The 57,671-nt window shown below is 41.4% G+C and carries 49 protein-coding genes and 1 other RNA gene (1 of these 50 running past the window's edge); 24 read left to right on the forward strand and 26 right to left on the reverse strand.

Features of this window, described 5'->3' with window-relative positions; all coding sequences use genetic code 11:
• Together QQK00_RS05745 and QQK00_RS05750 are read left to right on the forward strand one after the other, a co-directional pair.
• Nucleotides 1–2,184, forward strand: a 2,184-nt coding sequence (locus tag QQK00_RS05745) for a PKD domain-containing protein (protein WP_284216524.1), incomplete at its 5' end; no start/stop codon positions are given.
• A gap of 65 nt (nucleotides 2,185–2,249) precedes the next feature.
• Nucleotides 2,250–2,837, forward strand: coding sequence for a hypothetical protein (locus QQK00_RS05750; RefSeq protein ID WP_284216525.1), 588 nt, complete (start codon nucleotides 2,250–2,252; stop codon nucleotides 2,835–2,837).
• Between the two features lie 18 nt (nucleotides 2,838–2,855).
• On the opposite strand, the gene QQK00_RS05755 is transcribed toward QQK00_RS05750, so the two are convergent.
• Nucleotides 2,856–4,952 (reverse strand): tetratricopeptide repeat protein, encoded by a 2,097-nt coding sequence (locus QQK00_RS05755; RefSeq protein WP_284216526.1) that lies wholly within the window; start codon nucleotides 4,950–4,952, stop codon nucleotides 2,856–2,858.
• Between the two features lie 212 nt (nucleotides 4,953–5,164).
• Between QQK00_RS05755 and QQK00_RS05760 the strand changes: the two genes are divergently transcribed.
• Nucleotides 5,165–5,368, forward strand: coding sequence for a DUF2897 family protein (locus QQK00_RS05760; RefSeq protein ID WP_284216527.1), 204 nt, complete (start codon nucleotides 5,165–5,167; stop codon nucleotides 5,366–5,368).
• Between the two features lie 91 nt (nucleotides 5,369–5,459).
• Here the strand turns inward: QQK00_RS05760 and QQK00_RS05765 are convergent, their stop codons facing one another.
• The 6 genes from QQK00_RS05765 to pgm form a co-directional block, all read right to left on the reverse strand.
• A complete protein-coding gene (locus QQK00_RS05765) occupies nucleotides 5,460–5,786 on the reverse strand; it encodes a heavy metal-binding domain-containing protein (protein WP_284216528.1) in 327 nt (108 codons plus the stop codon).
• 10 nt (nucleotides 5,787–5,796) lie between these two features.
• Nucleotides 5,797–6,216: an HIT domain-containing protein gene (locus QQK00_RS05770; protein ID WP_284216529.1), complete on the reverse strand. Its 420-nt coding sequence runs from the start codon at nucleotides 6,214–6,216 to the stop codon at nucleotides 5,797–5,799.
• The gene (gene astE, locus QQK00_RS05775; protein WP_284216530.1) at nucleotides 6,206–7,252 is read right to left on the reverse strand and encodes a succinylglutamate desuccinylase; all 1,047 of its coding nucleotides are present in this window, start codon (nucleotides 7,250–7,252) and stop codon (nucleotides 6,206–6,208) included. Before astE ends, QQK00_RS05770 begins: the two co-directional genes overlap by 11 nt.
• Nucleotides 7,253–7,313: 61 nt before the next feature.
• Nucleotides 7,314–8,633: a putative bifunctional diguanylate cyclase/phosphodiesterase gene (locus tag QQK00_RS05780; RefSeq protein ID WP_284216531.1), complete on the reverse strand. Its 1,320-nt coding sequence runs from the start codon at nucleotides 8,631–8,633 to the stop codon at nucleotides 7,314–7,316.
• A gap of 163 nt (nucleotides 8,634–8,796) precedes the next feature.
• Nucleotides 8,797–11,355 carry a glycogen/starch/alpha-glucan phosphorylase gene (locus QQK00_RS05785; RefSeq protein WP_284216532.1) on the reverse strand — a complete coding sequence of 853 codons (2,559 nt, stop codon included), beginning with the start codon at nucleotides 11,353–11,355 and terminating at the stop codon, nucleotides 8,797–8,799.
• 197 nt (nucleotides 11,356–11,552) lie between these two features.
• A complete protein-coding gene (gene pgm, locus QQK00_RS05790; RefSeq protein WP_284216533.1) occupies nucleotides 11,553–13,193 on the reverse strand; it encodes a phosphoglucomutase (alpha-D-glucose-1,6-bisphosphate-dependent) in 1,641 nt (546 codons plus the stop codon).
• Nucleotides 13,194–13,389: 196 nt separating this feature from the next.
• Here pgm and QQK00_RS05795 point away from each other — a divergent pair, with 196 nt between their 5' ends.
• Genes QQK00_RS05795 through QQK00_RS05805 form a run of 3 tightly spaced genes read left to right on the forward strand, consistent with a single transcriptional unit; the run spans nucleotide 13,390 to nucleotide 17,314 of the window.
• A complete protein-coding gene (locus QQK00_RS05795) occupies nucleotides 13,390–14,298 on the forward strand; it encodes an AAA family ATPase (RefSeq protein ID WP_284216534.1) in 909 nt (302 codons plus the stop codon).
• Nucleotides 14,295–15,308, forward strand: a complete 1,014-nt coding sequence (locus QQK00_RS05800) for a DUF58 domain-containing protein (RefSeq protein ID WP_284216535.1) — start codon at nucleotides 14,295–14,297, stop codon at nucleotides 15,306–15,308. The genes QQK00_RS05795 and QQK00_RS05800 overlap by 4 nt, the downstream gene beginning before the upstream one ends.
• Nucleotides 15,305–17,314 (forward strand): transglutaminase TgpA family protein, encoded by a 2,010-nt coding sequence (locus QQK00_RS05805; RefSeq protein ID WP_284216536.1) that lies wholly within the window; start codon nucleotides 15,305–15,307, stop codon nucleotides 17,312–17,314. The genes QQK00_RS05800 and QQK00_RS05805 overlap by 4 nt, the downstream gene beginning before the upstream one ends.
• Nucleotides 17,315–17,385: 71 nt before the next feature.
• Here the strand turns inward: QQK00_RS05805 and fusA are convergent, their stop codons facing one another.
• The 4 genes from fusA to QQK00_RS05825 form a co-directional block, all read right to left on the reverse strand.
• A complete protein-coding gene (fusA, locus tag QQK00_RS05810) occupies nucleotides 17,386–19,473 on the reverse strand; it encodes an elongation factor G (protein WP_284216537.1) in 2,088 nt (695 codons plus the stop codon).
• Between the two features lie 199 nt (nucleotides 19,474–19,672).
• A complete protein-coding gene (gene rlmM / locus QQK00_RS05815; protein WP_284216538.1) occupies nucleotides 19,673–20,758 on the reverse strand; it encodes a 23S rRNA (cytidine(2498)-2'-O)-methyltransferase RlmM in 1,086 nt (361 codons plus the stop codon).
• A complete protein-coding gene (locus tag QQK00_RS05820; protein WP_284216539.1) occupies nucleotides 20,751–21,131 on the reverse strand; it encodes a DUF423 domain-containing protein in 381 nt (126 codons plus the stop codon). Before QQK00_RS05820 ends, rlmM begins: the two co-directional genes overlap by 8 nt.
• Nucleotides 21,118–22,023: a transcriptional regulator GcvA gene (locus tag QQK00_RS05825; RefSeq protein WP_284216540.1), complete on the reverse strand. Its 906-nt coding sequence runs from the start codon at nucleotides 22,021–22,023 to the stop codon at nucleotides 21,118–21,120. The genes QQK00_RS05820 and QQK00_RS05825 overlap by 14 nt, the downstream gene beginning before the upstream one ends.
• A 229-nt stretch (nucleotides 22,024–22,252) precedes the next feature.
• Here QQK00_RS05825 and QQK00_RS05830 point away from each other — a divergent pair, with 229 nt between their 5' ends.
• Nucleotides 22,253–22,516: a hypothetical protein gene (locus QQK00_RS05830; RefSeq protein ID WP_284216541.1), complete on the forward strand. Its 264-nt coding sequence runs from the start codon at nucleotides 22,253–22,255 to the stop codon at nucleotides 22,514–22,516.
• A gap of 141 nt (nucleotides 22,517–22,657) precedes the next feature.
• Here QQK00_RS05830 and ydiJ read toward each other — a convergent pair whose 3' ends face one another.
• Complete coding sequence (gene ydiJ / locus QQK00_RS05835) at nucleotides 22,658–25,669, reverse strand: D-2-hydroxyglutarate dehydrogenase YdiJ (protein ID WP_431307721.1); 3,012 nt, start codon at nucleotides 25,667–25,669, stop codon at nucleotides 22,658–22,660.
• Between the two features lie 216 nt (nucleotides 25,670–25,885).
• Here ydiJ and QQK00_RS05840 point away from each other — a divergent pair, with 216 nt between their 5' ends.
• Nucleotides 25,886–26,101 (forward strand): tellurium resistance protein TerC, encoded by a 216-nt coding sequence (locus QQK00_RS05840; RefSeq protein WP_284216542.1) that lies wholly within the window; start codon nucleotides 25,886–25,888, stop codon nucleotides 26,099–26,101.
• Between the two features lie 42 nt (nucleotides 26,102–26,143).
• Here the strand turns inward: QQK00_RS05840 and QQK00_RS05845 are convergent, their stop codons facing one another.
• Complete coding sequence (locus tag QQK00_RS05845) at nucleotides 26,144–26,491, reverse strand: RnfH family protein (RefSeq protein WP_284216543.1); 348 nt, start codon at nucleotides 26,489–26,491, stop codon at nucleotides 26,144–26,146.
• Nucleotides 26,492–26,923, reverse strand: coding sequence for an SRPBCC family protein (locus QQK00_RS05850; protein ID WP_284216544.1), 432 nt, complete (start codon nucleotides 26,921–26,923; stop codon nucleotides 26,492–26,494).
• Between the two features lie 117 nt (nucleotides 26,924–27,040).
• On the opposite strand from QQK00_RS05850, the gene smpB reads away from it, so the two are divergent.
• The 4 genes from smpB to QQK00_RS05870 all read left to right on the forward strand — a co-directional run bounded on the left by smpB (nucleotide 27,041) and on the right by QQK00_RS05870 (nucleotide 30,204).
• Nucleotides 27,041–27,511: an SsrA-binding protein SmpB gene (smpB, locus tag QQK00_RS05855; protein ID WP_284216545.1), complete on the forward strand. Its 471-nt coding sequence runs from the start codon at nucleotides 27,041–27,043 to the stop codon at nucleotides 27,509–27,511.
• A gap of 88 nt (nucleotides 27,512–27,599) precedes the next feature.
• Nucleotides 27,600–27,966: a transfer-messenger RNA gene (ssrA, locus tag QQK00_RS05860) on the forward strand.
• A gap of 233 nt (nucleotides 27,967–28,199) precedes the next feature.
• On the forward strand, nucleotides 28,200–28,742 hold the full coding sequence (locus QQK00_RS05865) for a virulence RhuM family protein (protein WP_284216546.1): 543 nt from the start codon (nucleotides 28,200–28,202) through the stop codon (nucleotides 28,740–28,742).
• Nucleotides 28,743–28,800: 58 nt separating this feature from the next.
• Nucleotides 28,801–30,204 (forward strand): SMI1/KNR4 family protein, encoded by a 1,404-nt coding sequence (locus QQK00_RS05870; protein WP_284216547.1) that lies wholly within the window; start codon nucleotides 28,801–28,803, stop codon nucleotides 30,202–30,204.
• A 98-nt stretch (nucleotides 30,205–30,302) separates the two neighbouring features.
• On the opposite strand, the gene QQK00_RS05875 is transcribed toward QQK00_RS05870, so the two are convergent.
• Entirely contained in the window at nucleotides 30,303–31,835 is a 1,533-nt protein-coding gene (locus QQK00_RS05875) for a tryptophan halogenase family protein (protein ID WP_284216548.1), read from the reverse strand.
• An 89-nt stretch (nucleotides 31,836–31,924) separates the two neighbouring features.
• Complete coding sequence (locus QQK00_RS05880; RefSeq protein ID WP_284216549.1) at nucleotides 31,925–34,786, reverse strand: TonB-dependent receptor; 2,862 nt, start codon at nucleotides 34,784–34,786, stop codon at nucleotides 31,925–31,927.
• A gap of 674 nt (nucleotides 34,787–35,460) precedes the next feature.
• Here QQK00_RS05880 and QQK00_RS05885 point away from each other — a divergent pair.
• From QQK00_RS05885 to QQK00_RS05905, 5 genes are all read left to right on the forward strand, one after another.
• A complete protein-coding gene (locus QQK00_RS05885; RefSeq protein ID WP_284216550.1) occupies nucleotides 35,461–36,408 on the forward strand; it encodes a hypothetical protein in 948 nt (315 codons plus the stop codon).
• Nucleotides 36,409–36,436: 28 nt separating this feature from the next.
• Nucleotides 36,437–37,345: a hypothetical protein gene (locus tag QQK00_RS05890; RefSeq protein WP_284216551.1), complete on the forward strand. Its 909-nt coding sequence runs from the start codon at nucleotides 36,437–36,439 to the stop codon at nucleotides 37,343–37,345.
• Between the two features lie 125 nt (nucleotides 37,346–37,470).
• The gene (locus QQK00_RS05895) at nucleotides 37,471–37,683 is read left to right on the forward strand and encodes a hypothetical protein (RefSeq protein WP_284216552.1); all 213 of its coding nucleotides are present in this window, start codon (nucleotides 37,471–37,473) and stop codon (nucleotides 37,681–37,683) included.
• Nucleotides 37,684–37,739: 56 nt separating this feature from the next.
• The gene (locus QQK00_RS05900) at nucleotides 37,740–39,335 is read left to right on the forward strand and encodes a sigma 54-interacting transcriptional regulator (RefSeq protein WP_284216553.1); all 1,596 of its coding nucleotides are present in this window, start codon (nucleotides 37,740–37,742) and stop codon (nucleotides 39,333–39,335) included.
• A 198-nt stretch (nucleotides 39,336–39,533) separates the two neighbouring features.
• Nucleotides 39,534–42,005, forward strand: a complete 2,472-nt coding sequence (locus QQK00_RS05905) for a serine/threonine-protein kinase (protein WP_284216554.1) — start codon at nucleotides 39,534–39,536, stop codon at nucleotides 42,003–42,005.
• 17 nt (nucleotides 42,006–42,022) lie between these two features.
• Here the strand turns inward: QQK00_RS05905 and QQK00_RS05910 are convergent, their stop codons facing one another.
• From QQK00_RS05910 to QQK00_RS05920, 3 genes are all read right to left on the reverse strand, one after another.
• On the reverse strand, nucleotides 42,023–42,592 hold the full coding sequence (locus tag QQK00_RS05910) for a hypothetical protein (protein ID WP_284216555.1): 570 nt from the start codon (nucleotides 42,590–42,592) through the stop codon (nucleotides 42,023–42,025).
• A 150-nt stretch (nucleotides 42,593–42,742) separates the two neighbouring features.
• Nucleotides 42,743–43,720, reverse strand: coding sequence for a DnaJ-like cysteine-rich domain-containing protein (locus tag QQK00_RS05915; protein ID WP_284216556.1), 978 nt, complete (start codon nucleotides 43,718–43,720; stop codon nucleotides 42,743–42,745).
• Between the two features lie 235 nt (nucleotides 43,721–43,955).
• On the reverse strand, nucleotides 43,956–44,609 hold the full coding sequence (locus QQK00_RS05920) for a TetR/AcrR family transcriptional regulator (protein ID WP_284216557.1): 654 nt from the start codon (nucleotides 44,607–44,609) through the stop codon (nucleotides 43,956–43,958).
• A 125-nt stretch (nucleotides 44,610–44,734) separates the two neighbouring features.
• Between QQK00_RS05920 and QQK00_RS05925 the strand changes: the two genes are divergently transcribed.
• The 5 genes from QQK00_RS05925 (at nucleotide 44,735) to QQK00_RS05945 (ending at nucleotide 48,130) form a co-directional block, all read left to right on the forward strand.
• The gene (locus QQK00_RS05925) at nucleotides 44,735–45,358 is read left to right on the forward strand and encodes a glutathione S-transferase family protein (RefSeq protein ID WP_284216558.1); all 624 of its coding nucleotides are present in this window, start codon (nucleotides 44,735–44,737) and stop codon (nucleotides 45,356–45,358) included.
• Nucleotides 45,359–45,381: 23 nt separating this feature from the next.
• A complete protein-coding gene (locus QQK00_RS05930) occupies nucleotides 45,382–46,392 on the forward strand; it encodes a haloalkane dehalogenase (RefSeq protein ID WP_284216559.1) in 1,011 nt (336 codons plus the stop codon).
• A gap of 20 nt (nucleotides 46,393–46,412) precedes the next feature.
• Nucleotides 46,413–47,090: a peroxiredoxin-like family protein gene (locus QQK00_RS05935; protein WP_284216560.1), complete on the forward strand. Its 678-nt coding sequence runs from the start codon at nucleotides 46,413–46,415 to the stop codon at nucleotides 47,088–47,090.
• A 52-nt stretch (nucleotides 47,091–47,142) separates the two neighbouring features.
• Nucleotides 47,143–47,436: a DUF1330 domain-containing protein gene (locus tag QQK00_RS05940; RefSeq protein WP_284216561.1), complete on the forward strand. Its 294-nt coding sequence runs from the start codon at nucleotides 47,143–47,145 to the stop codon at nucleotides 47,434–47,436.
• Between the two features lie 142 nt (nucleotides 47,437–47,578).
• Nucleotides 47,579–48,130, forward strand: coding sequence for a DNA-3-methyladenine glycosylase I (locus QQK00_RS05945; RefSeq protein WP_284216562.1), 552 nt, complete (start codon nucleotides 47,579–47,581; stop codon nucleotides 48,128–48,130).
• Nucleotides 48,131–48,184: 54 nt separating this feature from the next.
• Here QQK00_RS05945 and QQK00_RS05950 read toward each other — a convergent pair whose 3' ends face one another.
• From QQK00_RS05950 to QQK00_RS05970, 5 genes are all read right to left on the reverse strand, one after another.
• Nucleotides 48,185–49,297, reverse strand: coding sequence for an L-dopachrome tautomerase-related protein (locus tag QQK00_RS05950; protein ID WP_284216563.1), 1,113 nt, complete (start codon nucleotides 49,295–49,297; stop codon nucleotides 48,185–48,187).
• A gap of 30 nt (nucleotides 49,298–49,327) precedes the next feature.
• Nucleotides 49,328–49,813: a cupin domain-containing protein gene (locus QQK00_RS05955; RefSeq protein WP_284216564.1), complete on the reverse strand. Its 486-nt coding sequence runs from the start codon at nucleotides 49,811–49,813 to the stop codon at nucleotides 49,328–49,330.
• Nucleotides 49,814–49,867: 54 nt separating this feature from the next.
• Complete coding sequence (locus tag QQK00_RS05960; RefSeq protein ID WP_284216565.1) at nucleotides 49,868–50,959, reverse strand: alkene reductase; 1,092 nt, start codon at nucleotides 50,957–50,959, stop codon at nucleotides 49,868–49,870.
• A 370-nt stretch (nucleotides 50,960–51,329) separates the two neighbouring features.
• Nucleotides 51,330–52,754 (reverse strand): TonB-dependent receptor, encoded by a 1,425-nt coding sequence (locus QQK00_RS05965; RefSeq protein WP_284216566.1) that lies wholly within the window; start codon nucleotides 52,752–52,754, stop codon nucleotides 51,330–51,332.
• Nucleotides 52,755–52,933: 179 nt separating this feature from the next.
• Entirely contained in the window at nucleotides 52,934–53,953 is a 1,020-nt protein-coding gene (locus QQK00_RS05970) for an adenosine deaminase (RefSeq protein ID WP_284216567.1), read from the reverse strand.
• 453 nt (nucleotides 53,954–54,406) lie between these two features.
• Between QQK00_RS05970 and QQK00_RS05975 the strand changes: the two genes are divergently transcribed.
• Both QQK00_RS05975 and QQK00_RS05980 read left to right on the forward strand, forming a co-directional pair.
• Nucleotides 54,407–55,738 (forward strand): NCS2 family permease, encoded by a 1,332-nt coding sequence (locus QQK00_RS05975; protein WP_284216568.1) that lies wholly within the window; start codon nucleotides 54,407–54,409, stop codon nucleotides 55,736–55,738.
• A gap of 104 nt (nucleotides 55,739–55,842) precedes the next feature.
• Nucleotides 55,843–56,382, forward strand: a complete 540-nt coding sequence (locus tag QQK00_RS05980; RefSeq protein WP_431307722.1) for a DUF3750 domain-containing protein — start codon at nucleotides 55,843–55,845, stop codon at nucleotides 56,380–56,382.
• A gap of 28 nt (nucleotides 56,383–56,410) precedes the next feature.
• Here the strand turns inward: QQK00_RS05980 and puuE are convergent, their stop codons facing one another.
• Together puuE and QQK00_RS05990 are read right to left on the reverse strand one after the other, a co-directional pair.
• Nucleotides 56,411–57,364, reverse strand: coding sequence for an allantoinase PuuE (gene puuE / locus QQK00_RS05985; RefSeq protein WP_284216570.1), 954 nt, complete (start codon nucleotides 57,362–57,364; stop codon nucleotides 56,411–56,413).
• Between the two features lie 8 nt (nucleotides 57,365–57,372).
• Nucleotides 57,373–57,671 carry the 3' portion of a TetR family transcriptional regulator C-terminal domain-containing protein gene (locus tag QQK00_RS05990; RefSeq protein ID WP_284216571.1) on the reverse strand. It continues 346 nt past the right edge of the window, so the window shows 299 of its 645 coding nt (coding positions 347–645); the start codon falls outside the window, past its right edge; the stop codon is at nucleotides 57,373–57,375.

Here is a 57,671-nt window from a genome sequence, read left to right on the forward strand (position 1 = left end):
GGTAGAACCGTCGCTAAAGTATCCATGTTTGCCCCAGTGACGGGTACTTACACTGTTGTCGTCAATGACAATTCTGCGAGTAACAATAACGATACCGGTACTGGTGACTATCAACTACATTACGTCAAAGCTCCAAGCGCCAACGAACATGGCAGCCTCATCAACGGTGATTTTGTAACAGAAACTATTACCCTTGGCGATATCGACTCTTGGACACTTGACGCTGAAGCCGGTGAGTATGTGCTGTTGACTATTGCAGACTTAACAGAGGGCTTATTGTCGCCGCAAATTGCGATTTATCGCCCTGATGGCTCACGCATCAGCATAGATGCTGGTAGAACCGTCGCTAAAGTATCCATGTTTGCCCCTGTGACGGGTACTTACACTGTTGTCGTCAATGACAATTCTGCGAGTAACAATAACGATACCGGTACTGGTGACTATCAACTACATTACGTTAAAGCTCCAAGTGCAGATGAGCATGGCCCCCTATCTGGCTCAGGCTCTCTCGACGAATCGATAACTCTAGGAGACATAGATAGCTATGCGTTCTTTGGTCAAACAGGCAACACTGTAAGTTTTGCAGCGATAGATATTGACCAAACCAGTTTATGGCTACAGCTATTGGTCATAGATCCTCTTGGTAACTTAATTGCAAGTGATAACGATGGTAATGTCGCTTCTATTAATAGTCTTTCGCTACCACTCGAAGGGAATTATACTTTAATTGTAATAGACAACTCATCGTCTAACACGAACGACACTGGGATTGGCCCATATCGACTCGATTACAACGTACCGCCTATTTCACCTCCTCCACAAGCGCCAATTGCTGTAATTTCGGCGCCAAGTGCGGTATTTAAAAATCAACAAATTACGCTAGATGGCGGGCAGTCATTTGATCCGGATGCTGGCCCACAAGCGCTAAGTTATGAATGGACACTTGTCAGTGCGCCCAATGGTTCAGCGCTTAGTAGCAGTGATATTGACAATTCAAGTGACGTAGTTGCCACCCTTACGCCAGACATCATAGGTGAGTACGAGTTTGCCCTTACGGTGTTTGATGGCGCTGACGCAGGTCAAGCACAAACCTCTGTAATGGTTGAAAATCGCACCCCTGTCGCTGACGCTGGCGATAATACAGAGGCCGAAACGAACTCCCTTGTAACGCTTGACGGTAGCCAAAGTATGGATGCCGATGGCGATATGATCACCTACCAGTGGATGGTGAGTTCACAGCCGGACGGCGCTGACCTTACACTCGACGACTCAACCACCGTTGCACCAAGCTTCACGCCAACAATAATGGGTAGATACGAGATCTCATTAGTGGTCAATGATGGCGCTGAGGATAGTTTGCCAGACCTTGTAATTATCGACGTGACTGACGCAAATATTGCGCCAATCGCTGAGATTGAGCTTAGCGGTATTATGCAAGTGGGTGAAGTAATTACTTTAAACGCGGGGAACAGTCGTGACCCAGACAATGGGCCTATTGCATTGAGCTATGCATGGTCAAGCATTGGTGCTATCAACGCGGTTCTTAGTTCAAACAATGAAATAATCACTACATTTACGCCGACGCAAGCAGGTACGTATCGTTTGCAATTAACGGTATTTGATGGTGAAAACTCTGACAGCGTTCAAGTAGATATTTCAATAAATGACGTCCCTGCAAATCAAGCGCCTATTGCCGCCGCAGGCGAAGACCAAACTATAGAGTTGGGCAATATAGCTAACTTGAGTGGAATAGCCAGCAATGACCCAGATGATTCGCCCACACCACTCAGTTTTGAATGGCGTTTTGTTTCTGTTCCTGCCGGCAGTAGCTTGACTACCTTAGACATTGTAATGCCTGCTAACGTCTCAACTTCGTTTATGCCTGATATAGCAGGTAGCTATGTCATCGAGTTAGGAGTTACAGATGGTGATTTAAGTGATACAGATAGAACAACTGTCACGGTAACTGAAGTAATCCAGCCGCCACAACGGTGTGATGTAAATGCGGATGGCAGTGTTGATAGGCTGGATATTGCCGCGATATTTGGGCGTAGAAACACACCAGCCAACGGCATAGATGATCCGGCGGATTGGGATGGTGATGGCGTGATTACGATCCTAGACGGTAGAGGCTGTGTGCAAGTCTGTACCTTACCGAGATGCAATACCACAACACTAAATTAATAAAACTACGGCGCTCAATTATAGATATGTTGAGCGCCTCTCAAGGAAAACGAAGAGGAATCATAATGAACAAATGTAAACAATTTGTGTTAGTCAGTAGCTTTCTAGTTGCTCTATTCAGTCATGCTGCTTACGCTTTACCAATACTGTCATTTAACCAAAGCACCGATGATTTGATTGAATCGATAGACATAGGTGACAGTATCGATTTAGAGTTATGGATAAGTGGCATCGATATAGTCGATGACTTAGGCGGATTTGATATTCTGTTAAGCATCGATACCTTAGCCACCAATTTTGACGCTTTCCACTATGGCTCATTACCTGAGTTTGATATTTTGAACCCAGTGAGCATTGCCCCTACCGTGAACATAAGTGGTTTGTCGTTCAGCCCAGATTTAAGTACTCAAGCAGATAGCTTTAGCCTTGCGACACTTTCTTTTACCGGACTACAGGCAGGCATTAGCAACATAGATATTAGTACTGCCATACTGTCGGATCCCTTTGGCTTTAGCTTAGATTTTACTAGTTTTTCCGCAATGATTGAGGTCTTAGATTCAACTCAAGTGCCGCCACAAGTAAATTCACCAACGCTATGGTCAGCTACCATATTGCTAATACTCTGTTTACTTATGGTAAGAAGAGTACAATAGTTTATAGCGGTAAAGCGTCTAGTGTAGCTCTGGTGAGTGTTCGTAGGCGGGGCATATCGATGAAATTTGGGAAACAATCGCTTGTTTTTGATTGTCCTCGCCTATCTTGCCAGCTAGCCAAGCTAAATGGCTTTTAGCCTTTAGACCTAAGCGTTGTTGGTTGTCGAGAAACGCTTTCACCCGTGTTTCTAGGTGGCTCATTTGATATTCAGAAGGTGCTAAGCTTTGTAGCTTGGCTTGATAATACAAGGCATGAAGTTTGTCATCATTATTTGCCGATTCTAGCAATAGATCTCGCTCAACATGCTGCAAGGCGCTATAAAAATAATCGTAGGCCTTTTCCTTATTGCCAAGTAAGCGATAAATTTCACCAACAGATCCCCACAGTTGATGAATCGAAATCTCAGGTTGCTCTAATATGGCCGTAAGTTTATTTGCAAGCGCTTTATTAAAATCATGCATAAACAGATAAACAGTGCCTAATTGTTCGTAAGCAAGATAAGTATGCGTGTCAATATCAAGCAAGCTTTTGTAAGTAGTTGCGGCCTGTTCAAACTCGGCAAAACACAACTGTGTCGTGCCTAAATTGCTTAACATAACTCCATGTTTAACGACTTTGCTGCCTTGTAAATAATTCGCTTTAGCCGACCCTATTTCCCCTCGCCTAAAATAATAGTTTCCCAGCTCATTGTATGCGTGCCAATGCCTACTTTCTAAGTCGATGGCTTTTTCAGCGTAATACAATAACTTCTCTTCAATAGAGTTAAGCTTTTCCTCACTGTTAGTCAACACATTATCGTCCAATGACACCGAGGCGTATAACTCGACAAGTAAGGCATAAAAATCTGCACTTTCAATAAACATAAAGGCTTCGTCGTTAAGTATTTGCTCAGCAAGCAATATGGCATCAACTAACTGACCAGATTTTGAAAGAAATAAAATTTTCGCTGCCAGTGTGTCTTGGTGTTTGGGGGCTAACGCTTCAGCCTTATCACAATACTCCCCTGCGTCTTCCAAGGCTTCAATTGAGTCGTACAAAAAACGCATACGAACTTTCGTTACGCACATTAATGCATATGCATTTGCAAAATTCTCATTTAGCGCTATGACTTCACTTACTTGCTGTTCAACTGCTTGCAAACCCGCTTTTGATTGACTTAAAAACAAATCATTCAGCGCCAGTAAGTGGCGAGAAAACACTTCAGGCCTACCAACTAACTGCTCACCTAATGGCTGTCCATCCACAAAACTAAGCAAGCCTTGCATAATGCGTTGGCTAATGACATCAGTAGATGCTTTGATTTCACTATGTCGAGCAAATATGTTTGATAAAACGCGCTGATGCGTGGGTGACGAAATACTTACTTTAAGACCTGCATAAAACTCAGTATTTTCTACAGAAAGACGCATTACGGCATGTGCTTTCAATTGCGTAAATACCTCATCGTTGCTAAGAAAATAGGCACTTGGTGATTCAGGCAACATGACGTTTAACTCGCTCATTGCTTTACTCTGTTCAACCAAGGCAAGTGCCAGTTTGTTAAGCTCAGGCGGCGACTGCAATACAATTAACACCTTGCCCAATGGTGTCTCTATCTTGGTGCTTTGTAACACTTGATCATTGGTACTATTTGCATAAAACCACAGAAAAGCCAAGCCTAACAAAATGACTAGACCCCATAGATAGGCGTGTTTCACACCAGCTTGTTGTTTAAACAGTGGAGAACGCTGTCCATTTACCGCTGAGGTGTTCGTGCTTAATATTTGTTTAGCGTCTAGATTCTGCTTAAGGCCATTGTCGTCACAAACCAAATTTTCCGACTGCACGACAGTGTGATGGACTAAGTCCTCAGTGTGACCTTCGCTGTCATTGCTCAAGAAAATTTCATGCGGCGCCACCTTGAGAGCCCTAGCCACACGCAAAAAGTTTTTCTCAGAAACGGCCTTTTCATTAAAGACTTTACTCACTAAGTCTTTTGGTGGTTTTGCTAAACCTTCTTCGCTAGCAATTGCTTCGGCCAAGGCATGTTGTGTTTTAAATCCGGCGTTCTCTATAGCCAACGCCAGTTTATCTCTCGACGCTCTTAACCCACGCTTTCGCTTTCTTGATTCCATAACAGCCTATTCTAAACTCATGTAACATTCTTGCCTCTTAGCTATCGAAGCAAGAATAAAGTCCATATTACAATGGCGATTTGTTACGCTAAGATGGCATAGAATCAACTAAATGTTAATCAAAAATATACAATTCTCGCCGTCAAGGATATGCGTTCCCTATAGTTTAAGGTATGGTGGTCGAAACGATATGGTTACCTAGGAGTTAAGCGATGAGCGCTTTATGGCTTACCTTATTAGTTATTCTGGTGCTGGGCATTATTGTCGGCAATATACTGCTATTGCGAGACAGTAAAGATTTTAAGATACCTAAGGGCTTTAAGCCGCGACCAGACAGCGACTATGATGGCGGTGATGGTGATTATAATGACGGCCATAAAAAAATCGAGAAAAACGATAGTCAAGACGACAAATAAAGCATGCCGTCTTAAAATTTTTGGTTTACAGCGCCGTACTAATTAGCGCGTCGTCATGAATAACGCCGCGGTTAAATGAAAAAGTAGATTTTTACGCTGGCACAGATCTAACCGCAGTACCACTGATACTAACCATTAGCATACTTCCGTTTTGCCCAACTACTTCGTAGTCAAGATCGACACCAACAATGGCATTTGCACCCATCATTCTGGCTTCACGCTCCAATTCTTCAAACGCGACTTTTCTGGCCTTAGTCAACTCAGCTTCATAAGCACCTGATCGGCCACCGACAATATCTCGAATAGAAGCAAATAAATCTTTAAAGACATTGGCGCCCATAATCGCTTCGCCAATTACAACACCATAGTATTGCTCTATTTTTTGTCCTTCAATGCCATTTGTTGTAGTAATGATCATCCTATTTTTCCTACGTTTGTATGTTAGCTAATAATTCTTTTTTTATCGTTTGAATACGCAGCACTTTACTGTTGTTATCATAAGCTTGCATTGGGTGTTTACCCCATATTGGCGCAGGCCATGCCTTATCATTCTTGTACCTCGCAACATGATGAATATGTAATTGAGGTACCATATTACCAATCGCCGCTATATTCATTTTTACCGGTTCAAACAACCTAATCATTGCCAGTTCGATTGCCCGAGACTCAAGCATTGTCTGTGTATATTCTGTTTCACTTAAGTCGGATAGTTCTACAATGCCATTCAATCTAGGAATAAGTACAAGCCAAGGGTAATTGGCCTCATTTATTAAACGCAATTGGCATACGTCCAAATCGAGTACAAACTCGCTATCTTTTTCTAACTGCGGATGTAACTTAAAGTGCATATGGCACTACCGTTAAAAGCGCTCGTTGGCCTAACGCGACATTTGCATTTGGAAAAACAATGGCTTCATCTTCATATTCCGCACGAAATTCCTTACCCTGTTCACTCGCAAGCAATTGCCCGCGCTGAAAAGACGAAAAGTTTGCAAGGTCATCGTCAAAGTGCAGTGTAAAGTCGTCTTTCGTTTTATTTATCACTTGATTCACAGTAAAAACTTCCAAGGGGCAATCTTCAAAACAACTAGTGCTAAACTCGTACATTCCAATCAATTGCTTTAGCATCAAATTCATATCAGTAAACTTCGACATGTCATTTTTTCCAAAAGGATATACTTTGCCTAACTCAACCGTAAACGAATGAGCGCCATACTTTCGAGACGAAAAATAACTAAATGTCGTTGTTGGTGATTGAGATAATAATATAGTATTTACACCGCAGTCAGACATAAATTGTAACTGTTCTTTACAATATGTCTTGCCATGCAAATAAGGATAAACCGCAAACTTTTCATTTTTAGAGGGACGAATAGCCGTATGTAAATCATAATGTATTCTATCGCCCTCTGCGTCTGTAAAAAAGCAGGCAACTTGCTGCATGAGTTCTTCAGCTCTGACTTTTTCTATACTATATGCTTCATCAATCTGTTGATGGCTGCATGAATTTTCTGCGTTTGGATCAAACAGTCGGTTAAGGTTTTCATCAACAAAACGTTTCGCAATCTTCATTGCTGGCAAATTGCCAAAAATAAACATTACCTTGTGTTTACAATCTATTTCTTGGTTATAGATTTGTTTGATAAGCGCATTGCATATTTCAATCGGCGCAGTTTCATTGCCGTGAACTCCACAAGACAAGATTATCTGTTTGGTATGTGCACTGGGGGTGTTGTTAGGCATAAACGTCAAAACACCAGGAACGTCACTGTTATAACGTATGGATGTACCTATATTGCCGGATATTTCATGCCAATTAGTATAGTGTTCTAAAGAAAAAGAAAGAAAATCATTGAGGGGGGTGGTCATACTGGAATTAATCAAAATTTACTTATTTTATGTCATTATACGCCTTATTATCCTAGCATGTTCGCACTACGTTTTACTAAGCAACACCAGATGATTTATTTTTATAAACTATATGAGAAAAATCTCCCACTTTTATTTGCTCTAAAAAATCATGCATTGGCACCGCTTGAGAAAACAAGAATCCTTGCCCTTTAGTAATACCCATCGATTGTAAAATAGCGAGCTGCTGCAAGGTTTCTATACCTTCAGCAAACGTTTCACATCCTTTCGCGTCACATATCACTTTCGTCGCTTGAATGATCGCTGAATTCACTGGCGAATCGCTCAGCTCAAAAACGAACGCTTTATCAATTTTTATTGCATCGAGATCTAAATCCCTCACGAATGATAGATTTGAATAGCCTTTCCCAAAATCGTCCATCGACAATGAAATACCTAAGGCTTTAATTTCTGATAGCTGTCGTTTTACTAAGAGTGAATTGGTTAACATGACGTCTTCCGTCAACTCTATTTCAATATAGTTGGCTTCAATATCATAGTCTCTAATAAACTTTCTAAGAGTCGGTAACAATCGTGGATCGTATAATTGCGTTGGTGATAGATTCACTGATATCGGAATATCAAACCCTTCTTGCCTCAGCATCGCTAGACTTCTAAACGCGTTCTCTAAAGTCCAATATCCTAGCTCATTCATCATGTTATATGACTCAGCTGCTTGCAATAAAGTACCAGGAAATACAACGCCATCCAATGGATGGTTCCAGCGAAGCAAACATTCTCCACCAATTATTTGATAGGAATTCAAATCGACCTTTGGCTGAAAATACAACTCTAACTCTTCGTTATTTAGTGCCCGCGTTAAATCTGCTTTTAAGGCTAAACCTTTTCCGTGATTCTCGTTAGTTTCGTCAGTGAGTAAGGTAAAATTAACATGTCGATTAGATTTTGACTTACGTAACGCGCTCTCCGCTAATGAAATAATCGTGTTCACATCTGAATCGTTAGACTTTCGAATGGCCGCGCCAACATTAAAGTCAGCAATAAATGCCGTGTTATTCACGTTTAAAGGCGATTTAAAATGAGAAATCAGACGCGCATGTTCGTTTCTAATATCTTTGTCAGAAACCGCATCGTCAAATACCACACCAAAAATATCACCACTTAAACGCCCTACTGCACAAGCGTTGGTGAAAATGGCGCAAATGTGATTTACGATTTGAAGTAAAACTTCATCACCAGATTTATGGTCAAAAGCAGCAGATACATCCGAAAACCGCATCACGTCCATAAACATAACACTGAAACGGTTTTTCTTTGCAGCAGTTTTTTCTATCAACTCAATAAAGTGATATCTATTTGGAATTTCGTTCAAATGCTGATGTATGCTTCTAATCATAAAATCCACTAAGTAATATTGGCAGGTTGCTTTCATCCAGAAAAACAATAGGTCTCCCGCGTACTAAATTTGTTATCGTAGATTTAGTGATTTTCTTTACAAAAAAAGCCAGTTAACACCGGCTTTTTGTTCTTTAGTCTAATATGGCCTGCAGGCCTAGTCGCTACTTCACGCCGCAGCTATCCAACTTCCAAATCTTGTTCACGTAGTCCTTGATTGAACGGTCCGACGTAAACTTACCCATTTTAGCCGTATTTAAAATAGCCATTTCTGCCCATTTCGATTTATCTCTATATGCCTTGTCTAACTTAATGTTAGCGTCACAATACGCCTCAAAATCAGCTAAAACCAAGTAAGGGTCGCCACCATCTAACAAACTCTGTTTAAGTGGAGACAGCGCATGCGGGTTACCTGGCGTAAAATAATCACTGTCCAACCAATCGAGGATTGATTTTAACTCTTCGTTTTTATAATAATAGTCATAAGGCTTGTAACCCTCGGCTAAACGCTGGTTCACTTCGTCAACCGTTAAGCCAAAAATGAAGATATTGTCTTCCCCTACTTCTTCAGCGATTTCAATGTTTGCGCCGTCAAGTGTGCCAATGGTTACCGCGCCATTGAGCGCCAATTTCATATTACCGGTACCCGACGCTTCTTTACCTGCCGTTGATATTTGCTGTGACACGTCAGCGGCAGGAATCATTTTTTCTGCTAAAGACACACGATAGTTGGGTAAAAACACTACCTTTAACTTCTTGTTCACTCGACTATCATTGTTGATCTTATCAGCGACCTTATTGATTGCATAAATAATCGTTTTAGCCAACGCGTAACCGGGCGCTGCTTTTGCGCCAAAGATGAAAACGCGTGGATGCATATCATAATCCGGGTCTTGCAGTATGCGCCGATATAAGGCCAGTATGTGTAATAAATTTAAGTGCTGGCGTTTGTATTCGTGTAATCGCTTAATTTGAATATCAAAAATTGCTTTTGGATCGACCGTAATATCCGTTAATTTTTTAATTTCTTCAGCCAACGCAACTTTGTTTTGCTGTTTTATCTTCATAAACTGATTTTGAAACGTTTTATTGCTCGCGAAGGCCGAAAGGTCATCAAGCTTATCTAAATTCAATATCCAATCATCACCTATTTTCTTGTTGATCAACTGCGAGAATAAGGGGTTGCACGCTTTTAACCACCGCCTAGGCGTGATGCCGTTCGTCACGTTTGTCAATTTGCCCGGATATAGTTCATTGAACTCTGGAAACAATTGACTCTTGACTAGCTTTGAATGAATTTCTGCAACGCCGTTTACCGCAAACGAACCTATTACAGATAGGTTACCCATCCTGATCATCTTTTCATTGCTCTCTTCGATAATCGACAACTTCGCTTTTATTTCATTATCTCCAGGCCATTTGGCTTCTACTTCTGTCATGAAGCGGTGATTAATCTCGTAAATAATTTCTAAGTGCCTTGGCAGCACTTTTTCAATCATTCGTACAGGCCATTTTTCTAGCGCTTCAGGCAATAAAGTATGATTTGTATATGCAAAGGTTTTGGTACAAATGCTCCAAGCGGTATCCCAGTCTAACTCAGCTCTGTCTACTAATATCCTCATTAACTCGGGAATAGCTATGGCTGGGTGAGTATCATTTAGTTGTATGACTACTTGCTCAGAGAAACGGCTCCAGTCGTCACCATGCGCGCGCTTATAGCGACGGATAATGTCTTTTAATGAACAGGCACTAAAAAAGTACTGCTGAATTAATCGCAGTTCCTTTCCTGCGTCAGTTTCATCGTTCGGATAAAGCACCTTCGAAATTGTTTCAGATTCAACGTTTTCACGTTGTGCATCTACATAACCGCCGGCGTTAAATACATCCCAATTGAAATACTCGGATGATTGACTTTGCCATAAGCGCAATACGTTAACTGTCTTACCACCGTAACCAACAATAGGAATGTCCCATGGAACACCTGTCACTATAGAGCCCGGGTGCCATTCTTTTTGGATGGCGCCATTTTTACCATATTTTGTTTCAACGTATCCATACAGGGAGATTTGCTGTATGGATTCAGGTCGGCATATTTCCCAAGGGTTACCAAAATCACGCCAGCTGTCAGGGCGTTCAATTTGCGCACCATTTCTAATTTCTTGTCTAAATAAGCCATGCTCATAATGGATCCCATAGCCGATTGCAGGAAACTCCATCGTCGCTAGCGAATCGATGAAACATGCAGCCAAACGACCTAAGCCACCATTGCCAAGCGCCATATCAGGTTCTTCTTCAAGCATATCAGTTAGGTCAACACCTAACTCTTTCAAAGCACTTTGCGCAGTTTCGAACAATTCAAAGTTGTGCATGTTATTGGATAACAAACGCCCCATTAAAAACTCAGCAGAAAAATAGTGTACGGCGCGTGTATCATTTAGGTAATGCGTTTTCTGCGTGGTCCTTAAACGTTCAAAAACAAGCTCTTGCATTGCCGCACTGGTCGCTTTCCACCAAGCATGATTATTCGCTTTGTTTTCATCAGTCCCCAATGTGCAATGCAGGTTTTTTACTACTGCTTGCTTAAATGCGTCTTTATCCAATTGAATGGCAACAGCATCAGACGCTGTTACGGTCGCACTTTTCGCTTTAGCCACTTTGACTGGTTTAGTTACTTTGATTGGTTTAGTGCCGGATTTGCTTGTCGCTTTTTTTTGAGCAGGCATAAATGCTTTCCCGTAGAGTTAAATCAACGAGGAAAGTGTATTACATGTTTTTTGCTAACACTATAGAAAATGAAGGCTAACATACGTATGCATGTTAGCAAAATGTTAATTTTAAATATCAAATATTTATTTTGTTTTATTTTTACTCAATATATAACAATTAAGATCTTTGATTTAACACCTTATAAACAATTAAGTTATTTTAATGTATCAGTAACTAATGATTGAGCTTCTTCAATGAGTATCTTTAAGTGATTTTCATCCTTAAAACTCTCAGCATAAATTTTGTATACGTCTTCAGTACCTGAAGGTCGAGCCGCAAACCAACCGCTTTGAGTAGACACTTTTAATCCACCGATATTGGCATTATTGCCTGGCGCTTTACTTTGAATATTGGTAATCGACTCGCCGGCAATGGTTTTGGCAGTAATAACGGATGCATCGACTGATGACAAGCGCTTCTTTTCCGCCAATGTTGTAGCAACATCGATACGCTTGTATGCTGGTTCACCGAAGGTTTGAGTAAGTGTCTTGTAATGTTCACCGGGATCTTTTTCAGTCACGGCCGTTATTTCTGCAGCCAACAGGCACAAAATAAATCCATCTTTGTCTGTGGCCCATGTATTGCCATCACGTTGTAAAAAAATACCGCCAGCCGATTCTTCTCCAGCAAAACCAATCGTTTGATTAGACAAACCGTCGACAAACCATTTAAACCCGACAGGCATCTCTACTAGCTTTCGGTTTAACTTGTTGGCGACACGATCGATCATCGAACTAGATACAAGTGTTTTACCAACGCCAAGTGCGTCAGACCATTCGTTTCGATATTGATACAAATAATTAATGGCAACGGCCAAATAATGATTCGGATTCATCAAACCAGAAGACGAGGTTACAATGCCATGCCGATCGAAATCAGGGTCATTACCAAAAGCGACGTCGTAGTTATTCTTTAACTTTATTAAACCAGACATTGCAAATGGCGAACTACAATCCATTCGGATTTTGCCATCGTGATCACATGGCATAAAAGCAAAACGTTGATCGAGACTAGGGTTCACTACATCAATTGAAATATTGTACTTATCCGCGATTTTGTCCCAATACGCGAGGCCGGAACCGCCTAATGGATCTGTGCCTAATTTAATCTTTGCCGCAGAAATTGCTTGCATGTCAATGACACTGTCCAGCGCATTAATATAATCATCAGAAAAATCTATCTCGTTCACTCGACCTGAAGCAAAACATTGGGAAATAGTCATGCGTTTAACGTCAATGAGTTTATTGGCTATGATTTCGTTAGCACGTTGTTGAATTTCATTTGTGGCTTCACTGCCCGCGGGACCGCCATGTACTTGATTGTATTTAAATCCACCATCTGTAGGCGGGTTATGCGACGGTGTAATAACAACACCGTCCGCAAGCCCGTTTTTACGGCCTCTATTATAGCTCACCACGCGCTGAGAAATAACAGGCGTTGGTGTAAAACCGTTGTCCTTTTGAATGAACACTGTCACGTCATTTGCACATAATACCTCTATGGCAGTCACTAAGGCCGGTTCAGATAATGCATGGGTATCTTTACCAATAAACATTGGCCCGTTGACATTATGTCTAACACGATATTCAGCCAATGCTTGGCTGATTGCGGCTATGTGAGTGTCGTTAAAAGAGCAATTACTGGATGTCCCTCTATGTCCAGATGTACCGAAACTGACGGCTTGCGTTGCCTCATTAGGATCGGGTAATAAACGGTAATAATCAGTTACCAATTTGGCAACATTGATTAATTGAGCTTGAGCAGCCAGTTTACCCGCGGATGAATGTTGCGACATAGATTTTCCCTGAAAGTAAAGAGTGCTTAAATAGGCGTTTAAGAATGACTTACCGAACGGCAAATCCCTCCAAAGCCGATTATAATAATTTGTCTGAATATTATCATATACCTTGGTATTCAGAAGGATAATTACATGCTATTTTTATTCTTATATTATTTATTCGTTGATTTATCAAAAAAATAAGACAAATACCATGCGTTCTGATATCCGCCAATGTATAGACAAAATAGGTAATATTGTAAGAGGGAAACAAACCCAGATTGAGTTGAGCCTAGTATGTATATTGGCCAACGGCCACTTACTGTTAGAAGATTTACCAGGTATGGGCAAAACAACGCTCTCTCAAGCACTAGCAACAACGCTAGGCCTTGACTATGCCCGCATACAATTTACATCAGATTTATTGCCAGCCGACATGCTTGGCGTAAACATATTTAACCAAAGCAACAATGAGTTTACTTTTCATGGCGGCCCTATTTTTAACCAAATTGTATTAGCAGATGAAATAAATCGTGCCAGCCCAAAAACACAAAGTGCCTTGCTTGAAGCTATGGCTGAGCGTCAAGTAACCATCGACGGAGAGACATACAAACTCCCTGATCCATTTTTTGTCATCGCCTCGCAAAACCCGCTTCACCAATCAGGTACTCATCCATTGCCTGAATCTCAGCTTGACCGTTTTCAAATGCAAATATCATTAGGTTACCCAGACTTTGAGTCTGAAAAGCAAATGCTGCTTAGGCAAGACTCTCCGTTAGTATTGGATACAATGCTACCAATAGAAACACTCACAGCGATGCAACAGAGCGTTTCAAAGGTCATCATGAGTGATTCCGTGATTAATTATTTACTTAAGTTAGTCAGGTTAACAAGAGAAAGTAGTGATTTTCCAAATGCTTTGTCGCCACGGGCAACGAAAGCAATATTTAGATGTGCCCAAGCATATGCGTTTATTAATAGACGTGACTTCGTTACGCCCGAAGATATCCAGTTTATTCTCCCATCGGTAACAGAACATAGACTGCGTGGTCAGCTATACAACCAAACCGGTTCTAGCTATAGCGAACACCTATTGCAACAGGTTGACCCGCTTGCCGCATGATTACTTCAATCAAAAAGCGGTATTGGGCGATACACTATGAGTGGGTTGTAAAAAAAGCAGCGGCACAGCAGGCACAAGGGTTTGGTCTACACAACACGTTCATTTTACCCACTAGTTTTGGCTGGTCCACTATTGCAGTGGCAATATGTTTATTTGTGCTGGGTACAAACTACCAAAACAATATAGTACTTAGTCTGAGTTATCTTTTATTGGCCTTAAATTTACTCTCGTTATTTCATAATTATTTCTTTTTTACGCAGCATAAAGTGGACGTTACGCGTCCAATTCCGGATTATGCAAACCGAAAACCACACCTAAAATTGAGTATAAGTTCTAGTGGCACATACTCCGGAGGAGAACTTAACTTCATCATCGAAGGACTTATTTATAATTACCCTGTCAGTATTAAAAAAGGGCATCATAAAGACAATTTTGATATTCGTTTACCCAAGCATCCTCGGGGTATTCACTATTTGGGAAAGATTACTGTAAATGGCATTTACGGTTTTGGGCTGTTCAAATGCTGGAGTTACATAGTGCCTGATGACCCACTTGTTGTATATCCTGCAGTAGAAAAACAAGCGGCAATATTGCATAAGATGAATGATGACGTATCAGGTAAAGAAGCATCAGATTCTCAAATATCTATTTCTGATAACCTACAAGGGATTAGACAACATCAAAAAACCGATCCCTTACACCACGTATCATGGAAACATGTCGCTAAAGGACAGGGTTTGTTAAGTAAGGATTTTAATGAAAGTACAGGTATTAGTGGTTGGTTGCTATTGCGAGATTTTCTGGATTTACCTATCGAAAAGGCCTTAATGATCCTTTGCTTTCAGGTGCAGGAACTAAGCCGAGATAAAGTGAGCTTTGGTTTAGACTTGGGTTCACACAAAATACTACCCAACTCTGGCGAAAAACATTTAAAGGAATGTCTACTCAGCTTAGCCAGTTATTCGGCAGAAAGTAACAATAACGCAAAAGCAGCCACTATAGCATCATGAGCCAACAAATAAGCCCATCTAAATTACCTGCCCTCATCGCTGTCGCGACTTTCTGTTATACCGTAATGCCATTAGCGTCACCTATCATGGTCTGGGTTTGGGTCTTATTTATATGTGCTGTAGGTATTGCGGGCGCGCGTGCATTTTATGATATACCGCCTTTAAAGAACATGACCTTAAACCTATTTGCAGTGTTCTGCTTGGGTTTGTTGGTTGTGTTTTCAGACGACTACGGTTTATTGTCAACAATGGTCAATTTATTGGTGGTTGCCTGTTGCCTTAAATTTTTAATGTTGCATAAAAAGTCAGATCTGCACGTTATTCTCGTCGTACAAATATTCTTAATTGCATGCGGCTTTATATACCACCAAGCCGTAGGCTTCGCTATTTACTATTCCATCGCTATTTGTAGCTTGTTGTACGTGGCTTTTTTGCTAAATGCCGGTAATTTACGGTCTAAACCTAGCTTTCGTCAGACCACAAAGTTATTGATACAAACCGTGCCTATTGCCGTTGCCCTATTTTTGGTTGTCCCGCGATTACCGCCTTTTTGGCAAACGCCAACCGAAAGTAACACCAAAACAGGATTAAGCGAGAGTGTCACACCGGGCGATATTGCCAACCTTGCGCAATCAGCAGATTTGGTTTTCAGGGCTGAGTTTAATGGCGAGATACCAGCACCGGCAGAACGATATTGGCGTTCAATAGTACTAGACTATTTCGATGGCGCGACTTGGACTATCGGCAGTGAAGCAATAGCAAACGACAATCAGCCCTACTTGCGTTATGAAGGTAACGTATTCCGTTATTTAATAATGGCAGAGCCAACGCAAACTAAATGGTTATTTTCTTTAGATATTCCTAGAGTAACAGATGTAATGAGTTCTCAAAATATCTACATGAATCAGAACTATCAACTACATGCTAACGGTGCAGCAACGCAGCCAAGCCTATATGTCTTAGAATCCTATCCAGGCATGAAGCTGGATCACTATCAAGATACGCTGAATTTTGAGAAGTATTTGCAGGTACCAAACAATACAAATCCGCAAACAAATGCGTGGATAGATTCTCTCAACTTAGCAAACAAAAACACCTTGGAAATTATTCAGTTACTAACATCAAAGTTTACCCAAGAAGCATTTTCATACACATTGAAACCGCCGCTTATGCAGAACGAGTCAGTCGATCAGTTTCTCTTTGATTATCAACGCGGTTTTTGCTCTCACTACGCCTCGGCATTGACCTATATGCTTCGTATTGCAAACGTGCCAGCTCGCATAGTCACGGGTTATCAAGGCGGTCAAGTGCAAGGCGACGCGATTATTACAGTAAGGCAATATGATGCGCACGCATGGGTAGAAGCTTGGGATGATACAGTGGGTTGGATACGTATTGATCCTACCTCTTTAGTCGCACCTAATCGATTATTGTCTGGTTTGTTTTCATCACTTGATGATGAAGATAGTGACCTCATCGAAGGCAATGAGTTATTTAGGAACATGGCAAGTTTTTGGGGCCTAAAACAGCTAAATGATTTAATTACTATTGCCAACCATAACTGGTCACAAATGGTATTAGACTTCGACCAAGACAGTCAACGCAGTATACTTGAATCTCTCTTTGGCGATGCAAACGCTAAAAATTTAATTACGTTTTTGATCGCAAGCTTTATTGCCATTGGCGCATTCATTACTTTTCTATTTGTGCCATGGCGGCGATGGTTTAGCGCGGGAGAAGTGTCTGCTGACGTCTTACTTGTTGAGGCCCTTGAAAACAAGGGGTATGACAAACACGTAAGTGAAACACTCAAGCAATTTTGCCAACGTATTTCACCTGAGCTTAATCGCGAGCAAAACAACTTAGTAAACAAGTTTATTGATGCGTTTTATACTTACCAATACTCGACGGAATCAATAAAATACTCACAAGTAGAAGCGTGCTTAATGGATAGCTTAAATTGTTTAACTAAACGAAAAAACAAAGCTAGTAACGCTAACTCGTAAGGTTTACATATATAGAAAGCATAAAAAAACCCAGCAAATGCTGGGTTTTTAAAACTCATTAGAAAATCAGCTTATTTAGCAGCTTTTCTTGCTTTAGTCTCTTCAATGACTTTTTCGGCTACGTTTTGTGGACATGGGTTGTAGTGTGAGAACTCCATAGAGAACTGACCACGACCAGATGTCATCGTACGTAAATGACCGATATAGCCAAACATTTCTGAAAGTGGTACATCAGCTTTAATGCGCACACCAGTAACACCAGCTTCTTGGTCTTTGATCATACCACGACGACGGTTAAGGTCACCAATAACATCACCTACGTGATCTTCTGGCGTAAACACGTCGACTTTCATGATTGGTTCAATCAACTGAGGGCCAGCTTTAGGAATTGACTGACGGAAAGCACCTTTCGCCGCAATTTCAAACGCTACTGCCGACGAGTCAACTGCGTGGAATCCACCGTCAAACAACTCTACTTCAACATCTAGTACTGGGAAGCCAGCGAGTACACCTTCGCCCATCATGCCCTTAAAGCCCTTCTCAATCGCAGGGAAGAATTCTTTAGGTACGTTACCACCAACAACTGTTGAGTTAAATACAAACCCGCTGTTTGGTTCACCTGGACGAATTTTATAATCAATTTTACCAAACTGACCAGAACCACCAGATTGCTTTTTATGCGTGTAAGAATCTTCAACAGGCAACGTGATAGTTTCACGATATGCAACCTGTGGTTGACCGACTTCTAGTTCAACGCCATAAGTACGCTTCAAGATATCTACTTTAATATCTAAGTGAAGCTCACCCATTCCCTTAAGAATAGTCTCGCCAGAATCTTCGTCTGTTTCAACTTGGAAAGAAGGATCTTCAGCAACCATTTTACCAATAGCAATACCCATCTTTTCTGTAGAGCCTTTATCTTTAGGTGCTACTGCGATTGAGATTACTGGCTCTGGGAAGATCATTGGCTCAAGTGTACAAGCATTCTTAGGATCACAAAGTGTGTGACCAGTTTGTACATTTTTCATACCTACGATAGCAATAATGTCACCCGCTTGTGCAGAGCTTAATTCCGTACGATCATCAGCGTGCATTTCTACCATACGGCCGATACGTTCAGTTTTACCCGTCGCTGCGTTAAGGATCGTATCGCCTTTATTTAATACACCAGAGTATATACGAATAAAGGTCAGTGCCCCAAAACGGTCATCCATGATTTTAAATGCTAACGCACGGAATGGCTCTTCAGTAGATACAGTCGCTACTTCACCTGTAGGCTCACCTGTATCCTCATCAGTTAACGGCTGAGGGTCAACTTCAGTTGGGCTTGGTAAATAATCAACAACAGCGTCAAGTACGTTTTGAACACCTTTGTTTTTAAATGCAGAACCACAGTACGTTGGGAAGAAGTCAAGCTTACGTGTACCTTCTCGAATACAACGTTTGATATCGTCAATAGAAGGTTCTTCACCTTCCATGTACGCCATTAACAAATCGTCGTCTTGTTCTAATGCAGTTTCAACTAACTGCTCACGGAACTCCGCCGCTTTTTCTACTAAATCAGCAGGAATATCTAATACTTCGAAATTTTCTGGTAAGCCAGTGTCATCCCATACGTAAGCTTTTTGCTCAAGTAGATCAACAACACCAACGAAATCATCTTCGATGCCAATAGGCAATGTCATAACAAGCGGGTTTGCACCAAGTACATCTTTCACTTGTTTAACAACACGGTAGAAATCAGCACCCATACGGTCAAGTTTGTTCACGAAAATAATACGTGCAACTTCTGATTCGTTTGCATAACGCCAGTTTGTTTCTGACTGTGGCTCAACACCACCAGAACCACAAAATACACCAACGCCACCGTCAAGTACTTTAAGAGAACGGTAAACTTCAACAGTGAAGTCAACGTGTCCAGGAGTATCGATGATGTTCATACGATGGTCTTTCCAGAAACAAGTCGTCGCAGCAGACTGAATAGTAATACCGCGCTCAGCTTCTTGTTCCATGAAGTCAGTCGTAGATTCACCGTCGTGAACCTCACCCGTTTTATGAATTTTACCGGTGAGTTTAAGAATGCGTTCTGTAGTGGTTGTCTTTCCCGCGTCTACGTGGGCGAAGATACCGATGTTTCTATAATGCGATAGGTCTGCCATAGTTCCACTTTAATATATTTGATTCGAAAAAATTTGCTGGCGGATTATATAGATTATTTAGCTACAATTACAGCTCTTTTCGAGAATAATTATGGTTATCATCTTTTTAGTACTGCGCCAGACTCTCAGTTCCTCACATAATAACGAAAAAACGCATTTTGAAAGGCACAATAAATCGAAGTTTAAGCATCTAAAAAAATCAAGTTAATTCAAATAAGGCAGCATTTTTGATTATCGTGACGGTAACTTCATCCCTGTTGTGGTATAGGTGCTTAGCTTTGAGTATAACGCCACTGTCTTGATGCAGTTCGTTGTTGATCTTACTTATTAGCATATCGACCGTTTGATAGCGCTTTTTCATGGGTAGTTTCAGATTAAAGATTGTCGCACTAGCCCAGTTATTCTTCAGCCATTGAAGCATTAATTCAGCCACTTTATCCGGTTTTTCAATCATGTCGCAGACTAACCAATCCACATGTCCGTCTTGTGGTCGATAAGCAAATCCATCAAGCGCATAGTGCTTCACCATGCCTGTCGAGATTAAAGATTCAGCAATCGCGCCATTATCAACCGCTTCTACCTTTAATCCGCGTGATACAAGTTGATAAGTCCATCCGCCTGGGCAGGCGCCTAAATCAACCGCCGTCATGCCTTTATTAAATAACTGTGCTTGTTGGTCATTAGTATAAAAAAGTGAAATAGCCTCTTCTAACTTAAGTGTAGAACGTGAGGGAGCATCATGCGGGAACTTCAAACGCCGAATGCCTAAAAAATCCGAGTTACGGTCTTCCGCATTCGAATAAGCAAGAACGCAATGGCCGCTTTGTTCAAAAAATAAATGTAAATACGGTTTTTTGCTATTTTCTTTTTTTGTTAGACGCGCATGTTTACGCAATGCTGAACGCAATGGCACGGTAAATTTTTTACAAAATTTGGCAATAGTTCTGCCTTCTTCAGTATCCGCATATTCAAGATATACGTCGCCAAACATAGGTAAATCGAGTGCGTCTAACGCCGTTAAAATACTTAATATTCGGTCTTGAGTATCGTCAAAAGACAAGTCTTTAAGTATATGTAATTTTTGTCTAGCAAATATTAAGTTGTCGATATGCGGTAAATCAATATGTGGCAAGGCGCTTTTTGATTGTAAAGAATAACGTAAAAAACCTTTATTCTTTATCAGCTTAGCAAAGCCATAGCCGCCTTTTTTTGCAAGCTTATCGTCAATTTCTGCCGCCACATCTGCTTCATAACCCGCTCGACAATATAACAAATAATCAGTCACCTATATCAACCCTTAATAATCTGTAAATCAGTATCATCCATGCCACTATAAAAAAGATGCCACCTATTGGCGTAAAATAAGCGAATGTTTTGAGGCCACTGAAAGCTAGTAAATATAAACTACCGCTAAACAATACAATGCCGACCGAAAAACATAGCTTTGAAATAGATAGCTTTAATTTGAGTTGAGTGCTGACGATAGCCACCAGCACAATCCCCAAGGCATGATACATCTGATAGCGCGCGCCAGTTTCAATGATACCGAGTGCATATTCAGATAATGTTGCTTTTAAGGCATGCGCCGCAAACGCACCAATAGCCACACTGCTTAACGCGAAAAACGCGCCGACACTTATCCATTTACGATTCGTCATTCGTTTCATCCCCTACTTGACTTAGCATCCACTCGCTGAAAACTTGTATTTTACTCTTTTCGGCATGAGCCTCTTGGCAAACCAAATAATAACTTTGCTTACTTTCAATTTTTTCTTTAAACGGACACACCAATCGTCCACTATCTATATCGGGTTTCGCCAACACGGTATCAGATAGGGCTACACCTTGCCCTATAGCTGCTGCCTGCATAACCAACATTGTATGACTAAAGATAGGCCCTTGATTAACATTTACGCCTTTGACGCCAAACTGGCGCAACCAATTTTTCCACGCACTTCGAGTATTATCGTGCAACAGCACGTGATGAGTTAAGTCTTCTAAGGTAGATAGGGGTTTTCCTGATTGTAACAAAAAAAATGGCGAGCACATGGGTGTTAAATACTCAGCAAGCAGTTTTGTCGCATGAAGGCCCGACCAAGTGCCTTTGCCATAGTAAACACCAATATCAACTGAGTCATCCATAAACCCGTCATCTAAATCCACCGCTTTTATACGCACGTCTATATCAGGGTGTAAGGTAGAGAACTCATGTATTTTAGGCACCAACCACTGACTGGCAAAACTTGGAGGTGTCGCCACCGTTATTGCGCCTTTTGCTCCCATTGCAAGTAAGCGTTCAGTTGACTCTTGTATCTGTACAAAAATATCTCGTAGTTCCTGAAAATAGGACTGCCCTTCCTCAGTTAACAGCAGTGAGCGATTCTTTCGGTGAAATAGCTTTGTCGATAAAAAACTTTCTAATGATTTAATTTGATGACTCACAGCCGCTTGCGTCACAAATAACTCATCTGCAGCCTTTGTAAAACTCAGATGCCTAGCAGCTGATTCAAAGGCCTTAAGGGCGTTTAGAGGGGGAAGTCGTTTTGGCATTCAGGCACCAGTTGTTATTGTATTTAAACATGTATTAACGAATTCGCAATATATTATTTTTTCTAATCCGAATTAGCAAATAATATTGTTTAATATTTATTCTTTTTAGCCGTAACATCAGCGTGAATTTTAAAATAACCATATAAAATTCAATACGTTAAAAACAATCAATTTATTTGTTATTAAAACTAACAATTAAACAATAAATTACTACAATTGAGGAATATAAATGAAAAAATTTATTGCTGCGTCAATATTTTCTGCTGTCGCATTTACGAGTACCGCTAACACTGCTGAAAAAGCGATTGTCGAAACTGACTTATTAGCTAAAAGCATTAAAGTCGAGTTACAAAAAGAAATAACGGCGATCAAGACTGTGGAATTGAAAAAAACCACGACACCTAAAGCGTTATATATTGCTAAACAGAACGTTGATAAACAAAAGTTCAAAACTCAATCAATCGGTATGATAATAGTTGCCGAAGATGAGTAAGCATTGCGTCGGTGAGTATTAAGTATTAAATTGCATATGCAATCAGAGATACTCACCGAACACCTCTGGTTTGATACAGACACAACGATAACCATTCAAAGTAAGCATTTGCCATTAATTTAAATAATACAAAATACCAAACTAATCACATAAATCTGCCAATACTTCAATTGGATGTTTGGGTCTAAACCCTTCCAATCGTTTAACCTGACTTCTACAAGAATATCCCGTGACTAGTACTTGTGCCTGTGCAGATTGTGCGAGTTGTTGCTGCCAACTCAAATTATAAATACCTTTAGAATTTTCGAGATGTTCGCTTTCATGGCCATAAGTACCCGCCATTCCGCAGCAACCAACCGAAATTTGCTCTAGCGCTAAACCACAACTTGCAAAAATCTTTGCCCATTGTTGTTCGCTCTTAGGTAAAGACGTTTTTTCTGTGCAATGCGCAAGTAATTTGTAGCTAATATTACTGCGCAAACTCAGACTAAGGTCTTGCGTACAAAGCCACTCAGTCAAGGTGTCGACCTTAAAGTTGCCCCGTTCAGTGCCAAGTATTTTACTGTATTCATCTCGGTAACAGAGCACTAAAGACGCATCAACACCAATCATCGCAATGTCTAAGGCAGCAACCTTATTCAAAAACTGACTAGTTGTTTTAGCCGTTTGTTCAAATGCGTGCAAAAAACCTTTAACGTGCTGAGGTTTGCCATTGGGTGAAAATGGCAACAACACGGGTTTTTTACCTATTTTACGCAAGAATATCAGCGTTTTTTCAACTAATTCAGCGTCATAAAAGCTAGTAAAAGGGTCCTGTACAACAAGTACATGTTTTTGTTTATCCGTATCAGATAAACGATTTAAGGCGTCAAAGTTATAATCGCAGTCCAGCGAAGAAATACGCGCATAAATATTTGGAGACGACAGCAGCGGCGCGTCAACATAACCAACCCATTTATCCAGCGCCCACTTAACAGGCGTGGCTTTTAAAAACACGTTAAATAAAGCCGGCGCCCTTGCCATTATCGGTGCAAGGCGTTCCACGTTAGCAACAAAAAAATCTTTTAATGGACGTTTATATTTTGCGTAATAAATGGCGAGGAATTTTGCCCTAAAATCTGGTACATCGACGTTAACAGGGCATTGATTGGTACAAGATTTACATGCTAAACACCCATTCATGGCGTCAAATACTTCGTGCGAAAAATCGTCATCATTTCGCGCCTCACCAAAAAATGAGGGTTTAAAGGACTTATAGTCTAAATCGCCTTTGTCATACCCTGCCTTTTTCAGCTGATACAACCATTCCCTAATTAGCCCTGCTCTGCCCTTTGGACTATGCCTTCTGTCGCTGGTGACTTTACTCGACGGACACATCGGCGAACTAGTGTCATAGTTAAAACATAGACCATTGCCGTTACAGCTCATTGCAGGTGCGAATGTGTCTTTAAATGCTATCGGAATTTCTCGGTCATAGGTCGCCCGTTTTACGTCAGACACCTTAACTAATTGAGCGTCAGTCCCATAAGGCGTGCATATCTTTCCCGGGTTCATTTGATTTAACGGGTCAAATGCGGCTTTAATTTTACAAATTTCGTCGTAAAGTGCTGGTCCAAAGAATGCCGGCGCATATTCACTTCTGTAACCCTTTCCATGCTCTCCCCACATCAGGCCACCGTACTTAGCTACCAAGGCAACCACTTGGTCAGAAATAGTATTTACTAGTTTCTCTTGCTCAGGATCACACAAGTCTAATGCAGGCCTTACATGCAACACACCTGCATCAACGTGCCCGAACATTCCATATTGAAGTCCGTAAGCGTCCAACAACGCTCTAAATTCCATAATGAAATCAGCAAGATTTTCGGGAGGGACTGCCGTATCTTCTGCAAATGCCAGTGGCTTTTTACTTCCCTCCGTTTTGCCAAGTAAGCCTACGGCTTTTTTACGCATCGCATAAATCTTTTTGATTTCCGCTTTGTCGTAAGTAATTTGATAGCCAATAACGCCGTTTGTTTCAGATTGAATTTCACTGTCTAATCGTGTGCACAGTTCGTCTATTCTGGCACGAATATCAGCTTCGTCTTCGCTGTTATACTCCACCATGTTGAGTCCATCCATGGTTTTATCAGGAACGTTCTGAATGAGATCTGATACGCTGTGCCATATAATATCTGAACGTGCCAACCCCAGCACTTTACTATCCACTGTTTCTACCGATGTTGCATTTGCTGCAATCATAGAAGGTGCATGGCGTAAGGCAGATTCAAATTTGTCATACTTAACGTTAACCAGTGCAGTATGGCTTGGAATTGGTGTAATATTTAGTTTAGCTTCAGCAATAAAACCAAGCGAACCTTCTGCACCCGCAACTAGTCGGCCCAAATCAATAGTGTTGCTGTGCGAATCGAATGCATGCTCTAAGTCGTAACCGGTTAAAAAGCGGTTTAAACGCGGGAATTTATCGATGATTGCTTGACGTTGTTCAACACACGTCGCGATAACCTGCTTATATATTTTACCCAACGAAGACGGAGAATCAGCCATTGACTTGGCGGTATCTAATGGCACAGGCTCTGAACGCAATACCTCACCGCCTGCTAGTACCGCCGTTAACGACAACAAGTGATCACTTGTTTTGCCATAAACTAGTGAGCCTTGCCCTGATGCATCAGTGCTTATCATTCCGCCGATGGTGGCACGATTACTGGTAGATAAATCTGGCGAAAAGAAAAATCCATACGGCCGTAAATAGTCATTTAGCGCGTCTTTCACAACACCCGATTGGACTTTTACCCAGCCCTCTTGTGTATTTATCTCAAGGATTTTTTTCATATACCGAGACGTGTCAACCACAATACCCGGTGTAAGTGATTGTCCATTGGTACCTGTGCCGCCCCCCCGCGCACTAAATGACACCATAGGGTTTTCTGTAGCTAGTTCAGCAATCACCACCAAATCTTCTAATTTTTTAGGGTGCAATACCGCTTGAGGGACTTTTTGATAAATTGAGTTGTCTGTTGCGACAGCCATTCGACTCGAATAAGTAATTTCAATATCACCTTTGTATTTACTATTTTTTAATGTATCTAAATAAACACTTACGTCTTTCGAAATGGTATTTTCAGGTGACAATTTAGGTAATGCAGTCAACGAACTCTCCGATACTAATAACTCAGATATGTTTATTTTTTGGAAATAAACGGATGTGCTGTAATGGTCTTAATTTATTGAATAACATGCAAGCAAATATACAGTGGTTTTTGTTATAAGGTGTAAAGTTTGACATTTTTAGAAACATTTTAAGACTAGCCTCAACCATAAACCTGTTTATAATCTGTAAGACAAACTAATATTGGTGCACGTCACATGAAACTAGTTCGCACAATATCAGGGATTTTACTGATAGCGTTCAGCGTAATATTTTCGATTCTACCGGGCTCTATTCTATTCACCTTAGCCGGTCTAGTGTTGTTAAGTATTGATTACTTAGCGCCAAGAAAATTGCTACGTTTTACACAAAAGAAGATGAGTACAACGGCCAGAAAAGCAGACGCTTGGTTATTTGCAAGAAAATATCGCTAATACGTATTTTTGTTTACGCTACTATACGAGATAAGACGCGAATTATGTCTTTACCTTTTTATCTGGGCTGATTCGACCGCCTGTTACCTTGTCGGCTCGGCCTTCTTCTTTGGCCCTTTGCGCCCGCAATTTTCTAACCTCTTTAGGATCAGCAATTAATGGTCGGTAAATTTCGATTCTATCGCCCTCTTTGAGTTCCGTGTCTAATTTACAGACTCGACTCCAAACCCCTACTTTAATAACAGACAAGTCGATATTTGGATACATAGCCAAAATACCTGATTGTTCAATTCCTTGTTGTACTGAACTATTTGGTTCGACAGACAAATTTAGCAATGTTTGCTTATCAGGCAATGCATAGCTCACTTCTATTGATACTTTATCAGACATTTAGTTGTACACCTGTTTAGCGCGCTCTGTAAAAGCCTTCACCATATTGTTCGTGAGCGACGTAAATATTTTACCAAATGCCATTTCGACGAGCTTATTCTTAAACGTAAACTCTAACGACAATTCAACTTTGCATGCACTTTCACTTAACGGCGTAAACGTCCAACCGCCGTTAAGGCTCTTAAAAGGCCCCTCGGCTAATTGCATGTTAATTTCGCGTCCGTCGACTAATGTATTTTGCGTCACAAGTTCTTTTTCGATCCCGGCTTTGCTGAGGACCATTCGAGCAGTCATTTGGTTTTCAGCTATATTTAATACTGTACTGCGTTTACACCCTGGTAAAAACTGATCGTAAGCATCTACATCATTTACGAGACTAAACATTTGCTTGGCGCTATATGCCACTAATGCATTCTTATTAATCTTTGGCATAAGACCTATTTAAAATTATCAAATTGCCTATAACTATGGGGGGAGATTTTATGCGTTCAATCGCATAAAAACAAACTTCATTTGATTGGAGCTTTACTTGGTAGGTATACTACGCACATGAAAAAAAATAAGAATTCGAACTCAAACACTATTGCGCAAAATAAACGCGCTCGACACGAGTACCACTTATTAGACAAATTTGAAGCTGGTATGCAATTGCAAGGATGGGAAGTAAAAAGCATCCGAGCAGGTAAAGTAAATTTAACTGATGCTTATGTTTTTTTGAAAGATGGAGAAGCATTTGTCACTAATATTAATATAACGCCACTTAGCCAAGCATCGACCCACGTCATATGTGCACCAACGCGTCAGCGTAAATTACTACTCAATCGAAGGGAGCTAGATAAGCTCACTGGTGGACTCGATCGACAAGGTTTAACAATAATTGCTACAGCAATGTATTGGAAAAAGAGCTGGGTTAAGGTAGAATTGTTTTTAGCGAAAGGAAAACAATCTCATGATAAGCGCGATGCCCTTAAAGATAAAGACTGGGCAAGGCAAAAAGAGCGTATCATGAAACACAGTTAGCACTGAGAGTAAACAATTTTAAGGCGGTGGATAATGGACGCACCGCCTTAATTTTGTTCCCTTATGTTAATTGAGAAACAAACAACTCGGGGCTGCTCTGGATTCGACAGGATTCAATGATGCCGGAGGTGCATGCAGAGGTGCGGTTTGCCTCTTTAAAAAGCCGCAAAAAAATAGTCGCAAACGACGAAAACTACGCACTAGCAGCTTAATACCCTGTTCAGAGCCTCTTTGCCCTAGCTTCCGCCTTTAAGACGGGGAGTTCAAAGAGTCAAACCCAAAAAGGATCGTGTGGATGCTCCCACCTGAGAGCTGAATCACTAAATTTAATTCAGGTTAGTTTTATGATGGCGTGTCTGTCCGCAGTCATAGAGTGAATGTAAAGACTGACTAAGCATGTAGTACCAAACGCTGACGCTTTCTGGACGCGGGTTCAATTCCCGCCAGCTCCACCACTTTGACTATCAAGGCCGTTCTAAACGGCTTTTTTGTATCTGCAATACAGGCATATTTATCTAGAGTTTTTAGAGCAATACGCGCGAACCCTCATTTGATAGATAACCCCAAGAAGTACCACAAGGAAACAATACGCATGTGCAAGGGCGACAACAATCAGTAACTTGGTTTGTTTTTGTCTCTAATCTAGCGAAGAACATTCCAATTCAAAATGTTGCAGTGGTATATTGTTTTGATTGAAGGAAACGGATTAAAAAAACAAATGGACGAATTACAAATATACCAAAGTGAAGACGGTGCACTAACGCTTGATGTTGCCTTAACTGATGACACCGTTTGGCTGAGCTTAGATCAAATGACTGTATTATTTGATAGGAATAAATCTACAGTTTCTAGGCACATAAACAATATTTTTAATGATGATGAGTTAGAAAGAAATTCAGTTGTTGCAAAAAATGCAACTACTGCTAAGGATAGTAAAACCTATCTAGTAGATTACTTCAATCTTGATGTGATTATTTCAGTCGGCTACCGAGTAAAATTTCAGCAAGACGTTAAATTTCGACAGTGGGCTACCAGAACCTTAAAACAGCATTTACTTCATGGATATACCCTGGATAAGAAAAGACTCTCTGAGAACGCCTTAGAGCTGCAAAAGGCACTTGAACTAGTTAAGCGTGCATCTGCACTACCAACCCATCGAGCAATGGGTGCAGGGCTAATCGATATCATAACCAAGTACACCAATACCTCTTTGTGGTGTTCTGGTCAATGATGGCTAACAAAAGTATTTCATCGAAAATTTACTATATGAGTACATCGAGGGTCTTGGTATGAAGTGGTTATGGAAAAGCGCGCCTGCAGGAAAATATAGTGACCAGTTAACTCGTATTAAGAAAAAGCTAGCTAAGGCAAAAAGCTTTGATAAGGACCTCAAAGTCTTTGGGGCAGATTCCCATAAGTATAAAGTCGGAAAATGTATATCAAAAAAGCAAATTGCAGCATTTGAAGAAAGGTACTCTATTGGTATTCCAGAGTGCTACAAATCATTCTTAACTCATATTGGTAACGGTGGTATTTCATATTGCGGTTCGTCCGCGGGGCCTTTTTATGGGATATATCCTATGGAGTACGATGTTAACGAATTTGTCGATAATCCAGAGTTAAGCCTTCATAAAACGCCTTCTATTTTTCCTAGAATGTCTGATAACGAATGGGAGTTGTTAACAAGTAAGATAAATGTCGACGATATTTCCGATGAAGAGTACGAAGAAGAATGTCATAAAATATACTCTGGTTTACTCTGTATAGGTAGTCAAGGTTGTCAGAGCTACCATGCGCTCATATTAAATGGTGAGCATGCAGGTAGAATAGTGAATATAGATACTGAATTGAGTAAACCGAAGTTTGCTTACGAGGATAACTTTTTAGACTGGTATGAGAGATGGCTTGATGAAATTCTCTTAGGCATCTTGTTGCAAGATGGACCGAGTTGGTTTGGTTATACAATGGGAGGAGATGGCTCCCAGTTATTAGCCTATTACTTTTCTTCACAGACAAAAGAAGACAAAATTGAAGCTCTCGCTGGTCTCCTTAAGTTAGCTGATGTGACCGAAAAAGACTGCAAGCAGCTATTAGATATCGGCTTAGCAGAGAAATTAGAAATCAGGCGCCAAGCCATTCAGATATTAGCAAAATTCAATTATTCAATGGCTAAGCGACCACTCTCTAGGCTTCTTCAAGAAAACGATGCCGACTGCCTAGCTGGTTGTCAGGCGATATATTGGTACGCAAAAGACAATGCAAACGAGTGGGTCGACATATTGAGGACCAGATTGCCATCTGTTGAAAATGAAGAAACTTATCGTTTCATTACTTATATTTTGGCTGAATCAGGTACAGATTATAGTGATGCCCTAATACCTTTTTGTAGTAACCGTTCTGAAGAAATAAGAGTAATAACATATTATGCATTAGGGAAATTGAAAGATAAATCATCTCTTGTGGTTGTATTTTCCAATGGATTAGCTGATGAGTCACCTAGAGTTGTGCATTCAACTCTTCAAGCATTTCGCGGGTTAAAAGATAAGAGGATTTTTAAGGCATATCGGCAGATTATTGAGCGCTTTCCTAAAGAGGAGCATTTCATTTTAATTAATTTAGGGCATCACTTGAAAGAGTTAGGGTTTTCTGGAAGAAAGGACTTTGCTCATCGTTATGATGGTGGAGAAATATAGGGCCCCAACTTCAACAAAATCGCTTCCCACTCAAATAAATAAGCCGAATACAACAAAGTACTTGCCAAAAGTGTTTCACTAAAACGAATCCCCTTGCACTAGCGTATCCGCTCCAAATACTCTTCATGCCCCAACGCTTTGCCTGCGCTGTCAATCAAGGCTTCAGCAGCACTAGGCAGTGCTGAGTGAATTTTTTCTGCAACCGATGCATCTACCACCGGATCGTATGCATTGGGGCGTACTCCCATGCCTTCGAGTACCGCGTACCAACTGTCTTGTGAAAAAAGATCCGACTTGTCTTGATACAAACGCCCATACTCTTTAAACAAGGCAATTTTTGTTTGAAGGCTGTCTGGAATAGAAAGGCTCTGCCACATTTGCCAATACGGTGTATCCTTGCGCGTGGTTGCACAGTAATGCAACACAATAAAGTCTCTAATGCAGTGGTATTCATGGCGCATAAGGCGGTTATATTCTGACACAGTGAAAGGTGACGGGTCTTTAGTTGGTATTGACTGAACAAAATTTAGCATTGCGCGCATGATCAAATATATGCTGGTCGATTCTAATGGCTCTAAAAACCCTGACGATAAACCAACCGCTAAACAGTTTTTTTCCCAACACTTGTCTCGCATGCCAGTAGTAAACTTAAGACAACGCGTGTCTGTCAGTTTTTCTCCAAATACATTCGATTCAAGCAAACGCATGGCGGCATTGTCGTCACAAAAGTCACTACAATATACATAGCCATTCCCGGTTCTATTCTGTAGGGGTATTCGCCAACGCCAACCATGCGCATGAGCAATAGACTCCGTATACGGTGGCAACGCGCCTGAATTTTCAGTTTGGACTACAGCCGCACTGTCGACAGGTAGATACTGCTGCCAATTTTCATAGCCAACTCTTAGCGTCTTACCAATCAATAAGCCTTGCTGACCAGAGCAATCAATGAAGAAATCCCCAGACAGAGTTTTATTATCATTAAAAATAAGCTGACCAATATTACCCGTATTGTCGCGTTTAACGTCCTTTACATGGGCTTTATGTATTTTTACGCCACGCGTTTCACAATAATGTTGTAAATATTTGGCCACAAGTGCCGCGTCAAAATGCAAGGCATATGATGATGACGAAAGATTAGTTGGCTGTTTAGGATCAGGAATAAAAAACTTATTTTGTTTAGCTAAGGCGATGGCAGGCGAAAAATCAGTAAAACTTAGTGCCCCTCCTTGTTGTTGATACTTCAACCAATGTTGATAAAAAGGCTTACCGTCTATTTCATTTCCGATATAGCCAAAAGGATGCCAATAATGAGCGCCCTTTGCGTACCAATCCGTGAATTTAATTGCTAACTTAAAGGTCGCATTCGTTTTGTTAATAAAGTCTTGCGCGGGAATATTGAGGTATTGCAACATATCCATAATCGACGGAATAGTTGCCTCACCTACACCAACAGTAGGCGTATGTGGTGACTCCACTACATGAATGTTTACTTTGGTATTCACTAAAGAGCGAATCAATATTGCGGCAGATATCCACCCTGCCGTACCACCGCCAAGTACAACATATGTTTGTATTGCGCCGTGATTAGTTTGCTTATCTGAAGCAGTATTTATTGCACTAAAATTCAAACCTTTCCCTTAACTTACCCTTAAACAAAAAAGCAGCTCCATAGCCATAGTCTCGCATGGAACTGCTGTTAACAAGCCAAATAATGGATTTAAAACTTAGCTGTTACACCAATTTCAAATCGACGACCAGAGTATGACACCAACGTAACGCGTTCACGCACGTCTGCGTACTCTAATGCGTTTTCATCGGTCAAATTGATGACCTCCCCTTTAATCGTAAAGGTCTCATTAATATCATATGAAGTACTAAAATCTAGCTGTCCATAGGCTTCGATATGTTCTGGCAATCCGTTTGAACGGTTTCCTTGACGCAAGCTGAGGAAGGTATCTCGCCAGTTATACGCTAACCTCGCCTGAAAACCATCTTTGTCATAAAAACCAATCACGTTATAAGCATTTTTTGAGAAACCTTCTAGGCCAGTACCGGGTGAAGTAACACCCGCTTGTTCAAAAATGTCAGCATTTTTATCTTCACTGTCTGTATAGGTATAATTAGCTTGAATCCCGAAACCGCTCGCCCACTCAGGTAAATAGTCAAAGTAATGCAGGCCCGCTATCTCAACCCCGTTAATCTCACCACCGGTGCGATTGCCCTTTTCAGTAATGGTTTCAATTAAGGGGCCCCAACCATCAATAACAACACCAGTGTCTTCCTGAAAGGTAAGGGTTGATATAAACGTATCAATGTCTTTTCTAAAGAAATTCACGGCGTATGAACTGCCAGAATCCGCATAATATTCAAAAGACACATCAAATTGAGTCGCTTTATATGGGTCTAAATTTGGGTTGCCGCCAGTACTTCTAAAGTCTTCAGCACGCGCGTCTCTATAACTACGATTTACGCCAATGTCTTCAAGCGCTGGGCGCGTAATAACTTTAGATGCCGCCAACTTCAAGAAAAAACCGTTATCAAAATCTAATGAAAAGTTCATGCTAGGCAATAATTCTTGATAGTCTTTTTGCGCAGTCAACACTCCAGGTTCGGTATAGTCTACTGCTAGTACAACACCGTCAGTACTATCCGGTCGAGCAGGATCAACAAAACGTTGAATGCTTATACGCTCGCGTCCAAAACCAGAGGACGTTGTTTCTGTATCAACATAACGTAAACCAACATTTCCGTTCCAACGATAGTTGTCGATGTCGCCTTCAAAATTAAATTGGGTATACAAGGCCAGTATTTCTTCGGTATTGGATACCGTTTGGTTTGCGCGAATGGACTCAGTATCCCAGTCTGGTTCATTCCTCAAGACACCAATATCGTCTTTAAACCTTTCTAAGTCAGTAATTAACACAAAGTCTCTAGGGAATTGACCAGCCACATCACTTAAAAAGCCATTGTTACTGTTAATCTGAAAAAGGTCATCATCTAAGTCTTTAGATGTGCCGCAAGTATTCGTCAGTGCTCGTAAGTTTAAATCTTCAATTGAATTGTTAGCGCAGCCACTATCAATCAAAAAAGCAACTTGTGACTTTTCACGATCAGAATACGAAATGCCTGCTTCAACAGATATTAATGGGCCATACTCAAGCGCATAGTCAACGTCAAATCGCGCCTGCAATATTTCGTCGTCAAGCTCTTGATGACGAATGTCATTCCAGTGCGCTCTTACGCTCGAAGGGTTCGCCCAATCAATGGTAGACGTAACACTGATTACATCACCATTTCGGCTATCAAACTTAATATTGTCTTGGCCAATAATTAAACCTAAATCTTGGTTGGGACGAAAGTTGGGGTCATCGGGGCTAACTGACTGATCAACAGTATGATTCACATAGTGCGGTACAAAGGTATTGCCTCGCGGAGACGCTTCTGCCTTGGAGTAAGAAAGGTCACCTTCAAATGTCCAATTACCTGTCATATGCACATGATTAAGACCCACAGAGAATGTTTCTGAATCTTGCCCCACCTGCTGGAATAAACCATCGATAGGACTAGCATTTTTGGTTGCCGCGAGCGCAGTTCGGTTTTCGGAAACAATCACTTCTTCCCAACCGATTTGTTGCAATGGTACCTGCATACCATTTGAAAAACCTTGTCGACTTAAGTCAGAATAAATAAAATCGAGCGTAGTAATTGAGTCATCATTAGGTGCATATTGTAAAGTTAAATTGGCGCTGGTGCGATCTCGTTCTTCTGTTTCAAGTGAATATTGCGCGCGGCCGGGGTACCAAACCACGCCTTCAGTAATCTCGCTGCCGTCAACACTAGTGACTGTGCCCGGCACAATCGCTTTATTGCTTGCATCAAAGTTCGCCCACAATACGGTGGCCGCGGAGTCAATTCGGTTGGTCGCCTTTAGTTGCGAGAAACCAAACAACACACCTATGGTATCGTCGGCAAAGGTATTGCTAATAATGCCCGATACTTTCGGGTCGTACTTTTCTGACAAGTCGTTGTACTTGAGACTCGCTGAAGCCACGCCATGAAATCCGGGGTTATCCAAAGGTTTAGCGGTTGTCACATTAACGTATGCGCCTAAGCTACCTTCAGTAATATTTGCACGAGACGCCTTTACAACGTCTGCGCCAGAAATCAGTTCAGACGGCAGCACCTGAAAATCAAACTCTCGCCCCCTATCGGTTGTTGCTAACGTTCGTCCATTTAGATTGACCGCATTAAATTTAGGCCCAAATCCCCTAACGGTTATTTTGGAGCCCTCCCCGTTAACCCTTGATATCGATACACCTGTAATACGCTGCAACGACTCAGCAACATTTTGATCTGGAAATTTACCGATGTCTTCCGCCACAATACTGTCTTGAATAGACGGCGCATTTTTCTTTAGATCCATCGATTTCGTTAAGCTGCTGCGAATACCGCTCACTTGTATAACCTCAACAAGTGGCTCATCTTGACTTTCCTGTGCTATGGATGCTTGCTGATACAAAGCGCCAGAAACGGCGATGGCAATCGGAAGAAACGTAAAGCGTGCTGTTTTTTGTTTCATTTAGTGTCCCGTAATTTTAAATTGTGTAGTTGTGTGGCCTTGCATTCACCTAAACTTATAACAGCACAAATAAATACTAATTTTTATATATAAATGTAGATGTATTATGATATTACCTTTAAGAGTAAACTCTCAAAATATATAGATCAACTTATTTACATTTTTTTCACATAAACCTTAAATATCTAGATAATGCAAAAGCACTTAATAAATTTGTTATTTAATAAATAAGTTGTTTCTATAGGATGATGAAGGCCAAAATACGGCAAAGAATAACGTCAATAAAACATTTTTAGAGATGTTAATTCACTAAAGTGTATGAGTTGAAATTGAACTTGAAAAATAAATTTATATATAAATTCACTTAATAGAGTTTGATTTTTTAAATCAACAATTCTAAATAGAAATGATACACCTCATCAATAAGCTAGTTTTCTACAGTCTCCACCTTCCCAATATTAGATCGCTTTAGAAAAGCATGTATAAACCGTGTCTTATGACATGTCTTTTACACTTGTTGAACACGAAAAAAATCAACGAAAAATCATATCTAATTGATTTTAAAGAAATTAATAGTTGGCACATTTCCTTCAATAGTCTCCATGCCACGATGTCGTAAGTTCGTAGCAGACTAGATATTTATTATTTTTTAATTTAACGACAAGGAAGGATTTATGGCTACTTCAGACAATAGTCAAGAACTCGATGAACAAGTGAGCAAAATCGTCGACGTTCAAGAACAAACCGAAAGTCACTTACTTCAGCTAGCCAACGTAAACGGCGTAGGTATAGGCTATAAAGTAAGTAAAAATAAAACGAGCGATGAGCTTTGTTTAATCGTCTTTGTAACAAGCAAACTTAAAGCAAACGACTTAGACAAAAAAGACACCATACCAACCAAAATTGAAGGCGTTAAAACGGATGTAGTGGAAGTGGGTGAAATTGAGGCGCAAGCCTACACCGCAAAACTGCGACCTGCGCAACCTGGATATAGCATCGGTCACTATAAAGTGACAGCAGGTACCTTCGGTGCAGTCGTGAGAGATACTTGCTACCCATGTCGCTATTACATTCTTAGCAACAATCACGTATTGGCCAACAGTAACGGGGCGAGAATCGGCGATCCTATTCTGCAACCCGGGCGCGTAGATGGCGGTAAAAATCCAGCAGATAAGATAGCCACATTGCAAAAGTTCGTCCCTATCAAATTTGGTAGCGTGAATAACTACAACTTAGTTGATGCAGCAATCGCAAGGCCGACTGACATTAAATATATATATGCGTCAATCAAAAATCTAGGGATCCCTAAGGGAATTGAAGAAGCGACACTCAATATGCCTGTCATTAAAACCGGTCGTACCACGCAGACCACGACAGGCACTGTAAACGCAGTAAATGCAACCGTAGCGGTCAATTTTGGTAGCGCAGGTGTGGCATATTTCAAAAATCAAATCATGACGAATGATATGTCTAATGGCGGAGATTCGGGGTCAGTATTACTCAATCGCCGAAACCGTAATGTCGTGGGTTTACTATTCGCAGGTTCGAGTACTGTCACTATTTTTAACAACATACACAACGTCATGATGGCGCTTAACGTTACGCCAGTAACGGCAAGTTAGATTTTTCGATGAAAAAAGGAAATTTACAATGAATACTCAAACAAAATTACATGAACTACACAAAGAGCTAATTGAAAACATTGAGGCAGAGCAACAGCAAGAAATCGCCCTGAGTCAACAGGAGATATACCAACAGGGACTTGAAGCACAAGGTCATTGTGCATGCGACAATGACTCTTTTGACATTGCAGGCATAAACACTAAGGCCTTATCCGAGCTTGAAAGCAGAATAAGTGAACAAGACACACAAGCTTATTTAGAAACCGATGCGATTATGGCACAAGAATCTGAATCCGTTGGCGTTGACAATGTGCCCGATATCGATACGAGTCTTTTACCCGAAGGTGCACAAATACTCACTCCATCATGGTCACAAGTGTTTAGCGATAGCACCCCACACGATGAAATGGCGCAAAGCACCGATATTAGTCCACAAGCCATTATTGGTGGCGGCAACTGTAAAAACGTATGGAACTGGGCAAAAGGTGGCGGTGGTGGTTGTATTGGTGGCGTTGGCCGGAATACGCAAACCGTATACTGGACATTTTGGTTTAAACCCAAGGTTAGCCGTTTCTATTCTATAAAACCCAGATTCCAGTTTAACGGCTATTACATTGCGAAGGCCAATGACAAGTGGTACAACTGCAAAAATACTAGAGTACGAGTATCGGCACGGACGCAAGCGCACCAGTACAACTGGAAGCACAGAGACTCTGTAGATTTAATTAATATTAATAGCAGTAACATTAATATTAACAAACGCTTAGATGACAATCGTTTTACCAATTATTCCACTTTACTTGGTAAAAACGACTGGACTGCCATTGTATGTTCTGTTCAATTGCAAGTACGTGCACAAGGTGGTGGTTCTTATGCTAAGAACGACTTTTCTACTGGCGCCAATAAAGTATGTGTACCTTATGTGGTCGTTACATAGTTATTTAACCGCATAAGTTTTTAACGCGTAAATGCTTGAACACATGTCGCGTATGTGCCCGCCATCACGTAGCTCAAGCTTCGGTGGGCACCTTTTAGCTACATACAAAGCAAATGGAGTTAGGCATGATAAATAAAACAACGCTTACTTTTGAACAAATTGAGTCAATTGCGATGGCCCTCTCTCACGTCGTAGGCGTAAGTGACGGTATCACACCGACAGGTGACGCCGTAGTCAGAATACTGATAGATTGCCCAACAGAACAATTTGACTTGCCGGATACTTTAATTGCGTGCGATATCGTCCTAGACTATATAGGAAACATTCGCGCAGAATGATAAACAATTGCGAACATGTCGGTAAAACCGAGTAAACATGCAACAAGGTGATAATAATGGACTCCCCGACCTTGCAACACATTCCTAGTGGAATGAATGCTAATGTACAACAGCAACAATTAACGCTGACAATTGCGTTTCACCCTGATACGACACAAATTGGAAAACAATACCGCACGAATTCAAGGCTGGTCGAAATATCCAGGTTGTCGCCGTTGTTTAGCGTCAACCAAACCCATGCGGAACAATCACCATTGACTGACCCCTATATCAGTCGCACACCCATATCATTAGAAAAAGAGTCGAAAAGCAATGCCGAAAGCATGTGGGTACTAAATAAAAGAGGCAGCACCACAAACATAGCGAGCGTTACCAACCCAGACATACAATCGATTAATATGTCTGAATCTGAACTAAAAAGCGGCGTTGCCATTACTCTTGGTGGCCGTATAGTGCTTATTGTCCATTTAACCACACCGGCCCCAATGCATACAGAATATGATATGGGTATTATCGGTGTAAGTGACGCGACACGCCAAGCGCGAGATTTAGTGACAAAAGTAGCGTCCTTAAAAATGCCTGTACTTATTCGAGGCGAATCGGGTACGGGTAAGGAGCTCATAGCACAGGCAATTCATTCGTGTAGCCCGCGCAAGTCTGCCAAATTAATATCTATCAATATGGGCGCGATATCTAAAGAGTTAGTGAACGCTGAACTATTTGGCAGTGTTAAGGGAGCGTTTACCGGTGCGGTATCTCGTAATGGATGTTTCTTAGAAGCAAATAATAGTACCTTGTTTCTCGACGAAATTGGTGAAGCGCCTGTAGAAGTGCAAGTAGCGCTATTACGCGCCCTTGAGACGGGCGTGATTCAGCCTGTGGGAAGTGAGCAAGAAATCCCTTTAAACGTGCGCATTGTTGCCTCTACTGACGCTAATCTAGAAGCACTCATCGGCCAAGAGTCTTTTCGTATGCCATTGTTACAAAGACTATCTGGGCTTGTCATCGAAATGCTACCATTGCGTCGGCGACGCGAAGATATTTGCTGTATTTTGCGTCATTTCTTGCTTCAGTCACTGAAAGAAACAGGGCAACTAAACAAATTACTGCACTGTGAACCCAATGGCCTTTATTTTTGGGCGTGGTTTTTTGCACAATGTAGTACGTTAGAATGGCCAGGTAACGTCAGGCAACTTAAGAACGTTGCCACCCAACTTAGTGTCGCACTAATGGGGTTTGATGATGTTAGCCGCTTTAACTGGCAGCATTTTGTTGAAACAGTTATCGAACAAAGTAATGTTGCCCAAGCTGCTCGCGATAACGCCTTGAATAATATGACCGAACCGTCACAAACAGAGGCGCTATCGCAGCGCAAACCCAAACAAATATCTGATGAAGAAGTGCTTGCGGCGTTACAAAAGTACCAATGGCAAATCAAGTTAGCGGCGACCGCATTAAATATTTCGCGCACCGCCTTATATCAAAAAATAGACGCGAGTGAACATCTACGCCGCGCAGCAGACATTCCCGCATGTGAAATACAAACAGTATATGCTAACTGCGCAGGTAACCTCGATAAAATGATCCCCACATTAAAAATTTCAAAGCAAGCACTTAGACGAAGGCTTCATGAATTAGGTCTATATGCGTAGCTGATTCGCGCCACCTAGCCCCACAAATTGCGATACCGGATACCACACCGGAGGATAGATTAAAGCCTCTGTGCATTTATTCGACATTCCGCTATCTATGAGCTACATTATTAGTCGCTTGTATTTGATTTTATGAAGGTTTGCAGCGTGCAGTTCTTCTCCTTACTATCTCTTTGCCCTAGCTAATTTGAGACACACATGGACGACCGACCTGATTACATTGGTATATACTCAATTGATGCCGAAATAGGCTCAGGTGGCAGTGCCCGAGTATTTAAAGCATACGATAAACGACTATTGAGATGGGTCGCAATCAAAGTCTTGTATGACTACCAGCAACAGGACCTAACAAGAGAAGCACAAATACTTGCAAAGATAAACCACCCCAATGTGGTATCTGTGCTGGATATCGTTGAACAAACAGACTCGATTGCATTGGTAATGGAATACCTACCAGGTAAAACACTCGCCAATGCGCTCCTAGAAACACGCCCAACACTAGAAAAAGCCTTGCAGTACGGCATAGAAATCGCAAAAGGGCTGGATGCCATCCATCAAGCGGGCTTAGTTCACCAAGATATTAAACCAAGTAATATTTTCTTTGACACTAATCAACAGCTTAAAATTGGCGATTTTGGCATCGCACAAACGCTTACACATGACACGGAAAAAATAGATTCACTAAGTGTCGGTAGTTTTTATTCCTTAAGTCCCGAGCAAATAGCCCAACAAGAAGTAACGACAGCAAGTGATATATATTCATTGGGCATATTAATGTTTGACCTGGTTGCCGGCGCGCATCCGTTTGCACATGCGGGTGATATTGCAAACTCACTCGCTGAACGTACCACAAATCCAGCACCTCAACTGCGCTCAAATTACTCAGCAGTCAACCAACTTATCATGCAAATGCTAGAGAGAAACCCTAGTAAGCGCCCGGTTTCTGCTGCTGAAATTGTGCAGCGAATAAAAACAATACTCACGAGCGACTTCAACCCACTAAACCAACACACGATTGAACAAAACAACCCAATACTCATTAGCGCACACCAAACAATTTCACAGCGCAGAAAACGCGTATTTTGGGGCAGTATAGTAAGTGTCGTCGTGCTTATTGCGCTAACAGTTTGGTTTCAGTGGCCTAAACAAATCAATTACATTACCGTCATGCCGCCTGAAATAAACCAAGGCTTGGAACTACCTGATATCCCACTTATTCAAGCATCGGTTCACCAAGCAACCGTTAATGTATTCCAATCCATTGATACCTTTAAACTCGTTGCCTCAAGTGAAGTACCTGACACTCTCACAAGTATATCCGACATTCAACGGATCACAGCGGCTGAACATGTATTGTTTACGACGCTCGATTGCACCTTAAATGCCTGTGCTGTCACCTTTAGCTTTTGGGAGGAATCACCGGCAATACTAACCAAACAAGAACAGATTCAAGTCCCAACAGATAGGCTATTGTTCGTAAGTGATATTGTGCAAGAGTTTTTGTACAAATGGGTAAATGCATCAATAACAAACAGTACTGTAAAGAGGAAAAATATTAATGAGCAGGAATACCGAAAGTTTCTTGCATTAAAAAATAGCTATCAAACACAAAGCATCAATGCTGATACATACATTAGCGCATTAGCGTCTTTGACGGATTCTAGTTGTCAGTTAGAAGCACTATGCCATGCACTACTGCTCCGTTACAGAGAACAATACTTTGTTACCAGGGATGATGTTTGGTTGCAAAAGTCGAGAGCATTGTTAAAAGATATCAACGATATTCAAAGGAAAAAACGTTTGATGTCAGCAGCAGCTGAGATTGAGCTCGCAGCCCGTAACTTTGATAAGGCTGAAGAATGGCTATTATTGCTTGAAAACAAGGATATTGTCGATGATTCAGTAAGGTCAATAAGGGCTCGCTGGTACTTTTCTCAAGGGTTGGCTGAAAAGGCAAAAGCCTTATTTAGCACGCTAGTGGAAGACAGACCGTCTACCCAGCACTTATATAACTACGCACTGATGTTGTTTCGCTCAGGCGAAACAGATAAGTCACTATCAATTCTAACGCGTTTACTCACACGTGCGCCTGAGCATGTTAAAGGCTTAGAGTTACAGGGTATTGCGCGCTATTACACGGGTGACTGGAATGCAGTAGTAGCATCTTACCAGGCATTAATTGAGCTCAATCAGGGTGATAACGCCACTACACAGAGTAATCTGGGCTTTGCCTTTTTAATGAATGGTGAAACTGACAAAGCTGTGCCCCATTTACAAAAAGCAGTAGAAATGGCGCCAAACAATCCTCAAATTCTGATCAATTTAGCCGATTCAATGCTGATACAAGGCAACGAGGCACAATCAAACATCTTGTACCAACAAGTTATTTCACAGTTACTTGCGATTGAAAAGCCAAGTCAAAATGACCTTTTAACACTCGCTCAAGCATACGCGCAGTTGGGCCAAAAAAACAAAGCCTTAAAGGTACTAATTGAAGCCGAAAACAAAGGCGCAAACGATCCGTTTACGCTTTACTTCCTATCCCTTGTCTATGCCATCCTTGACGAAAACGCGACCGCCATTGCATACAAAAATAGAGCGAGTGAGCAAGGCGTGCCCATGAGTTGGTTTAACATTATTTGGTTTGAATCTCTTACAAGCTCAATGTAGGCCGTGGTAATACATTCTTATCTCACAGGTTCCCAGTCAGGCAGGATAATCATAGGATCATAAGACAATAATATATTTTCTTCTTTATCTTGAAGTACAAACCTAAACCCAAACTTGCCTCCACCGACGGCCTTGCCACCTGAACTCGTTTTGAGCCAAAATGCAGAAGGCAATATGTCTAAACGAAGCTCTCGTCCTCGCTTAAGAATACTGGTTTTAAATGCTTTCACTTCATTTAATTCTTCATTCCCTGCCGCAAACAACAAGCCATCAAACGTTTGACTGCAACCGACTGCGCCGGCCTTAGCAAAAGTAATGGATTCATCTGCGCTATTAATACAAATGTCTAACCTTGCTCTTTTTCGCTTATCTTGCGTCTCTATATAAGCCACAAAATCATCGACGACTTGATCAGACGAGGTCATGTACCACTTACTGGGAGTCGACTTATCAGGTATATGCAAATATACATCTGCTTTTACGGGACCTTGTCTAGCGTCAAGGTGCAGTTGCCGGTGTGTCTCAGTAGACGTAAAAGGTTTAATTTTCGGAAGTGTTTTGAGGGATCTCTTTCCTGTTGCTTTCATAATGTCGTCCTTTTGTCATTAGATAAATTTTCTTTTAGTGACGTTCAACAATACATCAATGGCGAAACAACAAACCATTAACTTTATCCTAACACATTGAGTAAATAGACAAGCCCGACCAGTATTCGGTGCATGGCGCCCTGTAAAAGCCTAGAGCTCTCGAGCATCAATCATGCTACCTGTAGCAAAAAATTCGTATCGGTATGCACCTGCACACTCTTGGTCAGTATATTTGCGTTTTAACCAATACTCTTTCGCCTGAAACCCTGACGCATAACTTTCATCAAATCTAATGAAAATCTTTTGATCGTTCGGCGACCCAATCCATTGGCCATATTTGGGAAGTAAACTGACGCTTTTCCACTGACCCTCATTTTCATATCGATATTGAAAATCTATACTATTGACCGTATTGTTAATAATGCAGGACGTATAATAGTAGGGCGGCTCATTCACCGCGTGTGAATCTTTTTCTGCGCTCGTGTGCCCGGCTGAATCAATCAACTCTTCAACAAAACGTATAACATCTCCCGCCCACTTGGCGTCAAGCGCGTTAGCCACAAAAACGATAATGGCTGCCCAAAATACAAATACTAACAGTACTTGAAATACTTTAACGGCAAGCTTTACGGCGTAATAAATAAAATATGAAGCGACGCCCGCAGCAATCATAGAGACTATGCCTGATATCACCGCTTCTTTCACCGACGCCTTCTCGTCGTAAACAATAAAAGCGACTATTACACCCACAATAATGGCGATACCACCAATAACGTCCTCTACCTGCTTTTTTTGCTGAGAAGCTGATTGACGTTTGTTTGTATGCGTACTTTTTGTTCCTTTAGTGGCAGTATTAACGGCCGTTTTAGTTGAAGTTTTTTGAGGTTCTGCGGCTTTGGTATATTTGGGGGTAGAAGGCGCATCCGGTACATTTTCTACACCCGTACCATAACATTGCCAACACTGATCTTTACGCGTCGTGCTTGAGTTGCCAGAGCCACCACAAGCTGAGCAGTTCACGTCAGTATATGAGCCGTGACCGCTACCGCCACACGAATAACAACGTTCGTATTCGCCCGAATCTATATAGCAAGATCCAAAACACATTGAACATGTTTTTGTCGCCATAAGAATCCCTCCACTCCCTGTGCAACATTCACCGATAATTTATTTTATATTTTCGCTATGTAGCTTTGCCCTAGCGCAAATCAAGCATAGCGAAAAAACGTACATAAAGTAAACAGTTCTTTGCAAGATACCTAACGGCAAATTGTATGGCTAACTGGGCTGAAAGTTTTTCTAACAAAAGCTTGCCAAATACAGGAACTAAATTGAGTAAAAAACGAATTTATGATTGGTTAACTTATTTATTTGGAGTGAGCTGAAAACCGATATTTTCAAGAAAAGCTCTACACATTTCCTGTAACAACGCTTCACTGATACCACTTTTGGAAAATGTACTAAAACCCGACATAAACGCTAAAATCATATTTCCCGTTGCCTCTGCGTTGGTATTAATGGGTAACTCTTCTTGAATTATGGCCCGTTTTATCAGGCTAACAATGAATAATCGTTTTTCTTCATACATCGCTTTAAACGAGTCTCCTAGCTCAGATTGGCTGTTCATCAACTCATTAAGGCAATTTACGCCAAAACAGCCTCTGCGTTTTTCGTCAGATGCCCAACGCTGACAACCTACTTTAAACACTTTAAAAAATACGGGACCAACCAGCTCTCCTTTTTTGATATGTCGTAGGGCAGTATCCGGCGCTTGCGCAAAGTATACATCGAGTGCTTCCATCAGTAGGGCTTCTTTGCTACCAAAAGCGTTATACAAGCTCGCTCTTGTAAGGCCTGTCTCTTGCGATATTTCGTTAAATGAAAGTGCTTTGTAACCACTTGTCCAGAACAATTGAGTGACCTCTTGAATGAGTTTATCTCGGTCAAAAATACTCGGCCGACCGCGCGTTCTCTTCTTTGTCTGTTTATTGGTTTCTCTATTTTTGGTTGTTGTCATTCTTGCTCCTCTATGTTTGTAGATTAGCAAAATTCTAATTTTTATACAACGAAGAATAAAAATCCTTGACACATATTGTTTTTATACAATATTGTATAAATTAATAAATAGCGAAAGGAAACAAAATGTACACACTTTATACAATCCCAGGCTCATGCTCGACAGGCATTGCCGTTTTAATGAAAAAACTGGAACTTAACTTCACTTCTGTTAACCGAGATGATGTAAGTAACTATGCAGAAATCGTAGCAACGAATCAGGTACCAGCACTACGAACAGATGAAGGCCATGTAATAACAGAAGGGGCGGCAATTGCCCTCTACCTTATTGAAAAACATAATCAAGATGTATTGCCAAAAGATGTTGCCGAGAGAGCTGAATTTTATCAATGGTTAAATTTTATCTATGCAACACTCCATCCAGCCTATGCAAAAATTTTTGCAATAGCATCGAATGAAAATGTCGCAAACGATATCAAAACGTTAATTATGCAAGAGCTCGCAGATAAGCTGTCGCCGTTATGGCAAATACTGGATATACGCCTATCAACACATAAGTTCATTTTAGGTGATACCCCATCGCACATGGACTATATGGCAGCGGTCTTTAGTGCATGGAACAACTACTTCCCAGATACAGAAATAGTACTTGGCAACAACGTAAAACGGTTAGTGAATGACGTTAAAACGCTCCCTGAGTTTGTATCGGGTTTTGAGGCTGACAAAGCTGAATTTACACCGGCGGCATAGTTAGAACTAAAGAGGCCCATCATATGGAATATACACATTTAAAAAAAATAATAACGGCGGTTATTTTCGGCTCACTTACGTTGTCAGTAAGTATAGTAAACGCACAAAATAGCACGCTCAACACAGCGTACAAGCTGCTATTAAAAGAAGTGGCGGAAACCGCGTTTACGAAAGACAAGTTTGTAAACGTCAAGGGCGTAAAAATGCACTACTCAGAAGCTGGACAAGGGGATCCAATCTTGTTTTTGCATGGCAATCCCACATCATCGTACCTATGGCGAAACATTACGCCTATGGTGGAAAAACAGGGACGAACAATCGCTGTTGATCTAATTGGTATGGGGTATTCCGACAAACCAGATATTGATTATAGCTTTGCCGACCATGCGTCCTACCTAGAGGCCTTTGTTAAGGCTTTGAAATTGAAAAACATAACAATTGTCGCTCACGATTGGGGAGCAGCACTCGGTTGGCACTATGCGACAATACGTCCCGATAATGTGAAGGCTATTGCATTTATGGAAGGTGTGTTACCTCCGCTTTTTCCATATGCAAGTTTTGAGGCAATGGGTAAAGAAATGGGCAACATGTTTCGAGCGATGAAAACGCCAAAACAAGGCGAGAAAATGATCATTGACCAACACATGTTTGTCGAAGGTATTTTACCTCAAATGATGTCTCGTAACTTAGGTGAAACAGCGCATAATGCGTATCGCAAACCATATGTTGATATATCGTCTCGAAAACCCTTGCTAGCTTGGCCTAGGGAGGTACCAATCGCTGGCGAGCCTGCCCAAAACGTCGAGTTGATGGAAGAGATACATGCGTATATGGCAAAAACCGAAAAGCCTGTGCTCTTAATCTACGCAGACCCCGGTGTCGTTACACCGCCCGAATTAGTTCCGCACTACGAAAACACGATAAAACACCTCGAAACAGCGTACGTGGGTCAAGGACTTCACTTTATTCAGGAAGATCAACCACACGCTATAGGTCGCTCATTGTCAGACTGGCTTAGACGCATTAACGAATAATTGTAAGTAGAGAAAATAAAATGTCACTGAATGAACAAATTCGAGAAAGCATCGCGTCGTTTAGAGAAAATTTACCGCCTGAACTTGTATCGTTAATTGAACAAGGTGCCGGTGAAATAAGCGCAATGGCGATCGTAGAACATGCTATCAATGTGGGAGATAAAGTCCCCGACTTTACGCTAAAAGATAGAAATGGGAGTTACCGTAGCTTAACTGAATACTTAACGGATGGACCATTGGTCATTACCTTCTACCGTGGCGTTTGGTGCCCGTTTTGCAATATGCAACTTGCAGCTTACAACGCCGTACTTAACGACATACATGCAACTGGCGCTCAGCTTGTGGCAATAACACCGGAAACAGAAAACGCGATGGAGGTTTTGGCGCAGTCGAATGCGCCGAGTGAGGCGAAAGAAAGCGCCAAACGTGTGGTCGATTTCGACATTTTGCACGACGCAAAGACAGAGGTAGCCCGTAAATTTGGCCTTGTTTTCGAATTACCAAGCTCGCATAAACGGTTATTGGATATGCTGTCATTTGACGTTGAACGAGCGAATGGCGACAACTCATACGCGTTTGCTGATCCAGCAACATACGTTGTTGGTGCGGACGGCTTTGTTAAATGGGCATTTGTGCCTAACAATTATCGTAAAAGAGCTGAACCTGAAGATATCTTAAAGGCACTTAACAACATTTAATCTGACACCCCAAATTTACATTTTAATTTATCACAAAATATAAGGATCAACGATGAGCGCATTTTTTGTTTCAACCGTAACGGTAAAAGACGTTGAGAAGTTTCAAGCGTATGCTAAAAAAGCAGGTCAATTAGTTACACAATTTGGCGGCGAAATGCTTACACGAGGCAAATACTTAGGCAGTTTTACGCCAGAAGAAAGAGCGCATAATGCCGTCGGTATTATAAAGTTCCCTGACATAGGCGCGATGGAAAGCTGGTATGAGTCAGCAGAGTATCAACGCATTATTCCTTTACGGGAAGCCGCGTCGGATATGGTAATTGCAAAATATGAAGAAGTTCAATAATAACGAGTAAGTTTAGGTACAAATATGTATCCCTCATTTTTTACAATCGAGAAACACGCTCTCCAACGAAAGGGAAGCTGCGCGCTCTTCTTCCCAAACAAGTATTACGCCTGACGTTATCGCTCAACTATCAGACCGGTATATGCTGGCAGAAATGACTAAGTCTATCTTTCAAGCAGGATTTAATTGGGACGTGATCAGACAAAGATGGCAAGCGTTTGAGGATGCCTTTTGGCAATTTGATATCACGCGTTGCGCTAATATGAGCATCGGCGATATACAGCAGTTAAGTAACAATGAGCATATCGTTAAAAACCGCGCAAAAATTGAGTCGGTCCAAAAGAACGCCAATATGATTTTGAACGTTAGCAAACACCACAGTTCGTTTGCGTCGATGATTGCTTATTGGGAAGAAGATGACTTCATTAACTTATTGGCTTATCTACAGACACACGGCGCACGGCTGGGGACAAAGACAGCGCAATTTTTCCTTAGACACATCGGAAAAGATGGTTTTTTGCTGGGTGAAGACGGTATCAGGGCGTTGAAACACTTTGGCATCATAAAAAACGCACCCGCTACCAAAACTGAAATGCAAACCGTGCAGAATGTATTTAATCATTGGAATAAAGAAACTAGTTACGGCTTGGCTAAAGTCAGTGCCATATTGGCACTGTCTATTGATAATAGTTAATGCATTTATAAGGTATTTAACAGGTGTCTTAATTAACCTATACCCGTTGAAACATTAACGACCAATTTTTACATCGGCTATTGCATTAAAACGATATATATAGAAAGGCGGTTTAGATTCATCATATCCAGCGTTTAAAGGCGCAGAACGGTTAAGTTGATTTATCGTCCCGACTATTGTCCCTTTAGGTGCTGTAGACAATCCATCAGGCCATATAAATGTATCTCGGTCCGTAAATAGACGTCTGTATTTGCCGTTAGGTGCTGTAACGCCAATACCGTAACCTTGCAAGTCGGTCACATACACATTGCCAGCTTCGTCGATAGAGATGCCATCACTCACTGGTTTGTCGCCAAATCTTTCGATCGTTTTTTTCAACTGACTAGGGCTCAAAGTTTCATCATTCAATGCACTTGTTGGAATCCGGTAAATCGATGTGCCATGCATAGCGCCGTAATATACATACTTATTTTGCGAATCAATGGTAATCGGATTTACACCAATTTTAGGCGTTATGATCTCAGCGTCGGTCTTCATTCGAAGACCTCGCCCGCCAATGATGAGATCACTATCAAGTTCGGCACTCGTGCTTTTATGGCCTCTTAACACTGTTCTCACGTCTCCAGTTTGGATATCAACAACAATCAAACCGGCACCTTGATCACCAAATATATCAGCAATGTACACTTTCTTATCTGATAAATTCACGGCAAGGTCATTTATCATCGTGTTTTTAGGCGTATAACTACCAGACGATAAAGGATATATGCGCTTTAAGCGCTCGTTTTTCATATCCCATGCAATTAAACGCGGCGGTGACGATGCATTGTCCAAAAGCCAAAGCGTTTGATTCTGATCAATCACCACACCAAGTACGGCATGCGTACCAAGTTCTTCCTCCCCGTTGGGTGGCCTAGCCCACGCCTCAGAGGGGTATGGGCGAGTAGTACCGTCAGCCATCAGTTCCATTACGTTGATGTCAGGGCTATACATTTGATGCAAACTGAAAATGATCCGCCCTGTCGGGCCAACTGCGACATTTCCTGGTCCATGTTCCAACTCCGCAATTATTTCATATGGCGCAGGCCGACTCTCCTCGGCAACTACTGGCCAATATGAAATTGATAACCCAAATAGACATGCAATGCTTAGCATACTTTTGTCCATAGTTTCCTCGCTTACTATGATTGTTCAATATCAGTCTATATCCTGAAGATATTGATCAGTGCCTTCTAACCAGTCCTTGCGAATTGGAGAGAAAACATCAATCTCCACAGTATCAACTAAGGCTCGCCCTTTGTGAGGTACATGCGGTGGGATCACAATAATATCCCCTCGTTTTAATCGATATTCCTTCTCATCGATCCCTACCGTTAATATCATCTCACCAGAAATGACATGTGATATTTGTTCGGCCTCATGTGTATGCCATGGTACTTCGGCCCCTTTAGCTAAGGTGAACCATGCAAGCATGCCATTTTGTCCACTGATAAATTGGCGTTTTACTTTATCGCCAAAATGGTCAAACTTAAGCCCCGTTAAACTTGTTTTTTGTGTACCTTTGGAGCCCAACTGCGGTAACTCTTCGGGTACCTTTGTTGACGTATTCGGGTCTTGAGCCAATGCGGAAGCCGAGACTATTAGCAAGTGTGAAAGAAGTAATGCACTAGATATTTTAAACATAAGGTAATTTCCATTCTTTGGATTTATATAAGCCAATAATTAAGTAAATTGATGTTACGCCGTAGCATTCATTGATGGGTAGTCGGTATACCCTATGGCGTCATTTGTATAGAACGTTTCTTGGTCTGGCGTAGCCAATTCACCACCAACTTTAAATCGTTCGACAAGATCTGGGTTAGCTATAAAAGGGATACCAAAGGCAATACCATCCGCAGCACCAGTCGCAATCGCTTTGTCACCACTGGCTTTAGTATATCCACCATTTGCAATTAGATTCCCCTGATAAATGGAGCGCAATTCAGGTGTCAAATAATCGATAGTTTCCATTGGGTGCCCACTGTCTGGTTTTGGCTCCAAAACGTGTAAATACGCAAGGTTGAAGCCATTTAATTTTTCCACCAAACGAGAAAATGTTGCGCGATAATTGCTATCATTGATACCCCAAACCTTGTTGGTTGGCGAAATACGGATACCGACTTTACCTGCGCCTATGGCTTGAACCGTTTTATCCACAATTTCTAAGGCAAAACGAATACGATTATCAATTGAACCGCCATATTCATCTTGTCGCTTGTTGCTACCATCACGAGTAAACTGATCAATTAAAAAGCCATTTGCTGCGTGAATTTCAACACCATCAAACCCCGCGGCAATTGCACGTATAGCTGCATCTACATACTCTTGTTGTACATCTGGAATATCTTCTAACTTAATGGGACGAGGTTCACTAAGTGCTTGCTTGCGTCCTGTCGGTGTTCTTATTTCTCCAGACAAGTTTACATTTGATGACGAAATAGGTAATTGCCCATCGAGAAAATCAGTCGTAACAGCCGCTCCCATGTGCCAGAGTTGAATGAATATTTTTCCATTTTTATCGTGCACAGCTCTCGTAACCTTTGCCCACGCGGCCTGTTGCTCGTCGTTCCACATACCACTTGTATCTAACCACCCCAACCCGGTTTTAGATACCGCGGTTGCTTCCGCAATAATTAAGCCTGCGCTTGCCCTTTGAGAATAATATTCGGCTTTGAGTTCAGCCATTGGTACAGCACCAATAAGTGATCTCGCTCTGGTTAACGGTGCCATAATGATGCGATTTTTGAGCTGGTAATCACCGATGGTTACTGGCGAAAATAAGTCTGTCATCTCGTATTCCTGTTTTGAATAAATTTAATAAATACTGTGCGGAAAGTTGAAATCACGTCATAGCGCTTCAACCTTTTATACAATATTGTATATTAAATTGTTTTTCAATATTTTTGTACATTTATGTATAAAAATAAATATGACAACAGCGCATGACGAACATTTGTTTTCGTAGACCTATTGCATTAGGTGTTTACGGGAAGAATAAATAAGGGTGTAGGTATTATGCGGACAAAAAGTTAAATGACGATATCTTGTATGACATCAACCATTGAAACGAAAATTAAATCGACAAGAATAATGTGTGAGACTAACAACAGGAAGAAGGCGCTAGCACGAAAAATCTACGTGCTAGCGTTAAATATAGATGTTATCTGCGGCGCTGTTTAAAACCGAAAAAGCCAAATTCAATGATTTGTTCTGCTACAAGCTTAGGTACAAGCGATTCCCACTCTCCCCTGCCAGACTTCAGCTGTTTCAGCACATCTCTTGAATAGATGTTGAATAATTCAGTATCACTGGTATCTAAGCCGGTCAAAAAATCATTCTCAAGTAAGTGGCGATACAAGAAGCGTAAATGTTCTTGGGCTTTAAAATCATTGTAATCTCTAATTTCACCTTCTGTGTTTAATTCAGGGTAAATAAACATGCGGGTGTTATCTGGGAATAATTTACCAAAGCCTTCCAATATGCCGCCTTCGACTCCTTGATAAGAATTTTCATCAAAAATCTGTTTAAGATTAATCATACCGACCACAATACCAATTTCCATTTTGGTATACTGACGGAAATACGCGCGCAAAGAGAAATAACGCGTGTAATCCGAAATCATCACGTTATATCCAAGCGAATTTAATGATTGCACACGCTGCACTAAGTCTTCTTCAGGTACGTGATTGTCATTACCCTTGACGTCATTTAATGAAATCTCGGCGATCACCACCGTGTTATCTTCGGTTACGGCTTCGTGTTCGAAAAATGCCACTTTGCCTTGCTCAATCATATCCAAATTTAAATTGGTGACGGGCCTGAAGGAGCCACGAATAGTAAGGACATTCTTTTTGTATAACATTTCAGCTGGGACACATATGCTGCCATCCGGTCTAAACATGATGGCGCGAGTTTTCCAGCTTCGAATTAGGTGCATATTAATTGCACGATTGTCTATATCTTCGAAATAAGGGCCAAGGAATTCGATAGAATCAATTTCGATACGTCCACGTTTTATGCTATCACTTAGCGAATCTATGAACATTTTGGGATTTTCAAAGTAATAATAAGCAGCATAAATTAAGTTTACGCCTAGTACACCTAAGGCTTGCTGTTGCGCCTCAGCATTGTCATCGCGCATGCGGACATGCACCTTAATATTCGAAGGCTCAGCCCCCGGATACATTTGGATACGCACGCCGCACCACGCGTGACATTCATTTTGACGATTAAAGCTCTTGGCTGCTACGGTCGCAGCATATGCGAAGTAACGCGAGGACTTTGAACGCCCCTCACTAACACGTTGAAGCACCAAATCAAATTCTTGCTCCATCATCGCTTTCACACGCGCTTTACTTACATACCGTCCATCTTCTTGCACACCATATATCGCGTCAGAAAACTTCATGTCATATGCCGACATTGTTTTAGCGATTGTGCCTGCGGCAGCACCTGCTAGAAAAAACTGCCGAGCAACCTCCTGACCAGCACCAATTTCAACGATAGTACCGTATTTTTTGTCGTCCAGATTTAAACGAAGCGCTTTTTGCGAGGTCGAACGAGAACTAACATTTTTATGTTCCATGAGAAATCCTGAAAGAGTGTGCTTAAGCTAAAATTAGGTCATTTAGCTTAACTTATGCGTCAGAGATATAAGGATTATCGACTGATTTAATAAAACTTTCAATACAATCAACCTATCTTTTTAGTTAAATAACTAATTGATAAATTTATGGAATTGCTGTGCTTACACACGCTATAGCACTAGCTAGATACTCTATTAGAAACGACATCATCAATATGGCTTAGCCACTGTTGTTTTATTGTTTCTGGCAGAAAACTCCCATCAAAACTATGCTTAGCCAGTTTAATCATTTGCGCATCAGACATAGATAATGCATCGTTTAATGCGACAAAATTATCATTCATATACCCACCAAAATATGATGGGTCATCTGAATTGACAGTAACCAACAACCCTTCATCCAATAGTTTGAGAATATTGTGCTCAGCCATATCATTAACTACACGGAGCTTTAAGTTGCTTTGTGGACACACTGTCAGTGGGATTTTTTGCGCTGCTAAGTGCGTCATCAACTTAGGGTCTTCTGCGCTACGCACGCCGTGGTCAATTCTATCGACCTTTAACAGCTCTAAGGCTTGCCACACATATTCTGGCGGCCCTTCTTCACCTGCATGCGCGACACATTTGAATCCAAGCGCGCGCGCTTGTTCAAACACGTTTACAAACTTTTCTGGTGGGTTGCCTAGTTCTGAACTGTCGAGGCCTACCGCGATAAAGTCCTCATAATAATCGTTGGCTTGCGCCAATGTTTCAATGGCATCTTCTTCGGATAAATGACGTAAAAACGACAAAATTAAGTAACAAGAAATACCCAGTTCATTTTTTGCTTTTTCTATTGCGCGCGTAAACCCTGTCATAAACACGTCGAAACCAATGCCTCGACTAGTATGTGTTTGCGGGTCAATCATCATTTCAGTATGAACAACATTGTCTTCTTTACAGCGCAACAAATACGCCCACATTAATTGGAAAAAATCGTCTTCGTCGCGTAATACATTAGCGCCTTGATAATACAAATCCAAAAAACTCTGTAAATCATCAAATTGATACGCCTTAGCGATATCGTCAACGCTGTTGTACGGTAGTGTAATTCCGTGCTTTTTGGCTAAGGCCCACATCAACGTAGGCTCCAAGGTACCTTCAATATGCAGATGCAACTCTGCTTTTGGTAAACTCGCCAATAATTTTATATCTGCCATTTCAGTCCTCCTCCATACTTCATATTGCACCAAAATATTGCTTCATCGCTTTTTTATGCACCTGTTCAGTCCCTATAGACACGTTCATGTGTGAAATTCTTCACATAAATTTAGGTCAACTTAACCAACGTTGGCTTGGTACAATGCTTTATATCTATTTATATATCTATGTATTCGCGTATCTTTGCAGGCTATGCGTTTGACAACAGGGAACAATGCTTAAATGCATTCTAGCAGATATTAGACCAACAAGCTGACTACTTGGTCAACTTTTTGCTTGGTACTTTTATAGTCTTTCCTAGCATTTGCAGTTAACACTTGCTAAGCATATGTGTTATCAATAGTTTATATTGGTAAGAAATTGAGTAACAGTGCGCGATACTTGGTACGAGTAAATAAAAAGTACGCGCATAAATAAAAAATAAAAAGCTTTTTAAAAAGCAGTGGAGGCTTATGTCAATCTCGCTTATCGACCGCGTGTTTAAATTACAAGCACACGGCACAACAGTAAAAACCGAAATTATTGCAGGTTTAACCACTTTTGCGGCAATGTCTTACATACTTATTGTAAACCCAAGTATTCTTGGTTTAAGCGGTATGCCGGTCGCAGGGTTAATTACGGTAACTGCCCTAGCGGCATGCTTGGGCACACTGCTCATGGCTGCGTTTACCAACTACCCTATAGCGTTAGCCCCAGGAATGGGTTTAAACGCTTTCTTTGCCTTTACTATTTGTCTTACGCGAGAAATCCCTTGGGAAGCCGCATTAGGCATCGTGTTTTGGAATGGAGTATTATTTCTATTGTTGTCCGTCACGGGCGTTCGAACAAAAATTGCTGAAGCGATACCCGCTGCGCTAAAAATTGGTGTGCAATGCGGAATAGGTTTATTCATCGCATTTATTGGTTTAAAAAACGCCGGATTAATCGTCGACAACCCAGCAACACTTGTTTCACTAGGCAACATGTCTGACCCTGCGGTATTACTTGCACTTGCCGGTATCATTCTTACCGTTGTGTTAATTATTAAGCGCGTCACTGGCGCAATATTAATATCCATCATTGTCTTAACCTTAATTGGCGCTATTACTCCCTCAGGTGACGGATACCTCACCAGCGCCCCTGAGGCGGTTATTGGCCTCCCTGAATCCGCAAGTGACACCTTTCTTGCCATGGATATTTGGTATCCGATTGAAAACTTTGCCCAGACATGGGACCTTATTTTTGCCCTCATGTTCGTCAACATGTTCGATACCATTGGTACCTTGATAGGCGTCTCAAGGCGAGCCAAGCTATTAGATGAAAACGGAAAACTACCTAAAATTGGTGGCGCAATGAGTGCAGACGCAGCGGCAAGTGTCGTAGGCGCAGGACTGGGCACATCGCCAGTGACGAGTTATGTGGAGTCAGCAGCTGGGGTATCAGCAGGCGGTAGAACGGGTCTTACAGCGGTCGTCGTCGCAATATGCTTTGTACTAGCACTGTTCCTTACACCCCTGATGAAAGTAATTCCGTTAATGGCAACGACACCAGCCCTCGTCATGGTTGGTATTTTTATGATGGACTCCATTCGACAAATTGATTTTGACGATATTGCGAGTTTAGCTACTGCAACTATTGCACTATTAGCCATGCCACTGACCTTTAGTATTAGTGAAGGCATTGCCTTAGGATTTATTACCTACGTCGGCATAAAAGTTGGGACGGGAAAATTCAAAGAGGTATCGCTCATCACTTATTTAATGGCAGCGGTCTTTGTGTTGCGTTATGTATTTGACCTTAAATAATACGTTCGACCATAAATAATATATTCGACCTTAAATAATCTGAATTCAGGATAAATGGTTGTTGACGATACTTGTTATCACTAGATAAACAAAAGAGAATGACATTGACGAAGACGCTGCTGCTCATTTCCGTGCTGCTTGCATTGACAGCTTGTCAGTCGCCTGACTGGCGAACCGCTAGCCGAGAACCGGCCGGTATCGCTATCAATCCATTGGAGCATCAACCCGCGGTAATTGAAGTTTATGCGGCAGATGCGTTTAGCTGGCGAGGCTGGTTTGCCGTGCACACTTGGCTAGCGATTAAACCCAAAGCCAGTAAAGCGTATACGGTATATGAAGTCGTTGGTTGGCGAGTAAATAGTGGTTTGCCCGCGTTGAGAACATACAGCACGCCTGTCCCCGATAGATATTGGTACGGAGCCAAACCAAAAAAGCTTTTAGAGATTACAGGAGACAAAGCTACGCGCCTCATCCCACAATTAGAAAATGCGATAGCAAACTACCCTTGGGCCAACGAATACAAGGTGTTTCCTGGACCTAACAGCAATACCTTTCCGGCATGGCTAGCATTGCAAGTACCAGAAATGGGGTTGGAACTCCCTTTTAGAGCAATAGGTAGCGGTTACGCTAGCAATGCTGAGTAATCAGAGATGTAAAAAGCCATATGCACATCTAACGACAAGCACTCATGTCTTTGTATGGGAAATGCTTCAACCAATGTTGCGCGATATCCGCACGTGTACAACACCACACATCATCAAACTCACTGACATAGTCCATAAACCGTTTGAGTGCCATAAGCCTGCCCGGCCGACCAATAATTCTGCAATGCAAGCCTATAGACAGCATTTTTGGTGCACTCGCCCCCTCGCTTCGTAATACGTCAAATGCGTCCTTTAAATAATGAAAAAACTGCTCGCCACTATTAAAACCCTGCGGCGTCGCAAAACGCATATCATTAGTGTCTAAAGTATATGGCACCATCAACAGAGGTTTATTGTAGTGAGTGTCATAGTAAGGCAAATCATCAGCATAAGAATCTGCGCAATACAAAATATCATCTCGCTCAGAGATAAGTTTTAAGGTGTTCGGGCTAGTGCGGCCAGTATACCAACCCAATGGTTTATCACCGGTTAAGGTTTTGTGGAGGGTTATTGCGTCTTCAATTTGTTGACGTTCAGTATCTATATCCATGTCTTGATAATGTATCCAACGCATAGCATGACTAGCGATTTCCCAATTTGCAGCCTGCATTGCGGCAACCGCTTCCGGATGCCTAGCCATCGCCATCGTCACGCCAAACACAGTGACAGGCATTTTGTATGAAGTAAACAACCGATGAAGTCGCCAGAAACCAGCCCTACTCCCATATTCGTATATTGACTCCATACTCAAATGACGATCAGGATACGCTTGCGCACCGACTATTTCAGATAAGAACATTTCGGATTGCGCATCCCCATGCAGTACGCAATTTTCACCACCTTCTTCATAATTGATGACAAATTGTAATGCAATTTTGGCATTATTAGGCCATTTAGGATGCGGCGGATTTTCGCCGTACCCAATGAGATCACGGGGATAACAATCGTTAGACAAGGGTAAAGTATCTGAATTTTTACTCATAGTTACCTTCAAATTTTATATGCGTCTGGAACCTGTAAACCACAACCTTGAAGTATTAAACTAACTAAATGCGCTGTCGCATCTGTATAATCAGTTTTTTTCATGGTGCTGCCGCGCAAATTAGTAATTTGCGTTGCAAAATCAGCGTAATGCTGGGTAGATGCCCAAATATGATAAAGTAAGTAATGTGCATCTATTTTCGGCATTTTTCCACCTGCTACCCATGCATCAATGACATCAGTGCGCCCTTGCATCCACTCTCTATGTTCTTTTAAAAAGAAACCATGCAAATTAGTCGCGCCGTTTA

Origin of the sequence: Agaribacter marinus (assembly GCF_030160655.1) — a bacterium.
GTDB lineage: Bacteria > Pseudomonadota > Gammaproteobacteria > Enterobacterales > Alteromonadaceae > Glaciecola > Glaciecola marina.

Coding starts and splice junctions, on each gene's coding strand:
- QQK00_RS05750 (WP_284216525.1), top strand. CDS start 2,250: ATGAACAAATGTAAACAATTTGTGTTAGTCAGTAGCTTTCTAGTTGCT.
- QQK00_RS05755 (WP_284216526.1), bottom strand. CDS start 4,952: ATGGAATCAAGAAAGCGAAAGCGTGGGTTAAGAGCGTCGAGAGATAAA.
- QQK00_RS05760 (WP_284216527.1), top strand. CDS start 5,165: ATGAGCGCTTTATGGCTTACCTTATTAGTTATTCTGGTGCTGGGCATT.
- QQK00_RS05765 (WP_284216528.1), bottom strand. CDS start 5,786: ATGATCATTACTACAACAAATGGCATTGAAGGACAAAAAATAGAGCAA.
- QQK00_RS05770 (WP_284216529.1), bottom strand. CDS start 6,216: ATGCACTTTAAGTTACATCCGCAGTTAGAAAAAGATAGCGAGTTTGTA.
- QQK00_RS05780 (WP_284216531.1), bottom strand. CDS start 8,633: ATGATTAGAAGCATACATCAGCATTTGAACGAAATTCCAAATAGATAT.
- QQK00_RS05785 (WP_284216532.1), bottom strand. CDS start 11,355: ATGCCTGCTCAAAAAAAAGCGACAAGCAAATCCGGCACTAAACCAATC.
- pgm (WP_284216533.1), bottom strand. CDS start 13,193: ATGTCGCAACATTCATCCGCGGGTAAACTGGCTGCTCAAGCTCAATTA.
- QQK00_RS05795 (WP_284216534.1), top strand. CDS start 13,390: ATGCGTTCTGATATCCGCCAATGTATAGACAAAATAGGTAATATTGTA.
- QQK00_RS05800 (WP_284216535.1), top strand. CDS start 14,295: ATGATTACTTCAATCAAAAAGCGGTATTGGGCGATACACTATGAGTGG.
- QQK00_RS05805 (WP_284216536.1), top strand. CDS start 15,305: ATGAGCCAACAAATAAGCCCATCTAAATTACCTGCCCTCATCGCTGTC.
- fusA (WP_284216537.1), bottom strand. CDS start 19,473: ATGGCAGACCTATCGCATTATAGAAACATCGGTATCTTCGCCCACGTA.
- QQK00_RS05820 (WP_284216539.1), bottom strand. CDS start 21,131: ATGACGAATCGTAAATGGATAAGTGTCGGCGCGTTTTTCGCGTTAAGC.
- QQK00_RS05825 (WP_284216540.1), bottom strand. CDS start 22,023: ATGCCAAAACGACTTCCCCCTCTAAACGCCCTTAAGGCCTTTGAATCA.
- QQK00_RS05830 (WP_284216541.1), top strand. CDS start 22,253: ATGAAAAAATTTATTGCTGCGTCAATATTTTCTGCTGTCGCATTTACG.
- QQK00_RS05840 (WP_284216542.1), top strand. CDS start 25,886: ATGAAACTAGTTCGCACAATATCAGGGATTTTACTGATAGCGTTCAGC.
- QQK00_RS05845 (WP_284216543.1), bottom strand. CDS start 26,491: ATGTCTGATAAAGTATCAATAGAAGTGAGCTATGCATTGCCTGATAAG.
- QQK00_RS05850 (WP_284216544.1), bottom strand. CDS start 26,923: ATGCCAAAGATTAATAAGAATGCATTAGTGGCATATAGCGCCAAGCAA.
- smpB (WP_284216545.1), top strand. CDS start 27,041: ATGAAAAAAAATAAGAATTCGAACTCAAACACTATTGCGCAAAATAAA.
- QQK00_RS05870 (WP_284216547.1), top strand. CDS start 28,801: ATGAAGTGGTTATGGAAAAGCGCGCCTGCAGGAAAATATAGTGACCAG.
- QQK00_RS05880 (WP_284216549.1), bottom strand. CDS start 34,786: ATGAAACAAAAAACAGCACGCTTTACGTTTCTTCCGATTGCCATCGCC.
- QQK00_RS05885 (WP_284216550.1), top strand. CDS start 35,461: ATGGCTACTTCAGACAATAGTCAAGAACTCGATGAACAAGTGAGCAAA.
- QQK00_RS05890 (WP_284216551.1), top strand. CDS start 36,437: ATGAATACTCAAACAAAATTACATGAACTACACAAAGAGCTAATTGAA.
- QQK00_RS05895 (WP_284216552.1), top strand. CDS start 37,471: ATGATAAATAAAACAACGCTTACTTTTGAACAAATTGAGTCAATTGCG.
- QQK00_RS05900 (WP_284216553.1), top strand. CDS start 37,740: ATGGACTCCCCGACCTTGCAACACATTCCTAGTGGAATGAATGCTAAT.
- QQK00_RS05905 (WP_284216554.1), top strand. CDS start 39,534: ATGGACGACCGACCTGATTACATTGGTATATACTCAATTGATGCCGAA.
- QQK00_RS05910 (WP_284216555.1), bottom strand. CDS start 42,592: ATGAAAGCAACAGGAAAGAGATCCCTCAAAACACTTCCGAAAATTAAA.
- QQK00_RS05915 (WP_284216556.1), bottom strand. CDS start 43,720: ATGGCGACAAAAACATGTTCAATGTGTTTTGGATCTTGCTATATAGAT.
- QQK00_RS05920 (WP_284216557.1), bottom strand. CDS start 44,609: ATGACAACAACCAAAAATAGAGAAACCAATAAACAGACAAAGAAGAGA.
- QQK00_RS05925 (WP_284216558.1), top strand. CDS start 44,735: ATGTACACACTTTATACAATCCCAGGCTCATGCTCGACAGGCATTGCC.
- QQK00_RS05930 (WP_284216559.1), top strand. CDS start 45,382: ATGGAATATACACATTTAAAAAAAATAATAACGGCGGTTATTTTCGGC.
- QQK00_RS05935 (WP_284216560.1), top strand. CDS start 46,413: ATGTCACTGAATGAACAAATTCGAGAAAGCATCGCGTCGTTTAGAGAA.
- QQK00_RS05940 (WP_284216561.1), top strand. CDS start 47,143: ATGAGCGCATTTTTTGTTTCAACCGTAACGGTAAAAGACGTTGAGAAG.
- QQK00_RS05945 (WP_284216562.1), top strand. CDS start 47,579: ATGCTGGCAGAAATGACTAAGTCTATCTTTCAAGCAGGATTTAATTGG.
- QQK00_RS05950 (WP_284216563.1), bottom strand. CDS start 49,297: ATGGACAAAAGTATGCTAAGCATTGCATGTCTATTTGGGTTATCAATT.
- QQK00_RS05955 (WP_284216564.1), bottom strand. CDS start 49,813: ATGTTTAAAATATCTAGTGCATTACTTCTTTCACACTTGCTAATAGTC.
- QQK00_RS05960 (WP_284216565.1), bottom strand. CDS start 50,959: ATGACAGACTTATTTTCGCCAGTAACCATCGGTGATTACCAGCTCAAA.
- QQK00_RS05965 (WP_284216566.1), bottom strand. CDS start 52,754: ATGGAACATAAAAATGTTAGTTCTCGTTCGACCTCGCAAAAAGCGCTT.
- QQK00_RS05970 (WP_284216567.1), bottom strand. CDS start 53,953: ATGGCAGATATAAAATTATTGGCGAGTTTACCAAAAGCAGAGTTGCAT.
- QQK00_RS05975 (WP_284216568.1), top strand. CDS start 54,407: ATGTCAATCTCGCTTATCGACCGCGTGTTTAAATTACAAGCACACGGC.
- puuE (WP_284216570.1), bottom strand. CDS start 57,364: ATGAGTAAAAATTCAGATACTTTACCCTTGTCTAACGATTGTTATCCC.